Genomic DNA, 57671 nt, shown 5'->3' with positions numbered 1-57671 from the left:
CATTCTTACCAAGCCACATTCCTAAAACATCTTTTTTACCATCTCTGTTAAGCCCTACAGCTAAATAAATAGTTTTATTGATAACTTTCGAACCTTCTCTAACCTTAAAAACAATACCATCCATCCAAACAATTAAATAAAGCTCTTCTAGTGGCCTGTTTTGCCAAGTAACTACTTCATTTGTAATTGTGTTGGTAATACGTGATATAGTCGAAGAAGACACTTCAAAATTATATACCTCCTTGATCTGTTCTTCAATATCACTAACACTCATGCCTTTAGCATAAAGTGAGATGATGACATTTTCAATACCTTGGGCTATATTTTCTCTTTTAGGAACAAGCAGGGGATTAAAGGAAGAATCTCTGTCACGAGGAACTTTGATTTCTTGTTGACCAAAAGAGGTCTTTATTTTTTTAGTTCCGTGTCCGTTGCGATAATTACCCTTAGTGGTTTTATCGTGTTTTTCATTGTCTAAATGAGCATCAAGTTCGGCTTCGAGCATATGTTCAACAGCTCGTTTGTGCATCGTTTGAAAGAATGAGGTTAAATCTTCTGCATTCTTGAAGGATTTATAGAAATCCTTGTTGTTTAATAAGTCGTCTTTGTCAATCATAATTATGTAAGGTTAAAAATAACAAAAAGTTATTTCCGAAAAATATTTTTGAGCTTTTTAAAGGAGCTCAAATATTTTTCAGAATAACTTTTCAACTTACACAGTTAGTGAGACACTACCTTTTTTATGTAAATAGAATACAAAAAACGATATGTAACCAATTTATTTTTGTCAAATCTCTTTAAATTGAAACCGTAAATTCAAAGATTGTATTCTTAATCTTTGAGTTTACGGTTTCTTTTATCGGGTTTGTAAGTAATGTTTAAAGAACTAAATCGCTAATTTCTAACGCAATTCCCTTAGCTTTTTCATAGGTGTTGGCTTCTGAATAGATACGTAAAATAGCCTCGGTATTTGATTTTCTTAGGTGAACCCAACTGTTATCCATTTCAATTTTGATTCCGTCGATAGTAATTATAGGATAATTGGAAAATTTTGCTTTTATTTTTTCCAAAATTCTATCCATTGATAAGTTGTCAGGAAGATCTATTTTGTGTTTGTACATAGCATATAATGGGAATCTTTCTTTTAATACAGATAATGATAGACCAGATTCAGCCATATAACTTAGTAAAAAACCAATTCCAACCAAGGCATCTCTTCCATAATGCAATTCAGGATAGATTACTCCGCCGTTTCCTTCTCCGCCAATTATGGCATTGACTTCTTTCATTTTTTCAACCACATTTACTTCTCCCACAGCAGCTGAATAATATTTTCCTCCTCTTGTTTCCGTAATATCTTTTAGGGCACGGGTAGAGGATAAATTTGAAACTGTATTTCCTTTTTGGTGCGATAATATATAATCCGATACGGCTACCAGCGTATATTCCTCATTGAATGGCTCACCATTTTCGCAAATAATAACCAATCTGTCGACATCTGGATCTACTGCAATACCAATATCAAAATTACCCTCTTTCATTCTTGCGATTAATTCGGTTAAGTTTTCTGTGAGTGGTTCCGGGTTATGTGCAAATTGGCCTGTGGGATCGCAATTCAATAGTTCAATCTGATCTACTCCCAAACTATTCAATAATAAAGGAACAGCAATTCCTCCGGTAGAATTCACCGCATCAATGACTACTTTGAATTTCCTTTTCTGAATAGCTTCCGTATTAATTAAAGGCAAAGCTTTAATGGCTTCGATATGGAAGTTAAAATAATCGGTATTAATAGTATAATTACCTAAATGGTCTACATCAGCATATTCATAATTTTCAGACTCAATACTTTTTAAAATAGTTGTTATGTCTTTGGCCGAAATAAATTCTCCTTTTTCATTTAGTAATTTTAAGGCATTCCATTCCTTAGGATTATGACTGGCTGTCAGGATGATACCTCCTAAAGCTTTTTCGGCAACTACTGCCATTTCTACAGTTGGTGTTGTAGATAATCCTAAATCAACAACGTCTAACCCCATTGATTGTAGCGTGCCACTTACAATCCTAGAAACTATTTCTCCTGAAAGGCGGGCATCTCTACCAATTACTATTTTTTTTCTTGTAGTGTCTTTAGATTTTAGCCAAAAACCAAAAGCTGCTGTAAAAGTGACAATATCATTTGGGGTAAAAGCATTTCCTGTAGTTCCTCCAATGGTTCCTCTTATTCCTGAGATGGATTTTATTAAAGTCATAATTATTGATTTTTATTAAAATTACTTGTGTTTATTTTATACATAAAATTATTTTGATGATGGAGTTTTTCAAAAGAAAATGTAGATTGAAGAGGTGAATTGATTTTTTACTTTTTGAGAAATATAAAAGTATTAGACCAAAAAGATTTAAGAGAATGATTTTCTTTATTTTTGTTTAAAATCAGCTTGTTGTTTTTTGTTGCTCTGGTGTTCTTACTCTTTTGAAGGCCAAAAGTAGCTATATGATAATAAAATTCCAAGAAAATGTATTGAAAATGTTCTCGAGCACACTATATTTGTGTTTAAAAGAAATAAGAGTTCTATTAGCATTAAAATAAAAAATAGTATGAAAAGAGAGAGCAATATTTACAGGGTTAATTTGATAGAGAAATTGGAGTTGGAAATTACAGGAAAAGGGGAGGGGGGTGTCTGGGATAAAGCAGAAGTATTGACTCAGTTTCTTTCTCCTTGGGATATAAAGGAGCCTTCAAAAATAGAATTTAGAGCCTTATGGGATGGAGTGTATTTCTTTTTTTGTTTTAGAGTTTTTGATTCTAAAATCCATATCGTAGCCAAAGACGACAGTTTTGTCAGTATCAATGATTCTGACAGAGTTGAACTTTTTTTTAGACCTGATACTTCGTTAAATCCTTATTACTGTTTAGAAATCGATACTGCTGCAAGAATAATGGATTTTATAGCTTATCCTGATAAAAAATTTGATTTTAACTGGAACTGGCCAAAAAATGATATCAAAGTAAAATCATCAAAAAATGATAAGAGTTTTACAGTAGAAGGAGCTATTAGTATCGATTCTTTTAATAAGTTTAATTTGATTAAAGATAATAAGATTGAAGCTGGAATTTTTAGAGCAAAATATAATTCTGAAGATGGAATTAATTTTGAGCCAACTTGGATTTCCTGGGTAAATCCTAATACTGAGACTCCTGATTTTCATATTCCATCTTCTTTTGGAGTATTGCATTTAATGTTTTAAATTTTTATTCCATGTAATAACTGGCGTTTTCAGAGTTAACTATGTCTATAGGTAAGAGTGTTTCGGGAGTGATGTTTTTTCCAAATATAAAATGATCTACCAATGAACAGATTCCTAGGTATACTTGTTGTTTTGGATTTTGATTAATTAGAAAATCTATTGTTCCTTTGTTTAAATAATTGATGTTGTCTTCTAGTAGGTCATAACCAATAATTGAGATCTTGTTATTGTTAGTTTCATTAATAATTCTAGCAACTTGATAAGCCTTAGAAGTAGTTATGAAAATACCAGATAGATTTGGATTTTCTTTTAAAAAAGCAGTAAATTTTATTTCGTAAGTTGATTTTTTTAATTTTAAAGTTGTTATATCCTGATCTGATTTTTTATTTTCAAGAAAATAATTTCTAAAACCTTTTTCTTTTTCCTGCATGTGTATAGCATTTTTGAATTTTTCATCAATATGAATAATTGCAATTTGTCCATTTTGAGTTATAACTTCCATTAATTTAGCTGCGACTCTACCGCTTTGATAAAGATTTTGTCCTACAAAATTTCTGATTTCTTCAGATGGTACTTGGTTGTTGAATGCATTAACTAGCGTTCCCTGTTTATTATAGTTTTCAATTGCAGTCAAGGCTTCATGGAAAAATAAAGGCGCTAATAGTACGGCATCTGGTTTTAATTGCAATACGTTTTCATTTATATCTATAAAGGAATTTGTGTCTTCGGGATTAAAATAATGTGCTTTAATCGATAAGTTAAAAGCTTTAAATTCCTTTATGGCATCTTGAATCCCTTTGATACAAGGCTTCCAGTATGAATCGTATGCCGGATCAGGGAGTACTACACTTATAGTGTATATTTTATTGTTTTTTAGATTTCGGGCAATTAGATTAGGTTCATAATCTATTTCGTTTAAAACAGCATTTATACTATCAAGCGCCTTTGGAGAAACTTTTCCTCGGTTATGTAAAACTCTATCGACTGTGCCTTTAGACACTCCTGCTAATTGTGCAATGTCTTTTATAGTATATTTTTTATTCATAGATGCTAATATATCAGGTTTAATCTGTTTTATGCTTCAATTTATTTTTTTTAGCAGTTCTTATAGTAAAGTTATTTTTAATATTAAGTGTAAATTTATTAATGGATTTTTAATATCAAAATCGGTTTTTGCTTTTAAGAGTTCTACTTTTTTAATAAAATTTGTTTTAGCATCCAATTATACACTTTTTTTTTGTTTTATAGAAATTTAGTAGTAAAAAACGTATTTTTTGTGCTCGAGAACATTGTTTTGGTGTGTTCGAGCACATTTTTATTGTTTTTTCTTGTTTTACTTAAATTAAATCTATAGTTTCGCATTATAAAACTTAAAAAATGGGGTTGATGTTTTGAGTTTTAAGTTGTTTAATGTATTGTTTATTAGTTATTTAATTTGTTAAAATGAAAAATATTGTATCGTTAGCGCCAGGGAGAACTTGCCTTTTTGGAGATCATCAGGATTATCTTGGATTGCCTGTTATTGCTTGTGCAATAAGTAGAAATATAAAGCTTTCTGCAGTACAAAATAAAACAGGTGTATTCAAGTTGGATATGGTCGATATTAATCAGCTTAGAGTGATAGATATCAATGAGGTTTTTTCGGAGTTAGAACCTCGTGATTATTTTGCTTCTTCGTTAAGGGTTTTAAGAAGGTATGGTTGTGTACCTAATGTAGGATATGATATTACTATAACTGGTAATATTCCAATCAATTCTGGGACATCAAGTTCATCAGCTTTATTGTTGGCGTGGATTAATTTTTTGGTCGAAGCTTTTGGTGTTAATGAAGAAGTAACACCGGAATTTATTTCTAAAATAGGTTATTTGTCTGAAGTTGTGGAGCACGGTGAGCCTGGAGGTATGATGGATCATTTTAGTATCGGTGTTGGCAATGTGGTACATATAAATACTGTAAATCCATTTTCGGTTACGGTCATAGGAAAAGGCTTAGATGGTCTGGTAACGGGGGTTTCAGGAGTTCCAAAAGAGACCATTGGTTTAATAGGGGAATTAAAAGCAAATGCATTATTGGCAATAGAAATTGTAAAAAGTCATTTTGAAAACTTCGATTTGAATAAGACTGAAATTGAGGATTTAAAGCAGTACTGCAACTTTTTGCCAGACCGATTGATTCCTTATTTTGAAGCAGCAATCAAGAATCACCATTATACTAAAATGGCTTTAATTGAATTTCAAAAACCTTCTCTTGATTTAAAAAAGATTGGCGAATTAATGAACTGTCATCATGCTGTTTTGAGAGATTTACTAAAAATAACAGTTCCAAGAATTGATGCTATGATTAATGCTGCACTAGAGGCAGGCGCTTATGGAGCTAAAATTGTTGGTTCAGGAGGTGGAGGCAGTATTGTAGCGATAGCTGAACCAGGAAAAGAATCTAAGGTGGTAGAAGCAATGTTGGCTGCTGGAGCAGTTGCTGCTTATGCTGTAAATGTAGATCCAGGAGCAAGAATAGTAAAAACATTGTAAATTTTTTAATAAAAATGAATATGCATACTAATTTAATAATTTTAGCAGGGGGAGCTTCTTCAAGAATGAAAAAAGAAGCGATAGTTGAAAATTTGACAGAAGAGGAAATCGCACAAGCAAACGAAAGAAGTAAAGGTTTGATAGGAGTTGGTCCTAATGGAAGACCTTTAATGGATTATCTTTTAGTAAATGCAAAAAAAGCGGGATATAAAAACATCTATATCATTATAGGGGAACAGGGAGAGTTGTTTAAATCGTTTTATGGTAATAAGGATAAGAACAATGATTTTCACGGATTGAATATTTCTTTTGCTGTTCAATACGTTCCAGAAGGAAGAGTCAAACCATTTGGAACTGCCGACGCTTTATTTCAGGCAGTTGAGCAATATCCTGAATTAAATACCCAATTTTATTCGGTTTGTAATAGTGATAATTTATATTCAGCTGAGGCATTGTATGCACTTCGTGAAACCAATAGTCCTAATGCGTTTATTAGCTATGATCGTGATGCAATGGAATTTCCTGCTGAGCGTATTTCCCGTTTTGCAGTTGCAAAATTGAATCAAAACAGCTGTCTTCTTGATATTATTGAAAAGCCAGAGGCTGACGTTGTAGAATCCTTTAAGGATGCTGATGGAAAAATTAGGGTAAGTATGAATGCCTTTAAGTTCAAAGGTGAAACTTTATATCCTTATCTTAAAAATTGTCCGGTTCACCCTGAAAGGGACGAAAAAGAATTACCAACAGTGCTTTTAAACTTATTACAGGATTTCCCTAATACTGCTTTAGGAATTCCTTTTTCAGAACATGTGCCTGATTTAACTGCAAAAGAAGATATTGTAGAAGTAAAGGCTTATTTGAAAAAACATTTTCCTGTATTGGATTGGAATTAAATAACTTAATAAACAATTTTAAAAAAAAACAGAAAGAAATGAAAAAATATGTAATTACAGGAGGATCGGGATTTATAGGAAGTCATATTGCTGAACATTTATCTGGAGAAGGACACCAAGTTATTGTGTTAGATAGTCTAAGAACTGGATTCGAAAAAAATCTCGACGGATTAAATGTTCAGTTTGTTAAAGGAGATATTAGAGACAAGGGGCTTGTTGATGAGTTAGTTCAAGGAGCAAGTAGTATTTTTCATTTGGCAGCTTTAGTTAGTGTTCCTGAATCATTATTGCGTTTGGATGAATGTATTGATATCAACACCATCGGAACAATTAATATCCTGGAGGCAGCAAGAAAAAACAATGGCTGCAAAGTGGTGCTTTCTTCATCAGCTGCTAATTATGGAAATAATCCTGTTTTGCCTAAAGTAGAAACTATGATTCCTGAGCCAATGACTCCTTATGCAATTACAAAATTAGATGGAGAATTCTATTTAAAGATGTATCAGGATCAATGGAATGTTCCGACAGCTTCATTGCGATATTTTAATGTCTTTGGACCAAGGCAAAATCCTCAATCAGCTTATGCGGCAGCAGTGCCTATTTTTATTAATAAAGCCCTTCAAAACCAGCCGATAACTATTTATGGAGACGGTTCACAAACTAGAGATTTTATTTATGTGAAAGATGTTGTGAAAGCCAATATTTTGGCATCTCAAATTGGTAATGAAACCTATAATGTAGCTTTGGGGTATAGTACTTCTATCTTAGAATTGGCAGAAAAAATAATTAAAATAACAAATTCTAAATCCCAAATACAATTCTTAGAAGAACGTTCAGGTGATATTAAGCATTCGAAAGCAGATCCATCAAAATTCAATAATTTAGGTTTTAAGCCAGCTCATTCTATTGAAACAGCTTTAGAAGAAACCATTGCTTTTTATCATCAGGAATTGCTAAAATAAAAGAAGGGTTTGGGATTCCAGACGAATTGGTTATTATTTAAAGCATGATAAATTAATTTAACGATAAGCAAAATGACACAAATTAAAAACACATTAGAAAAAAGTCAAAGTAAAGTTTTAATACCGATGGCTATTTTAACTCTGTTATTTTTTATATTAGGGTTTGTTACCTGGTTAAATGGACCTTTGATTCCATTTTTTGAAATAGCCTGTGAATTATCACCATCAGAGGCTTATTTTGTAGCTTTTGCTTTTTATATTGCTTATTTTGTAATGGCTATTCCGTCTTCTTGGATTATAGAAAAAGTTGGGTATAAAAATGGTATTTCACTCGGTTTAATAGTAATTGCTATTGGGGCATTCATGTTTTATCCAGCTGCTGAAATGAGAACTTTTCTTTTGTTCTTAGTAGCTTTGTTCATAATGGGAACAGGATTAGCCATTTTACAGACTGCGGCAAATCCTTATGTCGTTGTAATTGGTCCAAGGGAGAGTGCAGCGGCAAGAATTAGTGTTTTAGGAATTGCCAACAAATTAGCCGGATTTATAGCACCTTTAGTATTAACTGCTTTGGTATTGTCTAACATGAAGGATTATACTAAAGAAAAAATAGCTATGCTTGGCACTGTGTCTAGATCAGAAGCATTGGATACGCTGGCACTTCAATTGCAAACACCGTATATTTATATGGGAATCGTAATTTTAATTTTAGCAATCTTAGCGAAGTTATCCCCTCTTCCTGAAATTGATTTAGATGAAGATGGCCATGTAGCTCATTTGAGTATCTATAAACAAATTAGTAATGCATTCAAGTATCCACAACTTGTTTTGGGGGCAATAACTCTGATGTTGTATGTTGCAGCAGAGGTAATAGCGGGAGATACAATAGGAACTTTTGGAAAACAGCTCGGAGTTTATGGTGAAAATGGGGATTTTTATCTTAAGTTGACCTCGTTTACCATGACAGCAATGTTGATAGGTTATATTGTTGGAATCGCATTAATACCTAAATACTTATCTCAGGTTAATGCATTAAAAATTTCAGGTATTTTGGGAGTGATTTTAGTGATTTCCATTGTGTTGCTGTCTCCGAGTATTATGATTCAATTACCTTTTATTCCCGCTTTGCCTTTGGTAATTATTTTAGTAGCACTATTCGGTTTGGTCAATGCACTTTGTTGGCCGGCAATTTGGCCATTGGCTCTTCAGAATTTAGGAGGATACACAAAAATTGGTGGAGCAATACTAATTATGTCTATCATAGGTGGAGCAATTTTTCCTTTATTATATGGGCTTTTAGCCGAAAGTATCAATATGTCTAATCAAGCTACAGCAGCTTTATCCACAGCAAAAACAGGAAATCAAATAGCATATTTAATGCTTTTACCTGCTTATTTAATGATTTTCTTCTTTGCACATAAAGGGCATAAATACACCAGCTGGTCAAGAAAATAAGCGAATAAATACAATATAAAATTTAAAAATAAACTAACAATGTTAAAAAGTAATATAGACAAAGCGACAGGTTTTGAAAAAAGATTTGAAAATATTGATACAGTAGTTTTTGAAAATTCAACGGAGGCTTCTAAGGCTGTTGCTCAACAAATAGCTTCATTGATCAAATCAAAACAGGTAAGTAATGAATTATGTATTTTAGGTTTGGCAACAGGTTCTTCACCAAAGGGGTTATATGCTGAATTAGTACGCTTGCACAAAGAAGAAGGTTTGAGTTTTAAAAATGTGGTTTCCTTCAATCTGGATGAATATTACCCAATGGAACCGGATTCGATAAACAGTTACGTGCGATTCATGAAAGAATTATTTTTTAACCATGTTGACATTCTGCCTGAAAACGTAAATATTCCAGATGGAACTTTATCAAAAGAAGCTATAGCCGATTATTGTGCTAATTATGAAGCTAAAATTGAATCTTTGGGAGGAATTGATTTGCAGATTCTTGGAATTGGAGGTAACGGTCATATCGGTTTTAACGAATCAGGTTCTTTACAGAATTCAAAAACCAGATTAGTAGCCTTAGATCATATTACCAGAGTTGCGGCAAGTGGAGATTTTTCAGGGTTGAGTAATACGCCAAGAACAGCAATTACTTTGGGAGTAAAAAAAATAATGGAAGCTAAACAGGTTATTTTGATGGCTTGGGGCGAAGGAAAATCGAATATTATCAAAGCCTCTGTAGAAGGAGAGGTAACAAATCAGGTACCGGCTTCCTTTTTACAGGAACATGATAATGCGGTTTTTGTTTTAGACAAAGAAGCTTCTTCAAAACTAACAAGAATCAATACTCCTTGGTTAGTTGAAAAAATTGTCTGGACTGATAAATTAATCCGAAAAGCAGTTTTAGGTTTAGCATTAAAATTAAAGAAACCTATTTTGATGTTGACTGATGCTGATTATATCGAAAACGGTATGAGTGATTTATTAGCCGATTCAGGACCTGCTTACGAAATCAATATTAAAATTTTCAATAAACTTCAAAATACCATTACTGGATGGCCAGGGGGGAAACCTAATGCAAATGACGAGAACAGACCTGAAAGAGCTTTACCTTCAAGAAAAAAGGTATTGATTTTTAGTCCGCATCCTGACGATGATATCATTAGTATGGGAGGTACTTTTATGCGTTTACAAGAACAAGGACATGAAGTACATGTTGCTTATCAAACTTCAGGAAATATTGCTGTAGCCGATGATGAGGCATTACGTTTTGCCAATTTTGTTTGCGATTATAATGAGAAATTTGGTATAAAAAGTCTTGAAGCTGAAACTATTTTTAAAAAATCAATTACTTTTCTTAAAAATAAAAAAAGCAGTGAAATCGACATTCCAGAAGTTCGTTATATCAAAGGTTTAATTCGAAAAGGAGAAGCGCGTGCAACTAGTCATTATGTTGGTTTAGCTGATGACCAAATCCATTTTATGGAGTTGCCGTTTTATGAAACAGGTACGATTAAAAAGAATCCTATTGGTCAGGATGATATCCAAATTACGATGGATTTGATTGAGAAAATTAAACCACATCAGATTTATGCAGCTGGTGATTTAGCCGATCCACACGGTACCCATAAAGTTTGTTTGGATGCTATTTTTGAAGCTGTGAAAAATTTAAAATCTAAGGATTTTATGAAAGATTGTTGGTTGTGGTTGTACAGAGGAGCCTGGCAGGAATGGGGAATTGATGAGATTGAAATGGCAGTACCAATGAGTCCGGATCAGGTTTTAGCTAAAAGACATGGTATTTTTAAACACCAATCTCAAAAAGACGGGGTTGTTTTCCAGGGATCGGATGCCAGAGAATTTTGGCAAAGAGCTGAAGACCGAAATAGTGAAACAGCAGCCTTATATGATAAATTAGGGCTTTCCAGTTACGCTGCTATGGAGGCTTTTGTAAGATGGGAGTATTAATTTGGTATTTTCTTAATAATCGATAAACAAGCTGCTGCATATAAGAAATTGGGACGTCTGATTATGCAGTTCTGTAAGCATTTTTTAAGTTGAATGTATTAGGTTTGTTTTGAAAAAAAAAAAATGGTTTTATTTTTTTTTTTAACCTCAAGAGTATCAATCCTTGAGGCTTTTTTATTGGTCTCAGTTTAGGGTCTAAAACCCTGCAATTTATTGCAGTACTTTAGTAATGTGAAAAAATCTTTACCTTTAGATTATGAGTAAAGATTTAAGAAAAGGTTCGCACACAGTCAGCAGATTAATATGTCATGTTGTTTGGGTTACTAAGTATAGGTTTAAAGTTTTCAAAGGAGATGTTCAAAAGCGTTGCCGTGAGATTTTGATACAGATCTGTGAAGCTGAAGGAATTGAAATTTTAAAAGGAGTTGTTAGTTCAGATCATGTTCACACGCATATAGAATACGCTCCAAAGCATAACGTCAGCTCAATTTTAAAAAGTTTCAAAGGAAGAACTTCAAGAAAATTGCAGATGGAATTTCCCGAATTGAAAGAACGTTATTTGGGGCAACTTTTTTGGGCAAGTGGTTATGGTGTTTGGAGTACTGGAAATATAACCGATAAAATGGTAAATGAATATTTGGAACATCATAGAAGAAAAGAGAGTGATGATAATTCAAATTTCATTCTCGAATGAAATAAATGAGGGACTTTCAGTCCCTCGTAAAACAAACCTCTGCACTTTCAGTGCAGAGTGGTTTAGTAACAGGTTTTTTTACTTTTTGTAAATAAATTTAACATTTAAGAAGGCTAGTTTATTAAATGTATCAAAATTAGGACGAATTAGATGACTAAGTACACTAATTTCAGACGATAAAAAACAGTCAAAGCATTTTTTTAAAATGCTCTTACTGTTGAGGGGGGTGCATTTAAATAGAATTTAGGATAAAACCAATCAAACTATATTATTCATAATTTTTATTTTTGACACTATCCCAAAAAGTGTGTAAGTTGAAAAGTTAAGGCTTCGTTTTTATAATCGGAGCCTTTTTTCAAATATAAGGGTAAATTGGTTTAAAACAATTCCCCAATTTTGAATAGGCATTGACCATTTTTTGGTCGCTTCTCTTAAAGCCAAAAATACCGATTTTAATACAGCATCATCTGTTGGGAACGACATTTTATTTTTAGTGTATTTTCTAATTTTTCCGTTTAAGTTCTCGATTAAATTTGTTGTATAAATGATTTTTCTAATTTCAATTGGAAAATCAAAAAATACGGTCAATTCATCCCAGTTATCTCGCCAGGATTTAATTGCATAAGAATATTTGGATTCCCATTTGTCTGCAAAATCGTTTAAAGCCAACTCTACTGCTTGTTTTGTTGGAGCGTTATAAATATGTTTCATATCGGCAGTAAATTGTTTTCGATCCTTCCAAACGACATATTTACAAGCATTTCTAATTTGATGAACCACGCAGATTTGTGTTTGAGATTCAGGGAAAACACTTCGGATTGTTTGAGTAAATCCATTTAAATTATCGGTAGCTGTAATAAGTATATCTTCAACGCCACGGGCTTTTAAATCAGTCAAAACACTCATCCAAAAGCTACTGCTTTCATTCTTACCAAGCCACATTCCTAAAACATCTTTTTTACCATCTCTGTTAAGCCCTACAGCTAAATAAATAGTTTTATTGATAACTTTCGAACCTTCTCTAACCTTAAAAACAATACCATCCATCCAAACAATTAAATAAAGCTCTTCTAGTGGCCTGTTTTGCCAAGTAACTACTTCATTTGTAATTGTGTTGGTAATACGTGATATAGTCGAAGAAGACACTTCAAAATCATATACCTCCTTGATCTGTTCTTCAATATCACTAACACTCATGCCTTTAGCATAAAGTGAGATGATGACATTTTCAATACCTTGGGCTATATTTTCTCTTTTAGGAACAAGCAGGGGATTAAAGGAAGAATCTCTGTCACGAGGAACTTTGATTTCTTGTTGACCAAAAGAGGTCTTTATTTTTTTAGTTCCGTGTCCGTTGCGATAATTACCCTTAGTGGTTTTATCGTGTTTTTCATTGTCTAAATGAGCATCAAGTTCGGCTTCGAGCATATGTTCAACAGCTCGTTTGTGCATCGTTTGAAAGAATGAGGTTAAATCTTCTGCATTCTTGAAGGATTTATAGAAATCCTTGTTGTTTAATAAGTCGTCTTTGTCAATCATAATTATGTAAGGTTAAAAATAACAAAAAGTTATTTCCGAAAAATATTTTTGAGCTTTTTAAAGGAGCTCAAATATTTTTCAGAATAACTTTTCAACTTACACAGTTAGTGAGACACTACCTTAGTTTTTAAGATTAGTTAATTCAAGTTGCTAGTTAATCGATTTATTTAATTGTAATCCGAAGACAAACAAAGTTAGCTTTATTAGAAAACCTTCCAAAGTCACCGCGTGTATCGTTCTTGGGAAAAGTTTTTTAATATCGCTAATAGTTGTTTCTATTCTTTTCCTCATTTTTAATTTTTCTTTTTTTTGTTCCAAAGTGTCTATTCTTTTAGAATTTGATTTCTTTTGAATCTTCAAGAAAATACATTTTTGTTCGCGCGCAAAATCTTTCAAACCATAATCCAAATAGGCACTATCTCCATAAATTGATGCTTCTGCAGGCAATTTATTTATCATTTTTCCCAATGCTTTTGCATCAGCCGTTTTTCCCGGAGTAAAATGAAAGGCTATTGGGATACCATCTTTTGTTGTAACTAATTGTACTTTGACTCCATAAAAATAGTTTCTCATGCTTGCCGTGTAACCTCTCCACTTTTTATCTTTAACAATTTTACAATTAAGAATCCTTATATTGTTACATATTGCAACTGGAAAAGAATCTATAATGTATTGCATTTCGCAACAAAAGCGTTTAAAATAAGAACTTACAATTTCAAATAACTCACAAAGAAGTTTTCCGACTTTATGAATTCGTCTGTTAAATCGGCTCTTATCGAGCGTATTGGGAATAAATCCGTATTGTTTCATAAACCGAATAGCAGAGGAATGATTCCCGTAAAAACTCGTTGATGATACAATAGCGGTCAATATAATTTCACTATCGCTTACTTGTCGTCTTTTGTCTTCTTTGTGTTCAATTCCTTGTAAAATATCATCGATTAAACAAAAAATTGAGATAATTTTGTCTTTGCAAAGCATTGGTAAAGTTTTTATGTCGGCAAGACAAATTTACTTATCCTTTGCTTTGTTTTTTATACTACTTAAACTAGCAACTTGAATTAGTTAGTAAAAAATTATAATTGTAAAACAAAAGCAATTTATTTTTTTACAGAAATATTGTGTTTCTGAAATTCTTCTATTGTCAAATTGCCGAGTGCAGAATGTCTCCTGTGTCTGTTGTAGAAATTTTCTATATAGCCTGAAATAGATTCATTTGCTTTTTCTTTTGTGGCATATGTGTTATGGTAGACCAGTTCGGTTTTCAGCGTTTTGAAAAAACTTTCCGCCACGGCATTGTCATAGCAGTTCCCTCTTCTGCTCATGCTCCGGGTTATCTGTCCGGTTTCTTAAAGTAAAGACGCAAACCACAGGCAGGCGTATTGCGTTCCCCTGTCTGAGTGGAACAGCAGTTTTTGGTTACTCTCTAGAGGACGATTCCGTATTGCATTTTTAAAAGCCCTTATGCTTGTTTCTTTTGCTTTAAGTGTTTCGCTGAGCGACCATCCGATTACCTTACGGTCAAAAAGGTCTATTACCACAGTGAGATACAGCCAGCCCTCGTCAGTCTCTATATAGGTTATATCCGAAACCCATATTTCATTGCAGTGGGATGTTTTAAAATGCTGCTCCAGTATGTTCTGAGCCGTGAAATGTTTATGAGAGGAGCTTGTCGTTTTTCTGAATTTTGATTTTGCGATGCTGCGCAGATGGTTTTCCATCATTATTTTAGCAACAAATGCTCTGGAGACTTTAATACCGATTGCGGAGAGTTCTTTGGCAATTCGCGGACTTCCGTATCTGCACTGGCTCCAGTGATAGATTCTGGTAATTTCAGAGGTGATCAATGCTTTATGTGCAGCTCTTCCGGAAGACAGCTTTTTCAGCCATTTATAATAGCAGCTGGGAGTCGCCTGAAAAACCTGGCACATCTTCCCAATGGGAAATCATCAGTATTTACTCTTATCAACTTGTAAACAGCTCTTCTGTCCCTGTGAAGAATTCCTGCAGCTTCCTGTAAAATATCCCGCTCCATCCGAATGTTTTTAATTTCCTTCCGAAGTCCGGTTGTTTCCTTTCTGTCTGAATCCGGGCCGCTTCTCTGGTACAGGGTGAGCTTTCCGTCTCTGAACAGATTTTTCCAGTGCTGTAGGCTGTTTTTGTTGATCCGCAGCTTATCGGCAGCGAGCCGAACGCTTTTGTGCTCGATGCAGGTCTTGACGGCCCAGATTTTAAAATCAATAAAGTCAATGCTGTATTTTTTTCTGCTGTTTCCCATCCTGATAAAAGTTAGGTGCGTTATTCTGCCCAGGGGGCAGTAAGAATTATAACGTAGATTTTTCCAATTTTTAAGCTGGTCTAAACAGAATTCGCCTTAACTTTTTGTAGCACTTTTGGAGGCAACTCCACTCACGCTGTGCCACGAATGCGCCATGAAGATTTTGCGTGATTTTATAAATATTGAAAAGTGGTATAAAAGAAAAAACCCTGCAAATCGTTTGATTTTCAGGGTTTACCGCTTTTTTAGCGCTTTTTTGAAAACTTTGAAAAGTCTCTTTTTTAGCCTTCAGCGGAGAAAGAGGGATTCGAACCCCCGGACCTGTTACAGTCAACAGTTTTCAAGACTGCCGCATTCGACCGCTCTGCCATTTCTCCAGTATGTTGCTATCATTTTGTGATTGCGAGTGCAAATATAGGAGGTTTTTATTGATAAAAAAATATATTTGAACAAAAAAATCAGCTATTTTTTATAGCTGATTTAACTGTTTTATTCTGTGGGAGTTAATTTTTTAGTTTTTTGAAATAATTCTTTAGTAGTGTACATATTCTGTGATTTCTAAACCATAACCAATCATTCCTACACGTTTGGTTTGTGTACTATTAGATACCAATCGTATTTTTGAAATATCGATATCGTGTAATATTTGGGCTCCAATTCCGTAATCTTTAATGTCAATGACTACTTTAGGAGCTTTCATTGTTCCTTCGGCCTGAAGTGTTTTTAATTCTGTAATACGATTAAGGAGATTTACTGCCGACATATCCTGATTGATAAAAATTACTGCACCACGCCCGTTTTCGTTGATTATTTTAAACATATCGTCTAATTGCTGGTCAACGTTATTAGTTAAAGTACCTAATAAATCATTATTTACCTGAGAGGAGTGAATACGTGTCAAAATAGGTTCTCCGGTATTCCAGGTTCCTTTTGTTAAAGCAATATGAATTTGTTTATTAGTAATTTGCTCGTAAGCTCTTAGGCGGAAAGTTCCAAAGCGGGTATTGATATCAAAATCTTCTTTTTTGACAATAATACTATCGTGTTGCATTCTGTAAGCAACAAGCGCTTCGATAGAAACTACTTTGATATCGAATTTTTTTGCAATTTTCACCAATTGAGGTAAACGAGCCATAGTACCGTCTTCGTTCATTACTTCGACAATAACTCCTGCCGGTTTAAAGCCTGCTAATCTGGCAAAATCTATCGCAGCTTCAGTATGCCCCGTTCTTCTTAAAACACCACCTTCTTTAGCAATTAAAGGGAAGATATGTCCAGGTCGGGCTAAATCCTGTGGTTTTGTTTTAGAATCGATTAAAGAAAGTACGGTTCTTGCTCTATCTGCAGCAGAAATACCTGTGGTAACTCCGTTTCCTTTTAAATCGACTGATACGGTGAAAGCTGTTTCCATGTGGTCAGTATTATTTGTGACCATTGGTTTTAAGTCTAATTCTTTACAACGTTTTTCGGTCAGTGGAGTACAAATTAATCCACGACCATGTGTTGCCATAAAGTTGATCATTTCAGGTGTTACTTTTTCAGCCGCAGCTAAAAAATCCCCTTCGTTTTCTCGGTCTTCATCATCAACAACTAAGATTATTTTTCCCTGACGAATATCCTCGATTGCTTCTTCAATCGTGTGGAGTTGTATTTTATCTGTGACCATTTTAGGTTGTTGTTTTTTTGTTAGTGGTAAATTTTTGTGCTATTTTTTGTAGTGTTTTTTGAAATGGAGCCAGTATAACATCCATATTGATTAAACCAATATCATTTGTAGCTCTATAGGTTAATAATATAGCAAGAGGGGATAGGATAAATGAAGACATCCAGGCTCCTAAGAATGGACTTATTCCGTTTTCTTGCGCAAATCTTTTTCCAAAAGTATTGATAAAATGGAAGCTAATAAATATTAGTACAGCAAAAATAATTGGTAGTCCAAGTCCTCCTTTTCTAATAATTGCTCCCAGTGGTGCTCCTATAAAAAACATCATAATACAAGCAAAAGCGATTACAAATTTATCATAAAATGCCAATAGGTGATTATTGATGTTTTTTTGTTTCGCCTGCAAATTGATTTTGCTACCGTCAATGCTGTATCCGATACTGCTGAGATTACTGCTGGCTGTTCGCAAAATTTCCGATTTTTTCTTGTTGTCATACAAAGAAAGTATGTCCGAAGGAAGCGGTTTTCTCTTTTTGACCATTTCTTTGTTAGCTATATCATTGAAAGTTTTGTTTTCAATAACAGTTCTTAAATTAATGTTTTCAGAATAAGAGGCGACTTCAGTTTTGAAGTTTTTGTTTAAAGAATCTAAGGTGTAATTTAATTCGTTTACCGTTAACATGGTATTTGTATTGGCTACTTTTTCTTTATCTACATCAACTTCGTTTAGTTGTGATAAGTCAATGTTAATAGTATATTTTTTAAAGGAACTTTTGGCAAAAGGAATTTTGTTTCGGTCAGAGAATTTTTTAGGAGTAATATCTTCATAGTAATTTCCGTCATTTAAAATCATTTGAAGAACACTTGAACTTTCGCTACTTATTAGTTCTCCTTTTTTAGCTTTTATGACTGTTTTGCTACCGTCGCCGTTCATTGATTTTTTGTGAATGGTAATTCCAGTTAGTTTATTACCATTTTCTCCCGACTTTTTATTGACTTTGATGTTATAGTATCCTACATCGCTAAATTGTCCCTCAGTTATAGCCATTGCAGGTTTTAATTGGGCAATACTTTTTCTGAAATTAATGAATTTGTATTCGGCAAACGGAATTACGTTATTGGCAAAAAAGAAAGCTACAATACTCAATAACAGAATGAATAAGGTAAGGCTTCTCATGGCTCTTTGCAAAGAAATTCCTGAGGATTTCATGGCGGCAAATTCATAGTTTTCAGCCAAATTACCAAAAGTCATAATCGATGCTAACAAGATGGATAATGGCAATACCAATGGTATGATACGTGGCATTGAAAAGAGTAAGAATTTGATAATTAACCCAAAGTCTAAATCTTTTCCTGCCAGTTCAGCTATAAAAAGCCAGATAGTTTGGAGTATGAATATAAAAAACAAGATTACAAATACCGTAGTAAATGTAATCAGGAATGTTTTTAATAAGTATTTGTCAAGGATTTTCACGAAATGGATTAATCTAATTTATTGATGTAGTAATTTGGATATTTGCTAGCTACAAAGGTAAATTGATTTTTTGACAAAGGTTGATTGGTTTTAAAAGAATTAACGGTTAAAGTTGTTTTTGTCCCTTTTTTACCTGTTTCAATCAAGTTGTAAATGTGTTTGGTTTGCACATCAATTCCTAACAGGATTTCTTTTCTTTGATCCTTAGGGTTTGTTGGAATTAATTTTACATACTGTATTTTTCGACCTCTTACATTTTGTAAAATATCCATCGAATATTTGTAACCACTATTGAAAAAAGTTAGCATTTTTGATGGTGTAACAGCACTGTCATCTTTTTCGTTAACTGTTGAAATGTTTATTTCTTCATCTTCAGGAACAATGGTATAAGTTTTTTTTCCGTCAAATATTTTAGTCATTCCCATGAAATTCAAAACATACTGATTGCCTTTTAAGGTAACATTGCCTTTACTATCCTGATTGATATTTTCTTTACTGTTGTTAAGGGAGTATTTAAAATCGATTACAATGTTATTATAGCTTTTTACTTTAGCGGTAACTTGGTCTAAAAGGGTTTTTGCTTTTTTGTCTTGTGCTTGTACAGAAAAACAAATTAGTAAGATAAATGCAATTTGGATAAACTTTTTCATTGTAATTAATTATTTTCTTCATTATTAAAAAATTGATCGAGAGCGTGCATGTCCAGAATGTTTACGCTGCGGGCTTTACTGCCTTCAAAAGGACCTACAATTCCTGCGGCCTCTAATTGATCAATTAATCGTCCGGCTCTGTTATAACCTAGTTTTAGTTTTCGTTGTAATAAGGATGCCGAACCTTGTTGTGCGTTAACAATAATTTCAGCAGCTTCTCTAAACAGACTGTCTCTTTCGGAAATATCCATATCAAGATTAATGCCATTTTCTTCTCCACCGGTGTATTCAGGTAGTAAGTATGCAGTTGCGTAGGCTTTTTGTGAACCAACAAAATCAGTAATTTTTTCTACTTCAGGAGTATCGATAAAAGCACATTGTACACGCACTACATCATTTCCGTTTGTATATAATAAATCTCCTCGTCCAATTAATTGGTCAGCTCCCTGAGTGTCTAAAATCGTTCTGGAATCAATTTTAGATGTTACCCTAAAAGCAATTCTTGCAGGGAAATTAGCCTTGATCAAACCTGTAATTACATTTACCGAAGGTCTTTGGGTTGCAATAATCAAATGAATACCAATAGCACGAGCTAATTGAGCCAAACGCGCAATAGGAACTTCTACTTCTTTTCCTGCAGTCATAATTAAGTCGGCAAATTCATCGACTACTAATACGATATAGGGTAAAAAGCGGTGTCCGTTTTCAGGATTTAATTTTCGGGATTTAAATTTTTCATTGTATTCTTTGATGTTACGTACCATGGCATCTTTTAACAAAGAATAACGGTTGTCCATTTCCACACAAAGTGAATTCAGAGTATTCACAACCTTGGCATTATCAGTAATGATAGCATCTTCAACATCAGGTAGTTTTGCCAGATAATGTCTCTCAATTTTATTAAAAAGAGTCAATTCTACTTTTTTAGGGTCAACCAAAACAAATTTTACTTCGGCCGGGTATTTTTTGTACAAAAGCGAAGTTAAAACAGCATTTAATCCAACCGATTTTCCTTGTCCGGTAGCACCTGCCATTAATAAGTGAGGCATTTTGGCTAAATCAACAACAAAAGTTTCGTTTGAAATGGTTTTTCCAAGAGCAATTGGCAATTCCATTTCAGCTTCTTGAAATTTGGTAGAACCAATAACACTTTTCATTGAAACCATAGTAGGATTCTTGTTTGGAACTTCAATACCAATGGTTCCTTTTCCTGGAATAGGAGCGATGATACGGATTCCAAGTGCCGAAAGTGATAAGGCAATGTCGTCTTCTAAGCTTTTAATTTTTGATATTCTGATTCCGGCTTCCGGAACTATTTCGTATAAGGTTACTGATGGACCTACGGTTGCTTTAATTTGGGCAATTTCAATTTTATAATTGCGAAGTGTATCAACAATTTTATTTTTGTTTTCCTCTAATTCTTCCTGATTAATGGTAATTCCTCCTGTTGAATATTCTTTTAGTAAATCAAGGGTTGGGAATTTATAATTAGATAAATCCAGTGTTGGGTCAAATAATCCAAAATCAGCAACTAAGCGGGCAGCCAGATTTTCTTCGATTACTTCCTCTTCAGGGGAAGCTTCGATTACAAAATCATCATTAGCAACAGCCATTGCTACTGCTGCAGTTTTTTCAACAGCAAGTGGCTTCGAAATAGGATCTAAATTGATTTCGGATGGATTATTAATTGTTGGTTTTAAAGCTTCTTTATTGATTTCGAATTGAGAAGGTTTAAATTCAGGGATTTTTTCAGTTTCAGGCTCTTCTTCAGTTACTGCAAATTCCTCTAAGTTATAAGCACTATCGATTTTTGGGGCAAAAGTAGCGTTGGTGTCTGAGATGCTTTCTTTTTTGCTGTTTTCAAAAAAGGACTGTACTTTTTCAGTAGATAATCTTAGTTTGAAAATAACATAAATTAGAATCCCAAAGATAAGCAACAATAAGGCACCTGTTTTTCCGATGTAATCCTGTAGAAATAAATTTAATTCGTAGCCTATTGTTCCGCCTAATTCAGGTAGTGAAGTGGCAAAAAATCCAAATAATACTGATAAATTAATCATGGCAAATAAATCCCAAAACCAGATGTTTTTGAGTTTTCGGCTGGAAAGACCAAGTATTAAAAAGATTCCTGTTAAGAAAAATAATCGAACAAATAGGAAAGAAGCCAATCCGAAACCTTGATAAACAATTAAATCAGCCAGGAAAGCACCAAACTTTCCCAGCCAATTTTTTACAGTTTCTGTTCTGTTAGCTAATTCTAAAACAGCACTTTGATCTTCTTGTCCATATACATAGAAAGAAACAAAAGCAACTAATAAAGCAACAGAAAATAATATTAAAAGACAGCCTAAAATGGTTTTATGCTGCTTTGATATTTCCCATGATTTTAAGACTTTAGGGTTAGAATTATTTTTCGGGTCTAAAGGTTCTTTTTTTGTTGTTTTTGCCATTCTATAATGTAGCTAAACCTCTAAATAAAATGAGGTACGTATATGATTAAACCAATAATTATTGCCGTAATTGCTGCAAAAAACACAGATCCGGCAGCAATATCTTTTATAAAACCAATTCTTTCGTGGTAATCCGGATGAATAAAATCGGCTACTTTTTCAATAGCGGTATTGAGTCCTTCGATGCTTAATACTAAACCGATAGCAAAAGTTTGGAAAAGCCATTCAGTGGCTGTTATTCCTATAAAAAAACCAGCTATACTTAATAGTATCCCAATGGAGAACTGAACCATTATGCTATGTTCAGTAGTGATAAGTTTAACAGCACCTTTTAAGGCGTAGTTAACACTTTTTAATCGTCCGCTTAAAAAAGAATTGTCTTTTTGAAAAGCCATATTAAAGCACTGCTAAAGCAGCTTCGTAATTTGGTTCGTTTGCAATTTCAGCCACTTGTTCTGTGTGCAAAATGGTTCCGTCAGCATCAGTAACAATTAAAACTCTGGAGTGTAATCCTGCTAAAGGACCATCAATAATTTCTAATCCGTTTGTTTTTCCAAAGCTTCCTTCCTGAAAGTCTGATAAATTAACTACATTTTCGATTCCTTCAGCTCCACAAAAACGTTTTTGAGCAAATGGTAAATCTCTTGAGATACATAAAACAGCAGTGTTTTCTAATTTGGCAGCAGCCTCATTGAATTTTCTAACTGATGTAGCACAAGTTCCGGTATCGATACTTGGAAAAATATTTAAAACTAATTTCTTTCCGTTAAAATCGCTTAAAGAAGCAACCGAAAGATCGTTTTTTACTAATTTAAAATCGGCAAGTTTTGAACCTACTTTTGGTAATTCTCCCGCAGTGTTTATTGGATTTCCTCCTAATGTAATTGAAGCCATAATTGATTTTTTTAATGAGCTTCAAAAGTATGAAAATTATTTAAGATTTAGGATTTCTGATTTAAGATTTTAAATCTTTGCGGAATCATTTTTTAACATAATGTCTATTTGAGGAATAGCCGTAAATGCAAAAAAAATGCAACTTTAAAAGGTGCATTTTATTTTTATAAAATCAAAGTTTTATTTGTCGATAGAGCCTAATACTCTTTTCATAAAAGTATTCAATGCTTCTTTTTTATCGGTTCCGTTTTTGATTAGTTTATGAACTTCAAGAGCACCATACATATTCGAAATTAATTCGCCAATAACATCTAATTCTTCATCTTTAAGTGAAGAAATCTCAGTCATTGCTTCCAGAACTTCTATAGTTTCAATGATGTAATCCTGGTCGTTTTCTTCGATAAACTGAGTCAGTTGTTTTATTACGGGTAGTTTCATAAAGTTAGAAATTAGAGGTTGGAAGTCAGAAGTGTTTTGTCGCTATTTTTATACGATTTCGTTAACCAATTCGATTAAGACTTCTTGTTTGTTCGTTTGGGTTTCGTTTACCAATTTTCCATTTACAAAAGTAGCAAAGGTTGGTAAATTGCTCACATTCGCTAATTTTCTGGATTCCGGAAAATTTTCAGCGTCAACTAGAGCAAAAGTGATCGATTCATTTTCGGTAGCCAGTTTTTTGAATTTTGGTTTCATAATACGGCAATTACCACACCATGATGCCGAAAACTGAACTACTACTTTTTCGTTTTCATTAACTAAATTGGCTAATGTATCTTCGTTTAATTCTATTAACATTTTTTTAGAGGTTCTAAGTCGCTAAGGTTCTAAGTTTTGATTCTTAGAACCTTATGACTTGTTATTAAATATTTAATTTAAAAGTTTTTATTTATTCTGGTATAAATCTTAGAGACTTTGTAACTCGGAATCTTAGCAATTTTAAAAAATTAGTTAGCGCTTAAGTAAGCAGCAGTACTGATTCTGTCAGCAGACATTGCTTCTTTACCTTCTTCCCAGTTAGCTGGACAAACTTCACCTTTAGTTTGTACGTGAGTGTAAGCATCTACTAAACGTAAATATTCGTTTACGTTACGACCTAATGGCATATCGTTTACACTTTCGTGGAAAATTTTTCCAGTTTCGTCTACTAAATAAGTAGCTCTGTAAGTTACGTTTGAACCTTCTACTAAATAAGTATCAGCATCTTCGTTGTAAGCACCAGCTTCAGCATCTAAGATTCCTAAAGCAGCAGATAAATTTCTTGTAGTATCAGCCAAAAGTGGGTAAGTTACACCTTCAATTCCACCATTGTTTTTTGCAGTGTTTAACCAGGCAAAGTGTACTTCGTTAGTATCACAAGAAGCACCAATTACAATAGTATTTCTTTTTTCAAATTCCGGTAAAGCAGCTTGAAAAGCGTGTAATTCAGTTGGGCAAACAAAAGTAAAATCTTTTGGATACCAAAACAAAAGTACTTTTTTGTTGTTGTTTACTGCTTCTTCAAAGATGTTGATTTTTAAATTATCACCCATTTCAGAAATGGCGTCAACTGTAATGCTTGGGAATTTTTTTCCTACTAAAGACATATTATTTATTTTTAAAGTTATTATTTGTTGGTGCAAAAATAAGTTATAAAAAAGGTTTGTAGTAATAGTAGTTGATTATTAATGTTTATTTAATAATAAGTTTTAGTTATGTTAAGGTTGTTTTTGGTTTTAAATTATTGAATATCAATAAAAACCGGAAGTTTTCCTGTGCATTTCGAATCAGATAAAAATTGTTCTGCTGCGTTAATTTGGAATTCTTCAAAATCCTGATATACCTGAATAAGTCTGGAAGCCTTGCTTAAATTAGGAATTAAAGACAAGACATAAGGATTTCCGAAAACGTAAATCAGGCATTTTTTTGTGGTCAATAATTTTTCTAATAATTTAAAAATAGCATCGTCAATTTCAAATTGATTTAAAGGTTTTGCTTTGGGAACAAACAACGAAATAATGAGGTAATTAAATGATGCTGCTATTTTTTCGAAAGCTTCAAAATCAAAATCTACAATAGACTCAATTGCAAATTGAGGACAATGTAATTTGGAATTAATGGTTTTTGAAAATTTATTTTCCGCATTTTTATAAATTGACAATTGTGCTGTTTTTTTCTCGCTATTCGCTTTTTGAATGCTTTCAAAATCAATAGTATCAATGATTTTTGTAATGCTGAATTGAGCAATTTCAGCGTTTAACGCTGCGGCTTTTTCAAAATCTAAATTTCCTTTTGGTTGGTTATCAGTAATAATACCTACTTTTTCCTTGCATTTTAGAATTCTATTATAGCTTTCCTCAATGCGCTCTTCAGAGGCATTTTCTAAAATGGCTTGGATTCCTTCGGGAACATTTTCGGCAAAACACAACACATCATTTCCGGCATTAAAAGCTTCCCATTCGAGTTGCCCTTTAATATCGTATAATTTCGAAACACTGTGCATATTCAAGGCATCAGAAATTACTAAACCATCATAACCCAATTGCTCTCTTAAAAGTGTTTGGATAATATTTTTAGACAAGGTTGCCGAAGTGTTTTTTCCTTCATTCAAAGCCGGAACAGCCAAATGGCCAATCATAATTGAATCGACATCATTCTCGATTCCTTTGATAAACGGATACAATTCGTTTGCCAATAATTGTTCCAGGTTTTCTTCTAAAACAGGCAACCCCAAATGTGAATCGACATTGGTATTTCCATGACCAGGAAAATGTTTCAAACAGCCTAAAACACCAGCGTCACTCATTCCTCGTAAATATTCTAGAGCAAAATTGGCAACTTTGTTTTTGTCTTCTCCAAAAGAACGATAACCAATTACCGGATTATTTGGATTATTATTGATATCGGCCAAAGGAGCCAGATTATAATGAATCCCCGCCGATTTTAAGTCGAATGCAATTTGTTTTCCAACTTCGTACACCAAGTCTTTTTGTTCTTCCGGTAAAGCACCTAAAGTAATAGCATAAGGATATTGCGGTGTTTTTTCGACACGCATCGCTAAACCCCATTCAGCATCAATACTCATCAAAAGTGGAGTGGAAGCACATTTTTGATAACGGACAATTAATTCTTTTAATCGAATGTAACTATCGTCATTGAATTCAATTTTTTTCTTGGATTCGTAGTTTGTAGCTGCACTGGCACGACTGTGAAAAAAAGTCAATCCACCAATATTGTATTTTCTTATTAGTTCTTCGGTTGCCTGGATATTTTCTTCGCTGTCATTGATAAAAACAGCCGGAAAAAAGAATTGTCCTATTTTTTGTGCTTGTGTCATTATTGAGAATTTTATGCTTTTTTGGTATACGGATAAAACGGATTTACTTCGTAAAGACGCGGATGAAAACAGATTTTTTAAAATCCGTTAGTATCTGTGTTTTCGCTTTGCGAATCCGTGAAATCCGTGTGCTATTGGTTGATTGCTTCTTCGGTTTTCTTCCCAAAATCCTTCGGAAAAACTAAAAATCGGGATAAAATGATTCCAGGAATTGTAGCTAAGAAAACCCAGATAAAGAAATTTCCATAACCTAAATATTCCTGAATGTATCCGCTAAGCATTCCCGGAAGCATCATGCCTAATGCCATAAAACCAGTAGCAATAGCGTAGTGGGATGTTTTTGATTCGCCTTCGGCAACATAAATTAAGTACATCATAAAAGCGGCAAAACCAAAGCCGTAACCAAATTGCTCCAAAATAACTACCACATAGATGTAATAAACCGAAGCGGGATGAAAATGTGCTAGCAATACAAATCCAATAATGGGCAAGTGCATAATTAAAATCATAGGTAACATCCATTTTCCTAACCCTTGTTTAGAAATTGCGATTCCGCCTAATATTCCTCCAATAGTAAGTGCTATTAATCCGAATGTTCCATATATTAATCCAACATCTTCGGTTGCTAATCCCATTCCTCCTACATCTGTTTTATCGACTAAAAAAGGAGTCAGCATCTTGAGTAATTGTGATTCTCCTAAACGGAATAAAAGGATGAAAGCAAGGATTAATCTAATTTGTTTCTTTTTGAAAAAACTTGCAAAAACAGTGGCAAAATTTTTCTCTTCGGTTTCTCCTGCTTTAATTGGCAATTCTGCTTTTGGAGTAGCAAAATAGTTGTAGATAGTTAAAAAAGTCATTACCAATCCAACGAAAATCATGGTGTACGACCAGGCTTTTTGATTGTCACCATACAAATGTTCCAAATAACCGGCTAATAAAATAATTAATCCATTTCCTGTTAGCATTGATGCTCTGTAAAAAGTGCTTCGGATTCCTAAAAAGAAGGATTGTTGGTCTTTGGTTAACGCTAATAAATAAAATCCGTCACTGGCTACATCATTGGAAGCAGAAGCAAAGGCGGCTACCCAAAAAATAGCCAAACTCATCATGAAAAACTGAGTTGTTGGAATAATAAATCCCACAAGCAAGAAGGCAATCGAAATGAATAATTGCATGGCTAAAAACCATTTTCGTTTGGTACCATGTAAGTCAATAAATGGACTCCATAAGGGTTTAATTACCCATGGTAAGTATAATAAACTGGTGTATAATCCAATGTCTTCATTGCTGATTCCAAGGTTTTTGTACATTAATACCGAAACGGAAATGATTATTACATACGGAAAACCCGAAGCAAAATTTAATAATGGAATCCAATACCAAGGGTTATTATCTGTCTTCATTTGTTTTTAGGTTTTTATTGTTTGCTTTTAATAAAGTGGCCTGACTTTCATTTCCAAAATAATCGATAAAAGTCAATGCGCAGTTATTGTGTTTTTCCAGATATAATTTTGGTATTTTGATGCTGATGCTGCCATTGGTTTCTTTAAAAGCTATTTTGTCAATAATCTGACTTGGATCATTAACATTAATCAGGTTTTTATTGGTAACTCCATAAACCACAACATAACGTATCTTACTTTGGGTTGGAAAACTCAGGCTAATTACAGTATTATCGCTTTGATGGTTGATGTTCATTACATTTGGCACATCTTTAACTTCTTGTCTCGAATTAGGAACTACATAAGGCAAGGCAGGATATTGGTATTGATTGTCTTGCAGTAATTGGGTTACAGCTTTGTTTTTGTTCACAAACCATTTGGCACTAAAAAAAGCATTTCCGTTAACGTTAGGGTAGCTGCGGGTCAAATCAATTTGGTTTGGAATTTCGTTAGGATTGAACCATTTTTTATCCGAATCGTTATTGATTTTGTATGTTCCGTTTCCAATGTAAAGAGCAGTATTTGTATTAGTGTTTTCAGACCACCATTTTAATAATTTAGCATATGAAGCAGTTTTGTGCTCAATGCTCCAGTACAATTGAGGTAAAAGGTAATCAATATAATTACCTTCCATCCAGGCCATTGGGTCGGCATACAAATCGTCATAATTCGTTTGTCCGGCCTGTGTGTCAGAACCTTTTGGATCAACTGATTTGTTTCTCCAGACCCCAAAAGGACTGATGCCAAATTGCACCCAAGGTTTTAGTTTTTTGATAGCATCATAAGTGTTTTTTAGATAATTGTTCACATTGTCTCTGCGCCAATCTTCCACACTCATGCCTTTTCCGTATTTTCTATAGGAAGCGGTATCGTTAAATGCTTCTCCTTGTATTCTGTAAGGGTAAAAATAATCATCAAAATGAATGGCATCCACATCATATTTAGTAACTACTTCGTTAACTACATTAATTAAATGTGCCTGAACTTCAGGTAATGCCGGATTGTAATAATATTTTCCGCCATATTTAATCATCCATTCAGGGTGTTTGATTACATCATGATTTCTGCTTAATTCGGATGTGTTCAAATCCATAGTCGCTCTGTAAGGATTGAGCCAGGCATGAAATTCAAATCCACGATTGTGCGCTTCCGTAATCATCCAGTCCAAAGGATCGTAAAAAGGATAAGGTGCTAATCCTTGCTTGCTGGTTAAGTATTTAGACCAGGGCGCTAAATTAGTGGGATACATAGCATCACCGGCGCTGCGTATTTGTACTATAACTACATTGTAATTCAGTTTTTTATAAGTATCTAGAATCTCAATAAAATCGGCTTTTTGTTTGGCTACCGAATCGGTGTTTTTTACAGGCCAGTCAATATTGGCAACCGTTGCAATCCACACGGCTCTGAATTCATTTTTGGGATTAGCGGTTTTATTTTGTGCCTGGCTGTAGCCAAAAGACAGCAACAAAACGGAGATAAATAAGCAGATTTGGTTTTTATGATTCATTGAATGCGATGTTTTAACAGTTACCAAAAATAGTTTTTTTAGCGAAGTTTATCAGATAATTTAGGATTAATTTTCCTTATGTTTTTTAGTCATACAATTTTTTTGCCAAAACAAAAAAACTTGGTGTTTTCGAGATTTCACTGTCCTTAGCTTCCGCAGTCGAGTGTCAAATGTTTGAAGAATGCGTAAAAAGAAAAGCTGTTTGATCCGCCGCGGCGGAGAGTTCTTTTCTTTTAGCATTCGAAAACTAATTTGACCGACGAGGAAGCGTAAGACTTGATTTTTTTGTTTCTTTTTTAATCAAGCAAAAAAGAAAAAAAATAATTAAAAAACACTTTCAACCAACAGGTATATTATATTTGTCAAATAATTTTTAGAACTGTATTAAATACACAAAAGATATTCTATTTATGTCTCATTCACACTCGTTAAAGCAATTGTCAGATTCTTTAGAAGGAAGCCTTTTATATGATGATCTTCATAAAACTTTATATGCCACTGATGCTTCGGCGTACCGAATTGTTCCTTTGGCAGTAGCTTTGCCAAAAAGTACTGAGGATATTGTAAAATTAGTGCGTTATGCCATTGAAAATAAAACGACATTAATCCCAAGAACTGCCGGAACGTCTTTAGCAGGACAGACTATTGGTGACGGAATTGTGGTAGATGTATCGAAATATTTTACAAAAATTGTCGCTTTCGATGCTCAAAAAAAGACCGTTACGGTACAACCGGGTGTTATTAGAGATGAATTGAATTTGTATTTAAAACCACACGGAGTATTTTTTGGACCTAATACCTCTACTTCTAATCGTTGTATGGTAGGAGGTATGGTGGGGAACAACTCTTCTGGGACAACTTCTATTCGTTATGGAGTTACCCGTGATAAGATTGTTGAAATCAAAACGGTGTTGGCCGATGGTTCTATAGCTATTTTTAATACCATTACTTCGGCTGAATTTGTAGAAAAAACCAAAGGCGATTCTTTAGAAAGTGCCATTTACAGAAAGCTTTATGAAGAATTGTCCAATGAAGCCAATCAGCAAGAGATAAAAAGCGAATTTCCAAAACCGGAAATCCACAGACGAAATACCGGTTATGCGGTGGATGTGTTGTTGAAATCGGATTTGTTTGGAGGTACTGAACCAACAATAAATGTAGGTAAACTACTTTGTGGTAGCGAAGGAACTTTGGCTTTTACAACTGAAGTTACTTTGCAATTAGACGATTTACCGCCAACGAATAACATCATGGTGGTGACTCATTTTACCAGTATTCAGGAAAGTTTAGAGGCGGTAATGATTGCCATGAAGCATCATTTGTACACCTGCGAAATGATTGACGATACTATCTTAGATTGTACGAAACACAATAAAGAACAAAGTAAAAACCGCTTTTTTATTCAGGGCGAACCCAAAGCGATTATGATGTTTGAGGTAGGTTCGTACATCAGTATGGAAGAAGCCGAAAAGCAGGCCGATGTTCTGATTAAAGAATTAGAAGACAATAATTTTGGTTATGCTTCGGTAAAATTATACGGTGTCGATATTGAAAAAGTAAACGAACTCCGCAAAGCAGGACTTGGACTTTTAGGAAGTATTGTGGGCGATGATAAAGCCGCCGATTCTATTGAAGATACTGCGGTGGAATTGAGTGATTTGCCTAATTATATTGCCGATTTTTCGGCTATGATGAAACGTCACGGACAGGAAGCTATTTATTATGCTCATGCGGGTGCGGGAGAATTGCACTTGCGTCCGGTGTTGAATTTAAAGACCAAAGAAGGCGTTTACCAATTTAGAAATATAGCTACCGAAGTGGCTATTTTGGTCAAAAAATACCGTGGTTCCTTGAGTGGAGAACATGGAGACGGAATTGTAAGAGGTGAATTTTTACCTTTTATGATTGGTGAAAAGAATTACGAATTACTAAAGCGTATCAAATTAGCATTCGACCCGAATTCAGTTTTGAATATGGGCAAAATTGTTAATGCCTTAAAAATGGATGAGAATTTCCGTTTTGAAACCGATAGGGTAGAACCGGATATTCAAACCATTCAGGATTTCTCAGACAGTATGGGGATTTTGAGAGCTGCCGAAAAATGCAATGGTTCGGGAGATTGTAGAAAAATGCCTTCGGCTGGAGGGACTTTATGCCCGAGTTATCGCGCTACCCGCAATGAAAAAGATACCACCCGTGCCCGTGCAAATGCTTTACGCGAATATTTAACGCATTCTGAAAAAGACAATAAATTTGATCATAAGGAATTGTATGAGGTTTTTGAATTGTGTGTGAGTTGTAAAGCCTGTGCCAGCGAATGCCCGTCTAATGTGGATGTGGCGACTTTAAAAGCAGAGTTTTTGTACCAATACCAAAAAGCAAATGGTTTTTCGTTTCGAAATAAAATCTTTGCTAATAATGCCAAGATGAATAAGATGGGAAGTCTTTTTCCTGCCCTGACTAATTTTGTTTCCAATCTTTCCATTGTGAAAAAAGGAATGGGAGTCGCGCAGAAACGTGAGGTTCCGCTGTTAGCCAAAATGACTTTTAGAAAATGGCTTAGCAATAACAATGTCAATAGCAATAAGGAATATCCAAATGGTAAAGTGGTGTTGTTTTGCGATGAATTCACTAATTATTATGATGTAAATGTAGGGATTGATGCTTTCGAATTGTTGACAAAATTAGGCTACGAAGTGGTAGTTGTGGAGCATGAAGAAAGTGGAAGAGCTTATATTTCGAAAGGATTCCTGGAAGAAGCTAAAATGATTGCGATAAAAAACGTTGCTACTTTTGCGCCTATTATTTCAGATGATTGTCAGTTAATAGGAATTGAACCTTCGGCAATATTGACTTTCAGGGATGAATATTTAAGATTGGCAGAAGATAAAACTGCTGCCGAAAAATTAGCTAAAAACGTTTTGACTATCGAAGAGTTTTTCAAGAAAGAAATTGGAGCAGGGAAAATTCATTCAGGACAATTTTCGACCAGCGAAAAGCAGATTAAAATTCACGGACATTGCCACCAAAAATCATTGAGTGCTGTCGAAGCTACTTTTGCGATGTTGAATGTGCCTAAAAACAATTCGGTTACTATTTACAACTCCGGTTGTTGTGGAATGGCGGGTTCTTTTGGTTATGAAGAAGAGCACTACGAAATAAGCATGCAAATGGGTGAAGATACCTTGTTCCCAAAAATCAGGGCTACCGATGAAAATGTGTCTATTGCCGCAGCAGGAACTTCTTGCCGTCATCAAATTTATGATGGTACCAGCCGAAAAGCCCAGCATCCGGTTTCAATACTAAAAAGTTGTTTGATTAATTAAATTGCAATAGCAATAACAATTTCAAAAATCAATAGGAAAAAGAGCTATTCTTCGATAAGGAGGGTAGCTCTTTTTTTGTTTTGCTTTAAAAATAAATAATACTTTGTATGTAAGAAATATTTTTAAATTTGTGTTTGTGTATTAAAAAAAATATGTAATAATGTAAGTTGAAAATTTACGGATATTATATATGATTTGAAGAAAATAGGATGGAGTTATATGTTTATAAACTAGTTACCTGCAACTGTAAAGATGGGCCAAATGATGTCAAAAGACTATAAAAAAGTAATCTTAGATAAACTGACAAGAGAACTTAAAGAACAACATTTTAAGAAAAAGGGAAATTTATTTAGCTTTTCAAATGGGGACTTGACCTATTTCATTGGAGTACAAAGTAGTCAAAGCTCGACAGCTAGCATTCTTAAATTGACAGTAAATACTGAAATCGCCAGTGTATCTATTTCAAAACTTGACGATACAAGTTTACCGATAGAACATCAACGTCATTATAATCGAAGAATTGGTTTTTACCTTGATGATAAACAAGACAAGTGGTGGACCGTGGAAAGTATTGATTCAGCTATAAAAGCAGCAAATGAAATTGCTGAAATTATTGGAGAAAAAGTAATACCGAATTTTGAGACTATTAGGAGTACAAGTGACTTAGTGACACTTTGGAGAAATGGAGGTTGGTTAGGAATTACTGAAGGACAACGAAAACACTATCTTTCTTTATTAGAAAATTTTGAAAAGTAGAAACCCTACTGCGCTGATTTACCACAATAGTTAGCGCAGAATTATATTCTGTGCCCGCAAAGATTTTCAAAACAACCTTTAACAAGCAATGAAAAAGCTATTCCCCCAGCTAGCGCGAGCGCAATGTCATTAAGTTAAGCCGAAATCAAATAGTATCCTTTTGATTCTTAGTTGTTTTAGGTTTTATTCTAGATCTGTATTTACCTGATTTTCTCTCAAATGACCGATTTGGTCTTATTGGAACGAGATGTGATTTGAATAATTCTTTTAATTCATCTAATATAGTTTCTTGACACGAATCTTGATTTAAAAAAAGCTCAACAATTCGATTTTTTAAAAAACCATAGGATAAGTTATTGTTTACTTTATAAGTGTATATTTTAGTGCTTTTCTCATTGATTTCATCTTCTAATTCACTCACAATCAAAGTTTGTACATTACTAATAAATAAAGCGGCATAAAAATCTTGTTGTATGGTTTGATTCGAATAACCCGAAAAGTGTTCAATTTTTAATTTATTCTTTAGTTCGTCGTAAAACGTTTCGATTTTCCATCGTTTGGCGTACAATTTTTTAAAGAGATTTGAAGGAAATTCTTGAGAGTCTAACAATGAAGTAATAAGGATTTCAACTTTATCATTAGGTAATTCTACACGAACCAATCGTACTTCAATTGGAGTGTTTTTACCATAAGGTTTATCGGAGAGTTTTGTGTTTTTGCCCGGAAAAATTTCTACTATTTGTGACGCTTTTTTACTTTCAACAAAATCCATTACCGTTTGGCTAAAAGTAGTTTTTACACGCATTAAAAAGTTGATATTCTTTTCAATATGTTGGTGTATAAAATTGTATGAAGGATAACCCCTATCATAAATGAGTAAATCTTTTGGATTGCAACAATGTAGATGCACAAGGGCTAAATCTCTTTCGCCAATTTCTGGAGTAGCCAAAACTCCATCTAAAACATATTTATTTAAAACATCAAATAAAACGGAACAACGAGCTTGTACAATATGCGAATCTGTTTGATTTTTAGTAACGCCGTATATCGCTTTTAGTTCTGTTGTTATGGGCAAGGTAATTCGGGTGCTATCAACCGCTAATAGTCGAAAACCTTTCCATAGATGTATTGCATCATCGTTATCGGTATAAAACTCTTCCAATAGCATAGAAGACAAGTGTTTAAAAACTTCAGGTTTAATTTTTCTTCTAGCTTGAACAAAGGCACTTTTGGTAAATTTAGGAAAAGACTGCTGTTTAAAAAACGAAACAAAATTTTCGATTTCAAGTGATAAACTTTTTCTCAGAAGGTTTAACATAAAGAGTAAAATGATTGGAAAATGTTGCTTTCTGTTTCTAATGAAATACTTATCAGATATTCTAAAATGCGACTTAAACTCTTCTGAAAAAATTTCATTTTTAATTTTATTGAAGATAAAAGTACTCGTTTTTTTTCAAAATTCAGGTGTTATTATTTGATAATAAAAATACGAAAAATAGTATTAAAAAACAATTAAAAACACTTGCTAATTCAGCAAAAAACTCTTAACTTAATGACATTGAGCGCGAGCATCTTGCTCGTGCCCATATCGAAATTTCAAAAGAGATTTTACAAAATTTAAATAAATTGACTGTGTTTATTTACCACAATCGTTAGCATAGAATTGTATTCTGTGCCTGTAAAGATTTTCAAAACAAACTTTAGAGTAATGAAAAACCTATTTATATTAAAAAACGTGCTAATCGGAATAGGATTAATTGTCTTTGATTTGTTTGTCTATATTTTTCTAGGGTTGATGTTAATGGGATACGACGATTTTTATGAGGAAAGCAAAGGAGAATATTGGAGTTTAGAAAGTATGACTTTCTCGCAAAAAGTAAATTACGTTAGTTTACATTTATGGTATTTGATTAATATCATTTTCATTGTCTTTTTAATTTATAGAGTAGTAATTGGGGTAAAGAAAAAGCAATCCTGTTAATTTTAAAAATGAATTTAGAATCAGTTATGAAGGAATGATACTGATTGTTTAGATATTTTTAAAGCTTGATACTATTAAAACCTTGGAAATTAAAACCAGCTGTTTTATTTAAGATGAGCTTCTGAGCAATAAATAATGAGCTTTTAAATAAAGTTTAGCCAAAACTTAATCCTTAATTTTGTTAGATTATAATCTTTATCAAAACAGTAAAATATGACTCCAGAAGAAACAGATAAGTTGAAAACCATAGGTTATTCAGGTATATTTTTGTCTTGCTACTCCGATTATAGCGAAAAATGTATTCATGCGACTCCGGAACACGTATTGGTGTATTTGTACTCGGGTGAGCAAGTGATTGAAGACCGAAATGAAAAAATAGTTCTTCAGTCTGGTGAATGTGCTTTTGTCAGAAGAGATCATCGTTTGAAAATGTACAAAAACAGCAAGGGCGAAGAGTTGTACAAAGGCATTTCGTTGACTTTTAAAAGGAATGTTTTACGTGAGTTCTACAGTAAAATGGATAAGGCTGAAATCCCGAAGAATATTGTTCTTACAGATGAAAATGTTTTCAAACTAAAGCAAACTCCTGCAATAGAAAGTTTGTTTCAATCACTGAATCCTTATTTTGATAGCAATGTAAAACCAACCGAGGGCATAACGCATTTGAAATTGTTAGAAGGAATTTACGCCTTGTTAAACAGTAACGAGTTATTATATCCAATCCTTTTTGATTTTGCCGAACCATGGAAAGTAGATATTTTGGAATTTCTAAATGAAAATTATCAGGACGAACTAACAATGGAACAAATTGCATCCTTCACGGGAAGAAGTTTAGCAACCTTTAAAAGAGATTTTAAGAAAATAAGCAATCTTACTCCGCAAAAATGGCTAATCAAAAAACGTCTTGAAGTGGCCTATTTTAAACTAAAAGAAGAAGGTAAAAAAGTGCAGGATGTGTATGTGGAAGTGGGTTTTAAAAATCCGTCGCATTTTTCTACAGCCTTTAAAAAACAATATGGAATTTCGCCTACGGAAGTTTGATATTGAGCTTTTCAGAAAGATTCTTTGAGCCTCGCAGTAAAGTCACTGCGAGGCTTTGTCTTTAACTTTGCATTGTAAATCTTAACAGACATGCAAGCAAAAACAATATTTGAGCGATTAAAAAATGGAGAAATTATTTCGCCAACCGATAATGAAGCCTATAAAATGCGGGAAGCTTCTTTTGTTACCAAGAAATTATTGGTTAAGATGAATAACGCATCCAATCCGGTTGAAATCAGAAAATTTTTAAGCCAAATAACAGAGACTGAAATTGACGAAAGTGTAACCGTATTTACACCATTGCATATCAATTACGGAAAGCACACCAAAATTGGTAAAAATGTATTTATAAATTTTGATTCCGTTTTTCTGGATTTGGGCGGAATTACCATAGAAGATAATGTGTTGATAGCACCGAAAGTAAGTTTGCTAACCGAAGGACATCCAACCTCAATTGAAGACCGCCATTCTCTAATTCCAAAACCCATTTATATTAAAAAAAATGCTTGGATTGGTGCTAATTCGACCATTTTATCAGGTGTAACGATTGGCGAAAATGCCGTTGTAGCAGCGGGAGCTGTTGTCTCTGAAGATGTTCCCGATAATACTATAGTTGGTGGCATTCCAGCAAAATTTATTAAAAATATTAAACCTTAAAATAGATAATTATGAAACTGAAATCTTTAATAACTGTTATCGTTGTTCTTTTCGCTTTTTCTTTTTGTACCGCAAGTTGCAGTAATGATGATGCAGCATCATCAGCCCAAAACGATGAAAATAACACAACTGAAAATAATGTGCCAATGCCATCACAAAACAATGGGAACGATACAACTGGTGGTGAAAACACTAACCTTTCAACAATTAAAATTAAAATTAGAATCGGAACCGCAATTTTTACAGCAACATTGTATGATAATGCGAGTGCAAATGAATTTAAGGCAAGGCTTCCGCTTACCATAAACATGATCGAACTAAATGGAAATGAAAAATACTATAATTTTTCTAGTCCACTTCCAACAAATGCTTCGGTTGGTGGTGATATAAAAGTAGGTGATTTAACACTTTATGGAAATAATGTGTTGGTGCTTTTTTATAAAAGTTTCAACACGGCATACAGCTATACAAAACTTGGATATGTTGATAATCCTACCGGACTTGCTACTGCATTGGGTAACGGGAATGTGGTCGTAAAATTTGAAAATAATTAAAAACTTAACGAAACGAAAAGTAATTAAAAAATAAATATGGAAAATAACATCAAAAACAAAGTAGTTGTAATAACAGGAGCAAGCAGTGGTCTTGGTGAAGCTGCAGCGAAGCATTTGGCAGAACTTGGAGCAACTGTGGTACTTGGCGCAAGAAGATTCAATAAAATTGAAAAGCTGGCAAAAGATATTCAGGAAGTTGGAGGGAAATCTCTTGCTATTTCAGTGGATGTAACAAATTTGGAGCAGGTAAAAAAAATGGTTGATACGGCTGTTCAACAATTTGGACGTGTAGATGTCATAATTAACAATGCAGGTATAATGCCTTTGTCCCCAATGGACCGAATTAATGTTGCCGAGTGGAATACGATGATAGATGTTAACATAAAAGGTGTACTTAATGGAATTGCCGCAGTTCTCCCTTATATGAAAGAGCAAAAGTCAGGTCAGATTATCAACACTTCTTCTGTTGCAGGTCATAAAATATTTAACGGTTCTGCAGTCTATTCTGCTACAAAATATGCCGTTCGGGCATTGACGGAAGGTTTGCGTATGGAGGTCAAGCAGTATAATATACGTACAACGATTGTGTGTCCAGGTGCTGTTAAAACAGAGTTGCTCGAACATATTACCGAAGCAGACATTCAGCAAGCTAACAAAGATTATGTGGGAGAAGTAGGGATTAGTCCGGACAGTTTTGCACGTGTAGTTGCTTTCGCAATCAGCCAACCTGAAGATGTAGATATTAATGAAATCATATTTCGTCCAACAGCGCAGGAGCTTTAATTGATTCTTCGTTCTAAATATTAAAAAAGATATGGTGAATTAGAACGAAACGGTAATCGATAAGTAGTGTTTAATTAAAAAAGCAAAATAAAATGAAAAAAGCATTCGCAACCGCAATACTGTTTCTGGTAGCAGGACAATTATTTGCACAAAAAGTAAAATCAATTTCAGAAAAAATGAATACATCAAAAGAACATTATACTTTTCAATTAAGTGATAAAGTAAGCCGTCAAAAAGTATCATTCAAAAACCGTTACGGCATTATCTTAAGTGGAGATTTATACCTTCCTAAAAATGCAGAAAACCAAAAATTAGCAGCACTTGTTATCAGCGGAGCTTTTGGAGCAGTGAAGCAGCAATCGTCCGGATTGTATGCTAACCAAATGGCAGAACGTGGTTTTATAGCATTGGCTTTCGATCCATCTTATACAGGAGAAAGTAGCGGCGAACCAAGAAATGTAGCTTCACCAGACATCAATACCGAAGATTTTAGTGCTGCGGTCGATTTTTTGGGATTACAGAAAAATGTGGACAGAAACAAAATCGGAATCATCGGAATTTGTGGTTTTGGCGGTTTTGCTTTAAATGCAACAGCTATTGACAAAAGAGTGAAAGCCGTTGCTACGACAAGTTTGTATGATATGACCAGAGTAATGTCAAAAGGGTATAATGATTCGGTAACATTAGAACAGCGCACAAAAACATTGGAAGGATTGGGTGAGCAACGTTGGAAAGATGCCGAAAACGTAAAACCAGCCTACGGTACAAGAAATTTACCAGAAACCTTGAATGGTGATGAACCTCAATTTGTAAAAGAATATTTTGACTATTACAGAACTCCTCGTGGTTTTCATCCGAATTCTGTAAATTCAAATGGAGCTTGGTTAATTACAAATGCGATTTCATTTATGAATATGCCTATTTTAAGTTATGTAAAAGAAATTTCGCCAAGACCGATGCTTTTGATTGTAGGCGAAAATGCACATTCAAGATATTTTAGCGAAGACATTTTTAAAGTAGCAAATGAGCCAAAAGAACTACTAATTATTCCAAATGCAGTTCATGTTGATTTGTATGATAAAGTAGATGTGATTCCGTTTGATAAATTAGAGCAGTTTTTCAATGAGAATTTGAAATAAGTTTAAGTAAAAAACAAATCATAAGGTTTATTTGAAAAACGCGTTCAGATAATTTTACGTAGAAGTTTAAATAAAAACGCAAAGTTTGCAAAGTGCTGCGAACTTTGCGTTTTTTTTCAATTATCAAAAAAAAAGCCTTTCGAACTTTGCGGTAAATTATAAGAAGCCGTACTGTGTAAGCTTATAACAATTGTTAACAGATAAAATTGTACCCAATCGGACTGATTTACCAAGGAATAGTCTTTTAAAAAGGCTGGTGAAAACCAATTTTTTGAGTTTTAATTTTGGATTTTAATTAACAATTGCCCGACTTTAGAACTCAACATTTTTAAGTACTTTTGTGGCACTTTTACAAAACACAATTCCTTACAAATGGATAAAAAAATATACGCTTTTTTATTTTCTACCCGCTTAATGGCTTTTCTTTTTCTGGCTTTTGCAGTAGCAATGGCAGCAGGAACTTTCATCGAAAGTAAATACAATACCGATACAGCCCGAATTTGGGTTTATAACACCTGGTGGTTTGAAGGGATTATGGTGTTTTTTATGATTAATTTCATTGGAAACATCAAACGGTATCAGTTGTTAAAAAAGGAAAAATGGGCTACTTTATTGCTGCATTTGGCTTTTATATTTATTCTTTTAGGCGCTTTTATTACTCGTTACATCAGCTATGAAGGTATGATGCCTATTCGTGAAAATGCTACCGAAAACCAGTTTTATTCGGACAAAACATTTCTAACTGTTTTTGTCGATGGTGAGTACAAAGGCGAAATGAAACGTCGTGTTTTTGAAAAGTCTGTTTTGTTATCACCGGTTACCAATAATGATTTTGCTGTAGCAGGGCAATTCGCCGATACGCCATTTGAAGTAAAATACAAAAACTTCATCATGGGAGCAAAAGAATATGTGAAACCTGATGCCAACGGAACTTTGTACATGAAATTAGTCGAAGCCGGTTCGGGCGGACGTGAGGAACATTTCCTGAAAGAAGGCGAAGTACAAAATATTCACAATGTGCTTTTTGCTTTGAACAAACCTACTGATGGAGCTATCAATATTAACTTTGACGGTGAGAATTATACAATTCAAACGCCTTTTGAAGGAAACTTTATGCGTATGGCTGATAAGTTGCAAGGAGGAGTTGCTAAGGATAAAGTACAGCCGCTAATGATGCGTTCGTTGTACAGCATAGGCGATATTCGAATTGTTTTTCCGGATCCTGCTGTAAGAGGTGTGATTGACTACGAATCCAATAATGATTTTAAAGCTAAAACTCATGAAGATGCTTTGGTCTTGACTGTTAAAGCCGAAGGACAGGAAAAAGAAGTAACAGTTTTAGGTTCAAAAGGAAAACAGGGTGAGCCTAAAACAGTGAAAATTGGGAATATTGAATATTCATTATTCTACGGAAGTAAGGCTTATATTTTGCCTTTTAAAATTAAATTGAACGATTTTATTGCTCAAAAATACCCGGGAACGGAGAAAAGTTATTCTTCTTTTGAAAGTAAGGTAACGGTTTTGGATTCGGCAGAAAAACCATTTGATGCCCAAATTTATATGAATCATGTTTTAGACCATAAAGGCTATCGTTTTTTCCAGTCTTCTTTTGACCCGGATGAAAAAGGAACGGTACTTTCGGTAAACCACGATTTCTGGGGAACTAATATTACTTATGCGGGTTATTTCCTTTTGTTCTTTTCGTTAATGGCAATTATGTTTACTAAACATTCCCGTTTTGCTGATTTGAAACGAAAATTAGAAGTGGTTAAGGAGAAAAAAGAAAAATTGATTCCGATTTTAGTTTTGTTCTTAAGTTTTAATGGTTTTGCCCAAATGCAGGATCACGATCATGACCATGAAGGACACGACCACAATCACGATCATACAGAGCAGGAACACAATCACGCACATACCGAACCTGCAAAAGCTGGAAAAATGCCTGTGCGAGTGGCTCCAACTGAAAAACAACTGGATTCCTTAATCACAAAATACAAGGTTTCTGAAAAACACGCGGCTCAATTTGGTCGATTGATTATTCAGGATGCAGGTGGAAGAATGAAACCGATTAATACTTTTTCATCTGAATTGTTGCGAAAAGTAAGTCATGCTAACGAATACAAAGGCATGAACTCTGATCAGGTATTTTTGTCGATGTCACAATATGCGCAATTATGGATTGAAGTTCCTTTGATTTACATTAAAAGTGGCAATGACAGTATTCGAAAAATTATTGGTATTGATGCTAAAGCAAAATATGCGCCTTTTATTGCTTTTTTTGACGGACAGGGAAATTATAAATTATCCCCTTATTTGGAAGCGGCTTATAAGGCAGCAAATCCGAATCAGTTTGAAAAAGATTTTGTGGAAACAGATAAGAAAGTGAACTTAATGGAATCGGCATTGAGCGGGACTATTTTGAAAATTTTTCCAATTCCGAATGACCCGAATAATAAATGGATTTCTATTAATGAACTTTCAACAGCAGGCTTGAAAGGTATGGATTCTACATACACCAAAAGTGTTTTGCCATTGTATTTTGGTTCTTTAACCAATGCTGCTGTTTCAGGAGATTATAAAAATTCGGATGAATTATTAGAAAGTTTACATGGATTCCAAAAGAAATTTGGAGAAAAAGTATTGCCTTCGGAAGACAAAGTCACTTTAGAAATTTTATATAACAAATACGATGTTTTTCAAAAATTACCGTATTGGTATTTATCAGCGGCAATTTTGATGCTTTTATTCACCATTTTAAAAATATTTAAGGAAAGAAAAGCATTGAATTATTTGGTAAATGGTATGCATATTTTCATTGGATTGTTGTTTGCATTACATACCGCAGGATTAATTGCGCGTTGGTACATTTCAGGTCATGCGCCTTGGAGTAATGCTTACGAGTCGATTGTATATGTTTCCTGGGCAACCATGTTCTTTGGTTTGGCTTTTGACATTAAATCAAAATTAACCGTGGCTTCCTCTGCCTTTGTGACCGCTATGATTTTAATGGCTGCTTATATGAACTGGATTGACCCGGAAATTGCTAATCTGCAACCGGTGCTGAATTCGTATTGGTTAATGATTCACGTTGCGGTAATTGTGGCCAGTTATGGACCGTTTGCACTGGGAATGATTTTAGGATTTGTCTCGTTGTTGTTAATCTTTTTTACCAACGAAAAGAACAAAGTTAAGATGGATTTGAACATCAAGGAGATTAGTTATATTAACGAAATGGCATTAACCATAGGATTAATTATGTTGACTATTGGAAACTTCCTTGGTGGACAATGGGCTAATGAAAGTTGGGGACGTTACTGGGGTTGGGATCCAAAAGAAACCTGGGCATTAATTAGTATTATGGTCTATGCTTTTGTAATTCACGCTCGTTTTGTTCCTAGTTTAAGAGGAAAATGGATTTTCAATCTGATGAGTATGTTTGCTTTTATTTCGATTTTGTTTACCTATTATGGAGTGAATTTCCACTTAGTAGGATTGCATTCTTACGCAAGTGGAGAAGCGCATTCGCTCAACTGGATTTACTATTCAATGGGAGGAATTGCTTTAATAGGAGCGATTACTTATCCAAAATACAGAAAGTATTATAAGAAATAAGTTTTTGTTGTAAATAATAAACCTGACAGGTTTGAATGAAAAATTAAAAGGTTCAACTTTGCAGTTGGGCCTTTTTTTATGAAAAAAAAGATTACCCCTCCTTTATAATCTCCCTAACCGCCTGCTCATAATTTCGAATGCTTTTAGCCTTTTTTATCTTTTTATGTACTTTGTGAGGATTGGAAAAAATCACCGAAAAATACTCCCATAAATGGTGCATTTTTAATAAAATATGAGTTGCTCCCGATAGCGATTCGCTATAACCGGCGTATAAGGTATCGTGAAAATCGCTGAACAATTCCATTTTGTTAGATGGATATTCACTGCTGTTATTTTTAATCATACTCGGTAAAAAAGGATCGGCTATCAAACCACGACCTATCATCCAATGGTCTATGGTAGGAAAGCGTTTCTGCATTTTGTGAAATTGTGCTACCGAGGTAATATCGCCATTGTAATACAGTTTGAGTTTGGTATTGTCAACACATTGCTGGAAACCGTCTAAATTCACTCCTCCATTGTACAATTGTTTTCCAATGCGGGCATGAATAGCGATGTTTTTAATGGGATATTTTTCTAAAAGCGGCAAAACATCAAGAATTTCTTCGGCATTATCATATCCCAAACGCATTTTCATCGATACAATAATATCCGATTCGGCGTGTACTTTTTCTAAAATACTATTGATTTTTTCGGTTTGGCAAATCAATCCGGAACCCATTCCAGATTTGGTAACCATAGGATAGGGGCAACCTAAATTCCAATTCAATTCCTTATAGCCTAATTCCTGAACATATTTAGATACAAATAAAAATTCGTCAGCATCATTGGTAATTATTTGCGGAATCACTTCTAGGTCTGTATTATTTTCAGGAAGTAAATCACGTTGATAAGAAGATTTAACAACGAGTTTTCCGTTTAAACGAATGTAAGGAGAATAAAATGTATCAATCCCTCCAAAGTATTTATTTTGGGCATTTCTAAAACGATAATCGGTAAATCCTTGAAGAGGAGAGGAAAGAAGTGTGTAGCTCATGAAAAAAATAATTGTGCAAATATAATCAATGCAAACTACAACTGTACAAAACGAAAAAAGACTTTCTTGCGAAAGCCTTTTTACTATTTTAAAATTTTATTTTTTGGAACCATTAAGTAATTTAGGTTCATTAAGATCTTAATATTCTTAACCTCTTAATGGTAAATAAAGAATAAATGTTTAATAATTATACTTTTCCTAAAGTATACAATTGTTCCATTGTAGGTGTTATACTTCCGCCGGCTGGTTCTAAAGTGATACCAAATGCCTGAGCATCTCCTGTATTGTTGACAGCAAAAAAGCGTTGGTCATTTTTGTCAAAGTTATCCAGCAATCCGATACTTGTAGGAGTCAAAGGATTTAATGTTAAAGCCCAAACCTGATATACCATGCCTTTAGGTGGTTCCGGTAATCCGGAAGCATCCACATAAACCACTTGAGTTTCTTTGTTCCAATACACTTTAGCCGAAGATTCCGGAGCAACGGTTTGACCTGCAAGAGCAACTACAGTATTTTTTTCGTCTTTTATAACGGCTAAATTAGTTTCGATGGCTGCTTTTTTAAGAGCTAACTCATTGCGTTCTTTTTCAATTTTTGCCTTTTCAATTTTAGCGTTTACCACTTCATTATTGGTTTGTTCCAATTGGTTGTATTGAAAACCAATTCCCACTAAAAATAGTATTGCAGCGGCCCAACCAATATATGCCGCCCAATTTTTCTTAGAAGTTATTGGTATTACTTCGGCTTCATTTAAACCTAGTTTTTCTTTTATTTTAGCGTAATTTTCTGCTGATTGGAATGGCGAAAAACTCGATGATAATGCCAGAACTGATTTTTCAATTGCTATAATTTCGGCATTAATTTCGGGGTATTTTTTAGCCATTGCTGCTACTTCTGCGCTTTCGGCTTCGGTTAATGAGCCGTAAACATAAAGTTCTAATATGCCTGATTCTATATATTCTCTTGCGTCCATTGTACTATACTTTCAAATAGTTTCTTAAATCATTAATACAGTTTCGGTTGTGCGTTTTTACTGTCCCCAATGGGATTTCCAATTCCTCCGCAGCTTCTTGTTGAGTGTAACCTTTAAAAAACAGTAAATCTATTATTTGGATACATTTTGGTTTTAACCTTTTAATGAATTCCTGTATTCCAATTCCATCCACTTTATTTACCAGTTTGTTACTGTCTTCTAATAGATTTACGAAATTATCAGCAGATAAGTTTTTTTGACTGTTGTTAAAGTTTTTAGAACGTAATTTATCAATAGCTGTATTACGAGCAATATTGAGTATCCAGGTGTAAAAACGGCCTTTACTTTCGTTATAGCTCTCGATGTTTTTCCAAATTTTGATAAAAACTTCCTGTAATACATCTTCTGCTTCTTCTGTATTCTTTACAAGAACACTAATTACCGAAAAGAGACTTTTAGCATACATATCATAAAGATAGGTAAAGGCTTTTTCGTCCTTTTTGTAGATTAAAACTAATAATTCGTCCTGGCTCATAGTTTTTAAATTTTCAATACAAACATAATACAAACTTATTTAGGAATGAATAGCTTTTATTAGATTGAGGTATAAAAATCTTATTTTTCTTTTCTTTTAGTGAAAAGAAGTTTTTCAAAAGAAAATTATTAGGTTTAATTTAACCTTTGTTCATCTAAAATTAGTTGTCGAAAAAGAGTTTGAAGTAGTGAATTTGATTAATTTTAGCAAAAAAAACAGGGATATGAAAAAAATAGTATTGATGGCTTGTAGTGCCATATTTCTTTTTAGCACCTTAGCTCAGGCGCAAAACAAAAAAACAAAAAAAGTGGATACCCAAAGTATCTATCAATTTAAAGTTGAAAAATTGGATGGTGAAACTTTTGATTTTTCATCTTTAAAAGGAAAGAAAGTGTTGATTGTAAACACGGCTTCCAAATGTGGTTATACTTCACAATACGAGCAGCTAGAGGCGATTTATAAACAATACAAAGACAAAGGTTTTACAATTATTGGTTTTCCGGCGAATAATTTTAACGGACAAGAACCTGGAACCAATAAAGACATTGAGACTTTTTGTAAATTAAACTACGGAGTAACTTTCCCAATGATGTCTAAAATATCAGTAAAAGGAGCTGATATGAGTCCGATTTATCAGTTTTTAACCCAAAAAGAGAAAAACGGAGTTAAAGATTCGGAAGTGAAATGGAATTTCCAAAAGTATTTGATTGACGAAAAAGGACATTTGGTAGAAGTGTATTTTTCTAAAACCAAACCTGATGCTCCGGAAATTGTAAACTGGATCAAACAATAAACAGTTTTGTTTTTATAGAAAAAGCGATTTTTAACGTAGTTTAGAAATCGCTTTTTTTGTGCTCCTTTTTCAAAATTAGGCTTTTTTTAAATTTCACCATTAAGAAATTAAGAGAGATTAAGTAAATGCTATCGCTACTTAGTCCTCTATAGCTTATATGGTCTTATTAACAAAACATTTAAACCATATAAGTTTTTGAGCTTATATGACTTATATGGTTTGAAAAATGGATAATACTTTCATTACTTAAATCTAAAATCTCTTAATTTCTTAATGGTTTATTATAACTATAAATTTTTACATTAAAGTAAGGGCATCTTTGTATCTTTGTTTTCTTTTGAAATAAAAACAATGATTTACCCCAAAATACCTTTAGCGCAAAGCATTCTTCAGATTTGTCAAGCCAAAGGAATCACTGATATCGTAATTTCTCCAGGTTCCAGAAATGCCCCATTAACAATTGGTTTTGCCAATAATCCTAATTTTAAATGCTATAGTATTGCTGACGAACGATGTGCCGCTTTTTTTGCTTTGGGAATAGCCCAACAAATCAAGCGTCCGGTAGCGGTAGTTTGTACTTCAGGTTCGGCATTGTTGAATTATTATCCGGCCATTGCCGAAGCTTTTTACAGTCAGATTCCTTTGATTGTAATTTCGGCTGACAGGCCACAAAGCAAGATTGATATTGGAGACGGACAAACCATTCGTCAGGAAAATGTTTTTGCCAATCATTCTCTGTACAATGCTAATTTAACCGAAGAAGCATCCAAAGAAAACGATCATAAAATCAACGAAGCCATAGATGCCGCTTTCCATAAAAAAGGACCGGTACATATTAATGCACCTTTTGAAGAACCTTTGTATGAAACGGTTACGGAGCTTTCTGTAGATGCGATGGTGCATCATTTTGCCGCTTTGAATCCAATAACTCCGCTGGAAGATTTGACTGCTTTTGCGGATATTTGGAATAAATCCACTAAGAAATTAGTATTGTTAGGGGTGAATAATCCTAATGCTATTTCGAATGCAACTATTGAAGCTTTAGCCAAAGACGAATCGGTTGTTGTGATGACTGAAACGACTTCTAACTTGTATCATCCTGATTTTATTTCGAATATAGACACTATAATTACGCCATTTGACAATGGTGATTTTGAAGATTTCTGCCCGGAAATTTTGGTCACTTTTGGCGGAATGATTGTTTCTAAACGCATCAAGGCATTTTTACGAAAACACAAACCCAAACAGCATTGGCATATTGATTCTTTGCGTGCTTATGATACTTTTGGAATTTTGACAAAACATTTTGAAGTCAGTCCGAATACTTTTTTTGAGGGCTTTTTGCCTTTAACTGTTACTGTAAAAAGTGATTATTTCGAAAAAACAAATCGTATCAAAGAAATTCGAAAAGAGAAACAGCAAGTTTATTTAGCTAAAACACCTTTTTCTGATTTTGCTGTTTTTGATACCGTAATTAAAAGTTTACCTAAAAATAGCCAATTGCAGATTAGTAACAGCGCAGCTATCCGTTATGCACAGTTAATAAATATAGATTCTTCTATAGAAGTGTATTGTAATCGCGGAACCAGCGGAATTGATGGCAGTACTTCAACGGCTATTGGAGCGGCATTAGCAAGTAAAAAACAAACGGTTTTTATTACGGGTGATGTAAGTTTTCTGTATGATAGCAATGCGCTGTGGAATAATTATATCCCAAATAATTTTAAAATTATTATCATAAACAATGGTGGCGGTGGTATTTTTAGGATTTTACCCGGACATGAAGAAAGTGCGGTTTTTAATACTTTTTTCGAAACTTCACATAGTTTAACAGCCGAACATTTGGCTAAAATGTATGGTTTGGATTATTTTACAGCCACTGATGTACCCAGTTTAGAAGGTAGTTTGAAGCAATTCTACGCACAAAATTCTAAGGCGGTTATTTTAGAGATTTTTACACCTACAGTAGAAAATGATGCTGTTTTAAAGCAGTTCTTTAAGGAGTTAAGCTAAAATAGTACTAGATTTTATCTTTTAAATTTGGTATTGACTGTCAAATGTTTGAAAAATATAAGAACTCCTCTGAAAGTTTTCGGGGGAGTTTTTTTATTTTATGTCCCGTCCTGAAATAAACAAGGAAGACTGATTTGATTGATGAAGATTTTTTTTATTTTTTGTTTGAAATACAGGACAGTACAGGTTAGTTAATTAGTTTTATGTATATATTTTAGTAAAATTTAACTTACCTGTATTTTTGGTCCAGGATTACTTCTCAATGTTTATATAACATTGAGAAGTAATCAAAGTAAAGTTTTATAAACTAGTTTAATATAAATTCAAATTTTGTATGGTTACAGATTTTATTGTAAATAAAAAGTTCAGCTTAGTTTTCTTATTTTGGGTGGTAGTATCATTTGGTTTTTTACAGGCACAAGACAATAAATCAGTTGCTGATGTTGAAAAAGTCTATCTTCATACCGATAGAACAAGGTATTTTGTTGGTGAAGATTTATGGTACAAAGCCTATAATGTTCGTGCTTACAACAATATTCTTTTTGATAACAGTAACATTTTGTATGTAGAATTAATTTCACCGGAGTCTAAAATTATTGCCCGAAATAAGACCAATTTGGAATTGGGTTTAGGAAAAGGCGATTTTAAATTGCTTGATTCTTTAGGGGTAAAACCGGGAGTCTATCAAATACGGGCTTATACTAACTGGAATCGAAATTTTGGTGAAGATTTTGTTTTTAAAAAAAATATCGAAATTATTGATGCTTTCGAAAGTCATTCTAATGCTACTGAAAAGCAAAATACAGCAGTCGAAAGTAAAGCAATAGGTACTGTTAAAAACAATGATTTTAAGCTTGAATTTTTTCCTGAAGGTGGTTCTCTTATTGAAAATGTGGCTAGTGTAGTTGGTTTTAAAGCTGTTGATAGTGGTGGAAATCCAATAAATGTTAAAGGTGAAATTTATGATTCCGGTAACGAATTAGTTACAGCTTTTGAGAGTCCGCATGATGGCATGGGAAAATTTCAGTTGGTACCCATTGAAGGGAAAAAATATTTTGCTAAAATTAAATCACTATCCGGGGATGAACTAAAATTAGAACTTCCCAATGTGCTTAAACAAGGTTATGTAGTCAGTTTTAGAGGTTTTAAAGGTCGAAATATTGTGAGTGTTACTACTAATGAAGCTACATTGGTACAAAATCCGAATGCTGTATTGGCTGTGGTTTGTAAAGCCAGAGGAATTTCCTATTTTGAAAGCGAATTTACACTAACTCAAGCAGCAGTTTCTTTTGAATTACCTAAAGAGAAAATCCCTGACGGTATTAGTCAGATTACCTTGTACGACAAGAATAATAAACCCCAAAGTGAGCGATTGGTTTATATTGAAAAAGAAGCCGATTTAGATGTGCAATTAGTTGCAGACAAAGCAAGTTATAAGCCCAATGAAAAAACAGCAATCACTATTTCGTCAAAAACGAAGGCTGGTATGCCAAAATCAGCCAGTTTTTCATTGAGTGTTACCGATATGAATGGGGAAGTTCAAGATCAAGATTTGGGAACAAGTATTAGTTCTTATTTTCTGATGGAATCAGATATTAGAGGCAAAGTGCATCATCCTGCTTATTACTTTGATATAGCTAATCCAAAACGCTTAGATCATTTAGAAAATTTATTATTAACTCAGGGATGGCGTGATTTTGCATGGAAAACAATACCAAAGGCAAACGATACTATTAATTATAAGGCAGAAAAAGGAATTAGTATAACAGGTAGAGTCAAGCAACTTTTAGGTGAAAAACCACTGGTGAATATTAATTTGACATTGGCTTTAATCAATAAAAAACACATGAATATTTTTAATACAGCAACAGATGCTAATGGTGTTTTTAAATTTGAAGATATTATGTTTTCTGAAAAAACCAACATGTTTTTGAATTCCAGAAATGAAAAAGGAAAATTTAGAGGCGAAATAATAGTAAATCCTATCGAGCAGACTCCAATCTCTGTTTTGTTTCAAAAAGAAGAGATTGACTGGACTGATGCTACCCAAAAAATAGTTGACAATGTATTTAAGAAAAATGTAGCTTTTGGAATAAAACCTGAAAATATTTTGGAGGAAGTACAAATTACAGCTAAAAAGAAAAGCCAGACCATTTCTTTTTATGGCATTGCTGATAATACTTATGTTCCGGATGAAACAGCAACCACATTTACCGATATTTACGATATGATGGTGCAAAAAGTTCCGGGACTTGTTTCGGAAGACGACTCTGTTCGTTTTCAGCGTTTTGACGGAGCACCACTTTTTTTATTAAATGGTATAGAAGTTTTCAAGACTGAAATTGACTTTATTTTACCTAGTGATGTTCAAAAAATAGAAATAGTCAGAGGTTCTCAGGCAACTATGTATTATGGTAATGCTGCTGCTAATGGTATTGTTGCCGTTTATACTAAACCGGGAACAAAACCTGCCGAAAAAGGTGGTTTTCATGCTATTAAAAAAGAAATAGATGGTTTTTATACGGCTCGTGTTTTTTATATGCCAAATCCGGAAAAACCCAATCCCGAATTGGATAATATAGCTTCGGTGAGAAATACAATCTACTGGAATCCTTATGTGCATCCTGATAAAACAGGGAATGTAACTGTGAGTTTTGATAATACTAAGGTAGAGACTAAAGTGAAAGTAGATTTAGAAGGAATTACAGCTTCAGGTATTCCGGTAGTTAAAAAGTTTTATTATACGATAAAAAAATAAGTTTATTCTTTTTTAAGATTAACTAAACCGCTGAAAAGAGCAAAGATTTCGTTTTGCCTTTTCAGCATTTTTTTAACCCGAAAATTAATCATTAATGATGTTTCTTGTAAAGGAAATCATCGTTAAAACTAAAATTAATATTTTTTTTGTAATTATTGGCTTAATAATTGTTATGTGATTTATTAAGAATTTTATGTGTTTTTAATGGTTTTATTGTGGGATATAAATTTAGATTCTATATGGTTGAAGCTTTTATCAGAAATAAAAATTACAGCTTAGTTTGTGTTTTTTGGTTTGTATTATCATTTGGCTTTTTACAGGCACAAGAGCAAAAATCCATTCAGAATATTGAAAAAGTCTATCTTCATACCGATAGAAGTACTTATTTTATGGGCGAAGATTTATGGTACAAAGCCTATAATGTGAGAGCTTCGAATAATCAGCTTTTTGACAATAGCAATATTTTGTATGTCGAATTAATTTCTTCAGATTCAAAAATGATTGCCCGAAATAAAACCAATTTAGAAATGGGTTTAGGTCATGGTGATTTTCAATTAGTAGATTCTATTAAAGTAAAACCCGGAAAATACCAATTACGGGCTTATACAAATTGGAATCGAAATTTTGGAGATGATTTTGTGTTCAAAAAAGAGATTGAAGTTATTGATGTTTTTGAGTCACATGATAAATCGAAAACAACAAAGAATATTTCTGTAGTTACTACAAACTCAAAAAAAGAAGCAATAAAACAAAACACTTTTAAAGTTGACTTTTTCCCTGAAGGAGGTTCACTGTTAGAAAATGTATCTAGTGTTGTCGGTTTTAAAGCGGTCGATGTAAACGGAAACCCCATTGAAATTAAAGGCGAAATTTATGATTCTAGTAACGAATTTGTTACCGCTTTCGAAAGTGTTCACGATGGTATGGGAAAATTCCAAATGCTACCAATGGAGGGGAAAACTTATTATGCAAAAATTAAATCACTATTTAGAAAAGAACTAGATATAAAACTTCCTAAAATTCTCAAACAAGGTTATTTAATAAGTTTTAAAACAGTGAAAGGTCGAAATATTGTAAGTATCAATACCAATCAAGCTACTTTGGCACAGAATCCTAATCCATCGCTTACGCTAGTTTGTAAAGCCAAAAGAATTCAGTACTTAGAAACAACGCAAACCTTAACCGAAACCACTTTATCATTTGAGTTACCAAAAGACAAGGCTCCCGAAGGAATCAGCCAAATCACCTTATTCGACAATAACAATAAACCACAAAGCGAGCGATTAATTTACATTGGAAAGGAACATGATTTAGAGGTTGAACTTGAAACTGATAAAGAAACTTATGAACCCAATGAAAAAGCAATAATAAATGTTTCCTCTAAATCGAAAGAAGGAATTGCCAAATCAGCCAGTTTTTCTTTGAGTGTAACTGATGCAAACGGAGTAGAAGACAAAGATTTTGACACCAACATTTGTTCTTATTACCTTATGGAATCAGATATCAGAGGAAAAGTGTATCATCCGGGCTATTATTTTGATACAACTAATCCAAAGCGTTTGGAACATTTAGACAATTTATTGTTGACTCAGGGCTGGCGTGATTTTGTATGGAAAATAACTCCAAAAGCTAATGAAACCATTAATTACAAAGCAGAAAAAGGCATCACTATTTCAGGAAGAGTAAAACAGCTTTTTGCGGATAAGCCATTGGTAGGTAATAATTTGACCTTGGCTTTGATGAGTAAAAAGAATCGGAATATTTTTAATACTGTGACTGATTCTATTGGTCGATTTCAATTTGAAAACCTACTGTTTTCCGGAAAAACGAATATGTATTTGAATACCAGGGATGAAAAAGGGAAGTTCAGAGGAGAAATTGTTTTGGATTCTATTGAGGAGTCTCCAATTCCTGTTGTGTTAAAAAAAGAATCCATAGATGTAATTCCAACAAAAAATCTTGTAACTGAAAATGTGTTGAAGAAATTTACTGCTTTTGCAGTGAAACCAGAAAATGTTTTGAAAGAAGTTACCATTACAGCTTCCAGTAAAATTAAAAATGATATGGTGGCTAATTATGGAAATTATGGGATTGCCGATAATAGTTTTGTTGCCGATGAATATACACATCTATTCACGACAATTTATGAACTTATTCAACAAAAAATCCCTGGTGTTATAAACCTTAGTGATAATTCAGTTCGTTTTACACGTTATGATGAGCCACCTATTTTTATAGTAAATGACCGTGTAATTCAGTCTTACGAAATATCATCTTGGATTGATATTATTCAGCCGAGTGATGTGTTAAAAATAGATGCAATAACTGGAGCTCAAGCAACATTGTTTTTTGGTGAAGAAGGAGGAGGTGGTATTATTGCAATTTATACCAAACCCAATACGGGTAATAAGGCTAAAAAAGATCCTCTGCAATCCATTAGAAAAGAAATTGATGGTTTTTATAATGCCCGCGTGTTCTATTCCCCGGATCCACAAAAACCTGATGTGGAGTTGGGTAATAAAACCGCTGTAAGAAATACTATTTATTGGAATCCTTATGTGCATCCTGATAAAACCGGAAATGTAACGGTTAATTATTATAATACCAAGGTCGAAACCAAAGTAAAAGTAGCTTTAGAAGGGATTACTGGTAGTGGAATTCCTGTTGTTAAAACAATGTATTACACTATTAAAAACAATCAATAAAAAGAGTTTTATGCTTGAACATTTTTATAAAAATTGCCGTATTCTTGTTTTTTTGTGCGTGATTTTAATGTCTGTTTTTTTACAAGCACAAGAGCAAAAAAACATTCAGGATATTGAGAAAATCTATCTTCACACCGATAGAAGCACTTATTTTATGGGCGAAGATTTATGGTACAAAGCCTATAATGTGAGAGCTTCTAATAATCTGCTTTTTGATAACAGCAACATTTTGTATGTCGAATTAATCTCGGCTGATTCTAAAATAATTGCCCGAAACAAAACCAATTTAGAAATGGGATTGGGTCATGGCGATTTTCAATTGCAGGATTCTCTGGGTGTAAAACCGGGGACTTATCAATTAAGGGCTTATACCAATTGGAATAGAAATTTCGGAGAAGACTTTGTGTTCAAAAAAGATATTGAAATTATTGATGTTTTCGAATCACATGACAAATTAAAAACATTACAAAAGTCCACTTTAGAAACTAAAGCGGTTAAAAAAGAAGCAACTACACCAAATACATTGCGCGTTGACTTTTTCCCGGAAGGCGGTTCGTTTTTAGAAAATGTAGCTAGTGTGGTTGGTTTTAAAGCAGTTGATAGCAACGGAAAACCAATAGAGATTAAAGGTGAAATTTATGATTCTGATAATGAATTTGTCATTGCTTTTGAAAGTGTTCATGATGGTATGGGAAAATTACAAATTCTGCCGATGGAGGGGAAAACTTATTATGCAAAAATTAAATCACTATTTGGAGAAGAACTAGATATAAAACTTCCTAAAATTCTCAAAAAAGGTTATTTACTCAATTTTAAAACAGTGAAAGGTCGAAATATTGTAAGTATCAATACCAATCAAGCTACTTTGGCACAGAATCCTAATCCATCGCTTACGCTAGTTTGTAAAGCCAAAGGAATTCAGTACTTAGAAACAACGCAAACCTTAACCGAAACCACTTTATCATTTGAGTTACCAAAAGACAAAACCCCAGAAGGTATCAGCCAAATCACCTTATTCGACAACAATAATAAACCACAAAGCGAGCGATTAATTTACATTGGAAAGGAACATGATTTAGAGGTTGAACTTGAAACTGATAAAGCAACTTATGAACCCAATGAAAAAGCAATAATAAATGTTTCCTCGAAATCGAAGGTTGGTGTGCCAAAATCAGCCAGTTTCTCGCTAAGCGTTACTGATATGAATGGAGTAGAAGACAAAGATTTTGGCACTAACATCTGTTCTTATTTTCTGATGGAGTCTGATATTAGAGGTGAAGTACATCATCCGGGCTATTATTTTGATGTAACTAATCCAAAGCGTTTGGAACATTTAGACAATTTATTGTTGACTCAGGGCTGGCGTGATTTTGTATGGAAAATAACCCCAAAAGCTAATGAAACCATTAATTACAAAGCAGAAAAAGGCATCACTATTTCAGGAAGAGTAAAACAGCTTTTTGCGGATAAGCCATTGGTAGGTAATAATTTGACCTTGGCTTTGATGAGTAAAAAGAATCGGAATATTTTTAATACTGTGACTGATTCTATTGGTCGATTTCAATTTGAAAACCTACTGTTTTCCGGAAAAACGAATATGTATTTGAATACCAGGGATGAAAAAGGGAAGTTCAGAGGAGAAATTGTTTTGGATTCTATTGAGGAGTCTCCAATTCCTGTTGTGTTAAAAAAAGAATCCATAGATGTAATTCCAACAAAAAATCTTGTAACTGAAAATGTGTTGAAGAAATTTACTGCTTTTGGAGTGAAACCAGAAAATGTATTAAAAGAAGTTGTAGTTACAGCTCCGAAAAAAAATAGCGCAGTTGTTCTTTATGGAGTTCCTGACTATAGTTATGTACCTGATGAAAAGGCAAAAGAATTTATTAGTATTTATGATGTATTAGATAAAGTTCCGGGACTTTTAGTTATTGATACTACAGTAAGTATTCCGGGTGAAGGAGATAAGGAAAATGCATCTCCACTTATTTTAATAGACGGTTATCCAATTTTAGAAATCAGTCAATTACTTATGGTTTCACCTTATGAAATTGAAAAGATAGATGTAATAAGAGGAGGGGAACTTGCAATGCTTTATATTTTAAATTCAGAGGTAAATGGAAGTGCTGGTGCTATTTCAATTTTTACAAATCGATACAAAAATCTCGGTAAACCTAATAAGAATCCTCTTCATTCTATTAAAAAAGAAGTAGAAGGCTTTTACACCACACGCATTTTTTACTCTCCAGATCCGGAAAAGCCAAATCCCGAATTAGATAAAATAGCAGCGGTAAGAAATACGATTTACTGGAACCCTTATGTGCATCCTGATAAAACCGGAAATGTAACGGTTAATTATTATAATACAAAGGTCGAAACAAAAATAAAAGTAGCTTTAGAAGGGATTACTGGTAGTGGAATTCCTGTTGTAAAAAATGCTTTTTATACGGTTAAAAAACAAGAGAGTTTAAAATAGTATTTTTAGTTGATAAAAGCATTTTTTATTCAGCACAGTACAGGACAATTTTTTCTTATTGAGCTTTTATTTTAGCCATTTAAACTCATATTATGATAAAGAATAATACTATTAGGTTGAAGAACTCATTTTTATGGATTGGAATACTGTTTTTGTGTTCTACAATAAATACGTTGGCACAAAATCAAAATATTAAGAACGACGTTTTTTGGGATACCAAAGACGGTCTCCCTATTTATAGTCAGGGTGGTGGAATTTTTAAGTTTAAAGATTCTCAAACCGGGATTGAAAAATACTATTGGTATGGTGTGCATTATGAAGAAGCCGAGAAATACCGCAAAGAACCAACGGTAACCTATCCACATTGTACTTTTAAATCAGTAACTTGCTATAGTTCTACTGATTTGGTGAATTGGACTTTTGAAAGGGATGTTTTTAGTGAAGCCACAGCTTTTCCTGATGGAAAAAAAACATGGATAGGGCGTTTGGGGGTGGCTTTTGTAAAAGAAATGAATAAATATGCGCTGTTTGTTCAACATGGCAGTCAGGTTTTGGTGGCATTGGCTGATTCTCCTACAGGAGATTTTGTTTGGCATCAAAAAATAAACATGCAACCCTGGATTGGTACAACAAATACAGGGGATCAAACCGTTTTTACGGATGATGATGGAAAATCCTATTTGATTTATTCCTACGGAAAAGGACGTAATAAAATATATGTTTCTGAAATAGGTGTGAAAGACGGAAAAGTAACTATTTTAGATTGTACCAAAGTTTTTCAGGGAGAAAGCAGGGAAGGGAATTGTATGTTTAAATACAAAAATAAGTATTACATGGCCGCTTCTAATATCTATGGCTGGGACGCTTCTTTTGCCTATTATTTGGTTTCTGATCATATCCGAGGGCCTTATTTTCCAACCAATGATATGAAAATTATGGATGGCTCTGCCGAGGATTATGCTCATGTTACCCAAACCGGATTTTTTTATACGATCAAAAGAAACGATAAAGAAACAGTGGTGTATTGTGGCGACCGTTGGGCTGATTTTGCGGGAAATGGTTTAGGCTACAATCAATGGTTTCCGCTTTCTTTTGATGGAGCTAAACCTTATTTTAATTCGTTGAGTTCATGGAATCTGGATGAAAAAACAGGAGATTGGAATGTAGCTGCGGATAATAATTATGTAAAAAATGGCAGTTTTGAAGCCGATAGAAATAAAATCCCAAGCAACTTTAAACCCATTCAGGAACAATTGTTAGGTTGGAAAACCGTAGTAATTAAAGGAAATCCAATTCAGGTTAAAAGCGAAATCTCGCCACAATTGAATTATTTTAATACTGAAAATGACCGAAAAGAAGTCATTGGAGAAAAAAGTTTAAATATTACCGATACAGTCGATTTTACAAGAGAAATTTCTCAGCAAATCAGTTCGTCTCCTTATGTTTTTTTAGAGGATGGGGTGTATAATTTGACTGCTAAAGTTAAAAATAGTCGAGGTTTTGTCGAACTTAAAATGTTTGCGAATAGTGGTGGTGTCGATTATAAATTTAGCATTGAGAATGAAAA

At 33.7% G+C, this 57671-nt stretch carries 46 protein-coding genes and 1 tRNA gene (2 of these 47 running past the window's edge); 22 read left to right on the top strand and 25 right to left on the bottom strand.

Annotated elements, in window-relative coordinates:
* Both BIW12_RS15895 and glmM read right to left on the bottom strand, forming a co-directional pair.
* Positions 1 to 616, bottom strand: the 5' portion of a protein-coding gene (locus tag BIW12_RS15895; RefSeq protein WP_071183375.1) for an IS256 family transposase. It extends 587 nt beyond the left edge of the window; the window shows 616 of its 1203 coding nt (coding positions 1-616); the start codon lies at positions 614 to 616; its stop codon lies beyond the left edge, outside the window.
* A 262-nt stretch (positions 617 to 878) separates the two neighbouring features.
* Complete coding sequence (gene glmM / locus BIW12_RS15890; RefSeq protein WP_071186018.1) at positions 879 to 2252, bottom strand: phosphoglucosamine mutase; 1374 nt, start codon at positions 2250 to 2252, stop codon at positions 879 to 881.
* A 346-nt stretch (positions 2253 to 2598) separates the two neighbouring features.
* Here glmM and BIW12_RS15885 point away from each other — a divergent pair, with 346 nt between their 5' ends.
* A complete protein-coding gene (locus tag BIW12_RS15885) occupies positions 2599 to 3249 on the top strand; it encodes a sugar-binding protein (RefSeq protein WP_071186017.1) in 651 nt (216 codons plus the stop codon).
* Between the two features lie 4 nt (positions 3250 to 3253).
* Here BIW12_RS15885 and BIW12_RS15880 read toward each other — a convergent pair whose 3' ends face one another.
* Positions 3254 to 4294, bottom strand: coding sequence for a LacI family DNA-binding transcriptional regulator (locus BIW12_RS15880; RefSeq protein WP_071186016.1), 1041 nt, complete (start codon positions 4292 to 4294; stop codon positions 3254 to 3256).
* A 398-nt stretch (positions 4295 to 4692) separates the two neighbouring features.
* On the opposite strand from BIW12_RS15880, the gene BIW12_RS15870 reads away from it, so the two are divergent.
* The 6 genes from BIW12_RS15870 to tnpA all read left to right on the top strand — a co-directional run bounded on the left by BIW12_RS15870 (position 4693) and on the right by tnpA (position 11750).
* Complete coding sequence (locus tag BIW12_RS15870) at positions 4693 to 5778, top strand: mevalonate kinase family protein (protein WP_071186014.1); 1086 nt, start codon at positions 4693 to 4695, stop codon at positions 5776 to 5778.
* Between the two features lie 14 nt (positions 5779 to 5792).
* Entirely contained in the window at positions 5793 to 6671 is an 879-nt protein-coding gene (locus BIW12_RS15865) for a sugar phosphate nucleotidyltransferase (protein ID WP_232227110.1), read from the top strand.
* A 38-nt stretch (positions 6672 to 6709) separates the two neighbouring features.
* Entirely contained in the window at positions 6710 to 7633 is a 924-nt protein-coding gene (locus BIW12_RS15860) for an NAD-dependent epimerase/dehydratase family protein (RefSeq protein ID WP_071186493.1), read from the top strand.
* Positions 7634 to 7705: 72 nt separating this feature from the next.
* Positions 7706 to 9088 (top strand): sugar MFS transporter, encoded by a 1383-nt coding sequence (locus BIW12_RS15855; RefSeq protein WP_071186012.1) that lies wholly within the window; start codon positions 7706 to 7708, stop codon positions 9086 to 9088.
* Between the two features lie 39 nt (positions 9089 to 9127).
* A complete protein-coding gene (gene nagB / locus BIW12_RS15850; protein WP_071186011.1) occupies positions 9128 to 11056 on the top strand; it encodes a glucosamine-6-phosphate deaminase in 1929 nt (642 codons plus the stop codon).
* Between the two features lie 256 nt (positions 11057 to 11312).
* On the top strand, positions 11313 to 11750 hold the full coding sequence (gene tnpA, locus BIW12_RS15845; protein WP_071186010.1) for an IS200/IS605 family transposase: 438 nt from the start codon (positions 11313 to 11315) through the stop codon (positions 11748 to 11750).
* Positions 11751 to 12086: 336 nt separating this feature from the next.
* On the opposite strand, the gene BIW12_RS15840 is transcribed toward tnpA, so the two are convergent.
* The 18 genes from BIW12_RS15840 to BIW12_RS15765 form a co-directional block, all read right to left on the bottom strand.
* Positions 12087 to 13289, bottom strand: a complete 1203-nt coding sequence (locus tag BIW12_RS15840; protein WP_071185457.1) for an IS256 family transposase — start codon at positions 13287 to 13289, stop codon at positions 12087 to 12089.
* A gap of 150 nt (positions 13290 to 13439) precedes the next feature.
* Entirely contained in the window at positions 13440 to 14270 is an 831-nt protein-coding gene (locus tag BIW12_RS15835; protein WP_071186009.1) for an IS982 family transposase, read from the bottom strand.
* A 119-nt stretch (positions 14271 to 14389) separates the two neighbouring features.
* Positions 14390 to 14626, bottom strand: coding sequence for an integrase core domain-containing protein (locus BIW12_RS16700; RefSeq protein WP_394332099.1), 237 nt, complete (start codon positions 14624 to 14626; stop codon positions 14390 to 14392).
* Positions 14627 to 14638: 12 nt separating this feature from the next.
* Positions 14639 to 15220: an IS3 family transposase gene (locus tag BIW12_RS15830; RefSeq protein ID WP_083382152.1), complete on the bottom strand. Its 582-nt coding sequence runs from the start codon at positions 15218 to 15220 to the stop codon at positions 14639 to 14641.
* A complete protein-coding gene (locus tag BIW12_RS16410; RefSeq protein ID WP_157499564.1) occupies positions 15172 to 15567 on the bottom strand; it encodes a hypothetical protein in 396 nt (131 codons plus the stop codon). The genes BIW12_RS15830 and BIW12_RS16410 overlap by 49 nt, the downstream gene beginning before the upstream one ends.
* Before the next feature lie 292 nt (positions 15568 to 15859).
* Positions 15860 to 15944 (bottom strand) — tRNA-Ser (locus tag BIW12_RS15825).
* 155 nt (positions 15945 to 16099) lie between these two features.
* Complete coding sequence (gene ribB, locus BIW12_RS15820) at positions 16100 to 17233, bottom strand: 3,4-dihydroxy-2-butanone-4-phosphate synthase (protein WP_071186008.1); 1134 nt, start codon at positions 17231 to 17233, stop codon at positions 16100 to 16102.
* Position 17234: 1 nt separating this feature from the next.
* Positions 17235 to 18704: an LptF/LptG family permease gene (locus tag BIW12_RS15815; RefSeq protein WP_071186007.1), complete on the bottom strand. Its 1470-nt coding sequence runs from the start codon at positions 18702 to 18704 to the stop codon at positions 17235 to 17237.
* Positions 18705 to 18712: 8 nt separating this feature from the next.
* Positions 18713 to 19354 (bottom strand): LolA family protein, encoded by a 642-nt coding sequence (locus BIW12_RS15810; RefSeq protein WP_071186006.1) that lies wholly within the window; start codon positions 19352 to 19354, stop codon positions 18713 to 18715.
* Between the two features lie 5 nt (positions 19355 to 19359).
* The gene (locus BIW12_RS15805) at positions 19360 to 21804 is read right to left on the bottom strand and encodes a DNA translocase FtsK (protein WP_071186005.1); all 2445 of its coding nucleotides are present in this window, start codon (positions 21802 to 21804) and stop codon (positions 19360 to 19362) included.
* A gap of 20 nt (positions 21805 to 21824) precedes the next feature.
* On the bottom strand, positions 21825 to 22199 hold the full coding sequence (locus BIW12_RS15800; RefSeq protein WP_071186004.1) for a diacylglycerol kinase family protein: 375 nt from the start codon (positions 22197 to 22199) through the stop codon (positions 21825 to 21827).
* Position 22200: 1 nt separating this feature from the next.
* Positions 22201 to 22698: a thiol peroxidase gene (gene tpx, locus BIW12_RS15795; protein ID WP_071186003.1), complete on the bottom strand. Its 498-nt coding sequence runs from the start codon at positions 22696 to 22698 to the stop codon at positions 22201 to 22203.
* 180 nt (positions 22699 to 22878) lie between these two features.
* Complete coding sequence (locus BIW12_RS15790; protein ID WP_071186002.1) at positions 22879 to 23136, bottom strand: DUF6952 family protein; 258 nt, start codon at positions 23134 to 23136, stop codon at positions 22879 to 22881.
* 48 nt (positions 23137 to 23184) lie between these two features.
* Positions 23185 to 23493: a thioredoxin family protein gene (locus BIW12_RS15785; RefSeq protein WP_071186001.1), complete on the bottom strand. Its 309-nt coding sequence runs from the start codon at positions 23491 to 23493 to the stop codon at positions 23185 to 23187.
* A gap of 149 nt (positions 23494 to 23642) precedes the next feature.
* Positions 23643 to 24281, bottom strand: coding sequence for a peroxiredoxin (locus BIW12_RS15780; RefSeq protein ID WP_071186000.1), 639 nt, complete (start codon positions 24279 to 24281; stop codon positions 23643 to 23645).
* A 134-nt stretch (positions 24282 to 24415) separates the two neighbouring features.
* Positions 24416 to 26011, bottom strand: coding sequence for a glycoside hydrolase family 3 protein (locus BIW12_RS15775; RefSeq protein WP_071185999.1), 1596 nt, complete (start codon positions 26009 to 26011; stop codon positions 24416 to 24418).
* A 131-nt stretch (positions 26012 to 26142) separates the two neighbouring features.
* Positions 26143 to 27417 (bottom strand): MFS transporter, encoded by a 1275-nt coding sequence (locus BIW12_RS15770; protein ID WP_071185998.1) that lies wholly within the window; start codon positions 27415 to 27417, stop codon positions 26143 to 26145.
* A complete protein-coding gene (locus BIW12_RS15765) occupies positions 27404 to 28966 on the bottom strand; it encodes a glycoside hydrolase family 10 protein (RefSeq protein ID WP_071185997.1) in 1563 nt (520 codons plus the stop codon). Before BIW12_RS15765 ends, BIW12_RS15770 begins: the two co-directional genes overlap by 14 nt.
* 410 nt (positions 28967 to 29376) lie before the next feature.
* Here BIW12_RS15765 and BIW12_RS15760 point away from each other — a divergent pair, with 410 nt between their 5' ends.
* Together BIW12_RS15760 and BIW12_RS15755 are read left to right on the top strand one after the other, a co-directional pair.
* The gene (locus BIW12_RS15760; RefSeq protein WP_071185996.1) at positions 29377 to 32292 is read left to right on the top strand and encodes an FAD-binding and (Fe-S)-binding domain-containing protein; all 2916 of its coding nucleotides are present in this window, start codon (positions 29377 to 29379) and stop codon (positions 32290 to 32292) included.
* A 261-nt stretch (positions 32293 to 32553) separates the two neighbouring features.
* Complete coding sequence (locus tag BIW12_RS15755) at positions 32554 to 33048, top strand: DUF4304 domain-containing protein (protein WP_181161692.1); 495 nt, start codon at positions 32554 to 32556, stop codon at positions 33046 to 33048.
* Between the two features lie 145 nt (positions 33049 to 33193).
* On the opposite strand, the gene BIW12_RS15750 is transcribed toward BIW12_RS15755, so the two are convergent.
* A complete protein-coding gene (locus BIW12_RS15750; protein WP_255510575.1) occupies positions 33194 to 34459 on the bottom strand; it encodes an IS4 family transposase in 1266 nt (421 codons plus the stop codon).
* Between the two features lie 297 nt (positions 34460 to 34756).
* Between BIW12_RS15750 and BIW12_RS15745 the strand changes: the two genes are divergently transcribed.
* The 7 genes from BIW12_RS15745 (at position 34757) to ccsA (ending at position 42815) form a co-directional block, all read left to right on the top strand.
* Positions 34757 to 35029, top strand: coding sequence for a hypothetical protein (locus BIW12_RS15745; RefSeq protein ID WP_071185994.1), 273 nt, complete (start codon positions 34757 to 34759; stop codon positions 35027 to 35029).
* Between the two features lie 213 nt (positions 35030 to 35242).
* The gene (locus BIW12_RS15740; protein WP_071185993.1) at positions 35243 to 36070 is read left to right on the top strand and encodes a helix-turn-helix domain-containing protein; all 828 of its coding nucleotides are present in this window, start codon (positions 35243 to 35245) and stop codon (positions 36068 to 36070) included.
* Positions 36071 to 36160: 90 nt separating this feature from the next.
* On the top strand, positions 36161 to 36727 hold the full coding sequence (locus BIW12_RS15735; protein WP_071185992.1) for a DapH/DapD/GlmU-related protein: 567 nt from the start codon (positions 36161 to 36163) through the stop codon (positions 36725 to 36727).
* Positions 36728 to 36738: 11 nt separating this feature from the next.
* Positions 36739 to 37281, top strand: a complete 543-nt coding sequence (locus BIW12_RS15730) for a cyclophilin-like fold protein (RefSeq protein WP_198033428.1) — start codon at positions 36739 to 36741, stop codon at positions 37279 to 37281.
* Positions 37282 to 37317: 36 nt separating this feature from the next.
* The gene (locus BIW12_RS15725) at positions 37318 to 38064 is read left to right on the top strand and encodes an SDR family oxidoreductase (RefSeq protein WP_071185990.1); all 747 of its coding nucleotides are present in this window, start codon (positions 37318 to 37320) and stop codon (positions 38062 to 38064) included.
* A gap of 92 nt (positions 38065 to 38156) precedes the next feature.
* Positions 38157 to 39203, top strand: a complete 1047-nt coding sequence (locus BIW12_RS15720; RefSeq protein WP_071185989.1) for an alpha/beta hydrolase — start codon at positions 38157 to 38159, stop codon at positions 39201 to 39203.
* A gap of 372 nt (positions 39204 to 39575) precedes the next feature.
* Entirely contained in the window at positions 39576 to 42815 is a 3240-nt protein-coding gene (gene ccsA / locus BIW12_RS15715) for a cytochrome c biogenesis protein CcsA (RefSeq protein ID WP_071185988.1), read from the top strand.
* Between the two features lie 91 nt (positions 42816 to 42906).
* Here the strand turns inward: ccsA and BIW12_RS15710 are convergent, their stop codons facing one another.
* The 3 genes from BIW12_RS15710 to BIW12_RS15700 form a co-directional block, all read right to left on the bottom strand.
* Positions 42907 to 43851 carry a tRNA-dihydrouridine synthase family protein gene (locus BIW12_RS15710; RefSeq protein ID WP_071185987.1) on the bottom strand — a complete coding sequence of 315 codons (945 nt, stop codon included), beginning with the start codon at positions 43849 to 43851 and terminating at the stop codon, positions 42907 to 42909.
* 187 nt (positions 43852 to 44038) lie between these two features.
* A complete protein-coding gene (locus tag BIW12_RS15705) occupies positions 44039 to 44824 on the bottom strand; it encodes an anti-sigma factor (protein WP_071185986.1) in 786 nt (261 codons plus the stop codon).
* 4 nt (positions 44825 to 44828) lie between these two features.
* Positions 44829 to 45359: an RNA polymerase sigma factor gene (locus BIW12_RS15700; RefSeq protein WP_071185985.1), complete on the bottom strand. Its 531-nt coding sequence runs from the start codon at positions 45357 to 45359 to the stop codon at positions 44829 to 44831.
* 223 nt (positions 45360 to 45582) lie between these two features.
* On the opposite strand from BIW12_RS15700, the gene BIW12_RS15695 reads away from it, so the two are divergent.
* From BIW12_RS15695 to BIW12_RS15670, 6 genes are all read left to right on the top strand, one after another.
* Positions 45583 to 46152: a glutathione peroxidase gene (locus BIW12_RS15695; protein ID WP_071185984.1), complete on the top strand. Its 570-nt coding sequence runs from the start codon at positions 45583 to 45585 to the stop codon at positions 46150 to 46152.
* 351 nt (positions 46153 to 46503) lie between these two features.
* Positions 46504 to 48165 (top strand): 2-succinyl-5-enolpyruvyl-6-hydroxy-3-cyclohexene-1-carboxylic-acid synthase, encoded by a 1662-nt coding sequence (gene menD, locus BIW12_RS15690; protein ID WP_071185983.1) that lies wholly within the window; start codon positions 46504 to 46506, stop codon positions 48163 to 48165.
* A 334-nt stretch (positions 48166 to 48499) separates the two neighbouring features.
* The gene (locus tag BIW12_RS15685) at positions 48500 to 50923 is read left to right on the top strand and encodes a Plug domain-containing protein (protein WP_071185982.1); all 2424 of its coding nucleotides are present in this window, start codon (positions 48500 to 48502) and stop codon (positions 50921 to 50923) included.
* 239 nt (positions 50924 to 51162) lie between these two features.
* Complete coding sequence (locus tag BIW12_RS15680; RefSeq protein WP_071185981.1) at positions 51163 to 53628, top strand: hypothetical protein; 2466 nt, start codon at positions 51163 to 51165, stop codon at positions 53626 to 53628.
* Positions 53629 to 53638: 10 nt separating this feature from the next.
* Entirely contained in the window at positions 53639 to 56104 is a 2466-nt protein-coding gene (locus tag BIW12_RS15675; protein WP_157499563.1) for a Plug domain-containing protein, read from the top strand.
* A gap of 92 nt (positions 56105 to 56196) precedes the next feature.
* Positions 56197 to 57671, top strand: the 5' portion of a protein-coding gene (locus BIW12_RS15670; RefSeq protein ID WP_071185979.1) for a family 43 glycosylhydrolase. It continues 130 nt past the right edge of the window; only the first 1475 of its 1605 coding nucleotides appear in the window; its start codon is at positions 56197 to 56199; its stop codon lies off the right edge, out of view.

The sequence above is a fragment of the Flavobacterium commune genome (assembly GCF_001857965.1).
In the GTDB taxonomy this organism is placed as follows: domain Bacteria; phylum Bacteroidota; class Bacteroidia; order Flavobacteriales; family Flavobacteriaceae; genus Flavobacterium; species Flavobacterium commune.
This window is presented reverse-complemented; position numbering and strand designations above follow the sequence as displayed.

What these genes read in the sequence shown, in the direction of transcription:
- BIW12_RS15735 (WP_071185992.1), top strand. Translation starts at nt 36,161, where the DNA reads ATGCAAGCAAAAACAATATTTGAGCGATTAAAAAATGGAGAAATTATT.
- BIW12_RS15745 (WP_071185994.1), top strand. Translation starts at nt 34,757, where the DNA reads ATGAAAAACCTATTTATATTAAAAAACGTGCTAATCGGAATAGGATTA.
- BIW12_RS15800 (WP_071186004.1), bottom strand. Translation starts at nt 22,199, where the DNA reads ATGGCTTTTCAAAAAGACAATTCTTTTTTAAGCGGACGATTAAAAAGT.
- BIW12_RS15720 (WP_071185989.1), top strand. Translation starts at nt 38,157, where the DNA reads ATGAAAAAAGCATTCGCAACCGCAATACTGTTTCTGGTAGCAGGACAA.
- BIW12_RS15770 (WP_071185998.1), bottom strand. Translation starts at nt 27,417, where the DNA reads ATGAAGACAGATAATAACCCTTGGTATTGGATTCCATTATTAAATTTT.
- ccsA (WP_071185988.1), top strand. Translation starts at nt 39,576, where the DNA reads ATGGATAAAAAAATATACGCTTTTTTATTTTCTACCCGCTTAATGGCT.
- BIW12_RS15775 (WP_071185999.1), bottom strand. Translation starts at nt 26,011, where the DNA reads ATGACACAAGCACAAAAAATAGGACAATTCTTTTTTCCGGCTGTTTTT.
- BIW12_RS15855 (WP_071186012.1), top strand. Translation starts at nt 7,706, where the DNA reads ATGACACAAATTAAAAACACATTAGAAAAAAGTCAAAGTAAAGTTTTA.
- BIW12_RS15840 (WP_071185457.1), bottom strand. Translation starts at nt 13,289, where the DNA reads ATGATTGACAAAGACGACTTATTAAACAACAAGGATTTCTATAAATCC.
- menD (WP_071185983.1), top strand. Translation starts at nt 46,504, where the DNA reads ATGATTTACCCCAAAATACCTTTAGCGCAAAGCATTCTTCAGATTTGT.
- BIW12_RS15865 (WP_232227110.1), top strand. Translation starts at nt 5,793, where the DNA reads ATGAATATGCATACTAATTTAATAATTTTAGCAGGGGGAGCTTCTTCA.
- BIW12_RS15870 (WP_071186014.1), top strand. Translation starts at nt 4,693, where the DNA reads ATGAAAAATATTGTATCGTTAGCGCCAGGGAGAACTTGCCTTTTTGGA.
- BIW12_RS15860 (WP_071186493.1), top strand. Translation starts at nt 6,710, where the DNA reads ATGAAAAAATATGTAATTACAGGAGGATCGGGATTTATAGGAAGTCAT.
- BIW12_RS15885 (WP_071186017.1), top strand. Translation starts at nt 2,599, where the DNA reads ATGAAAAGAGAGAGCAATATTTACAGGGTTAATTTGATAGAGAAATTG.
- BIW12_RS15680 (WP_071185981.1), top strand. Translation starts at nt 51,163, where the DNA reads ATGGTTGAAGCTTTTATCAGAAATAAAAATTACAGCTTAGTTTGTGTT.
- BIW12_RS15760 (WP_071185996.1), top strand. Translation starts at nt 29,377, where the DNA reads ATGTCTCATTCACACTCGTTAAAGCAATTGTCAGATTCTTTAGAAGGA.
- BIW12_RS15725 (WP_071185990.1), top strand. Translation starts at nt 37,318, where the DNA reads ATGGAAAATAACATCAAAAACAAAGTAGTTGTAATAACAGGAGCAAGC.
- BIW12_RS15830 (WP_083382152.1), bottom strand. Translation starts at nt 15,220, where the DNA reads ATGTGCCAGGTTTTTCAGGCGACTCCCAGCTGCTATTATAAATGGCTG.
- BIW12_RS15675 (WP_157499563.1), top strand. Translation starts at nt 53,639, where the DNA reads ATGCTTGAACATTTTTATAAAAATTGCCGTATTCTTGTTTTTTTGTGC.
- BIW12_RS15785 (WP_071186001.1), bottom strand. Translation starts at nt 23,493, where the DNA reads ATGTTAATAGAATTAAACGAAGATACATTAGCCAATTTAGTTAATGAA.
- BIW12_RS15730 (WP_198033428.1), top strand. Translation starts at nt 36,739, where the DNA reads ATGAAACTGAAATCTTTAATAACTGTTATCGTTGTTCTTTTCGCTTTT.
- BIW12_RS15790 (WP_071186002.1), bottom strand. Translation starts at nt 23,136, where the DNA reads ATGAAACTACCCGTAATAAAACAACTGACTCAGTTTATCGAAGAAAAC.
- BIW12_RS15780 (WP_071186000.1), bottom strand. Translation starts at nt 24,281, where the DNA reads ATGTCTTTAGTAGGAAAAAAATTCCCAAGCATTACAGTTGACGCCATT.
- BIW12_RS15740 (WP_071185993.1), top strand. Translation starts at nt 35,243, where the DNA reads ATGACTCCAGAAGAAACAGATAAGTTGAAAACCATAGGTTATTCAGGT.
- tpx (WP_071186003.1), bottom strand. Translation starts at nt 22,698, where the DNA reads ATGGCTTCAATTACATTAGGAGGAAATCCAATAAACACTGCGGGAGAA.
- ribB (WP_071186008.1), bottom strand. Translation starts at nt 17,233, where the DNA reads ATGGTCACAGATAAAATACAACTCCACACGATTGAAGAAGCAATCGAG.
- BIW12_RS15880 (WP_071186016.1), bottom strand. Translation starts at nt 4,294, where the DNA reads ATGAATAAAAAATATACTATAAAAGACATTGCACAATTAGCAGGAGTG.
- BIW12_RS15695 (WP_071185984.1), top strand. Translation starts at nt 45,583, where the DNA reads ATGAAAAAAATAGTATTGATGGCTTGTAGTGCCATATTTCTTTTTAGC.
- glmM (WP_071186018.1), bottom strand. Translation starts at nt 2,252, where the DNA reads ATGACTTTAATAAAATCCATCTCAGGAATAAGAGGAACCATTGGAGGA.
- BIW12_RS15705 (WP_071185986.1), bottom strand. Translation starts at nt 44,824, where the DNA reads ATGGACGCAAGAGAATATATAGAATCAGGCATATTAGAACTTTATGTT.
- BIW12_RS15700 (WP_071185985.1), bottom strand. Translation starts at nt 45,359, where the DNA reads ATGAGCCAGGACGAATTATTAGTTTTAATCTACAAAAAGGACGAAAAA.
- BIW12_RS15710 (WP_071185987.1), bottom strand. Translation starts at nt 43,851, where the DNA reads ATGAGCTACACACTTCTTTCCTCTCCTCTTCAAGGATTTACCGATTAT.
- BIW12_RS15835 (WP_071186009.1), bottom strand. Translation starts at nt 14,270, where the DNA reads ATGCTTTGCAAAGACAAAATTATCTCAATTTTTTGTTTAATCGATGAT.
- tnpA (WP_071186010.1), top strand. Translation starts at nt 11,313, where the DNA reads ATGAGTAAAGATTTAAGAAAAGGTTCGCACACAGTCAGCAGATTAATA.
- BIW12_RS15810 (WP_071186006.1), bottom strand. Translation starts at nt 19,354, where the DNA reads ATGAAAAAGTTTATCCAAATTGCATTTATCTTACTAATTTGTTTTTCT.
- nagB (WP_071186011.1), top strand. Translation starts at nt 9,128, where the DNA reads ATGTTAAAAAGTAATATAGACAAAGCGACAGGTTTTGAAAAAAGATTT.
- BIW12_RS15755 (WP_181161692.1), top strand. Translation starts at nt 32,554, where the DNA reads ATGATGTCAAAAGACTATAAAAAAGTAATCTTAGATAAACTGACAAGA.
- BIW12_RS15765 (WP_071185997.1), bottom strand. Translation starts at nt 28,966, where the DNA reads ATGAATCATAAAAACCAAATCTGCTTATTTATCTCCGTTTTGTTGCTG.
- BIW12_RS15685 (WP_071185982.1), top strand. Translation starts at nt 48,500, where the DNA reads ATGGTTACAGATTTTATTGTAAATAAAAAGTTCAGCTTAGTTTTCTTA.
- BIW12_RS16410 (WP_157499564.1), bottom strand. Translation starts at nt 15,567, where the DNA reads ATGGGAAACAGCAGAAAAAAATACAGCATTGACTTTATTGATTTTAAA.
- BIW12_RS15805 (WP_071186005.1), bottom strand. Translation starts at nt 21,804, where the DNA reads ATGGCAAAAACAACAAAAAAAGAACCTTTAGACCCGAAAAATAATTCT.